Origin of the sequence: Butyricicoccus porcorum, assembly GCF_002157465.1 — a bacterium.
Taxonomy (GTDB): domain Bacteria; phylum Bacillota; class Clostridia; order Oscillospirales; family Butyricicoccaceae; genus Butyricicoccus_A; species Butyricicoccus_A porcorum.
The window spans coordinates 1-47,412 of the sequence record NZ_NHOC01000020.1 but is presented as its reverse complement, the minus strand read 5'-3'; the positions used below and the strand labels follow the sequence as shown (position 1 = coordinate 47,412).

The following is a 47,412-nucleotide window of genomic DNA, read 5'->3' as shown; positions in this document are numbered from 1 at the left end:
CTCCTGCGAGATGTGTATAAGAGACAGCGCTCAAGCTGCGCACACAGGGCAGGCAGTTCGTGACGCTGGATGTCAGCACCATCGATCTGTTCACCGGCGCAGCGGATTCGGTCAAGTGCGGCGCGGCACCGAGCTTTGTGCGCGCGGTGGATGCTGTCTCTTATACACATCBCCCGTRCGARAATCGAACTCGTGTTVCCGCCGTGAAAGGGCGGTGTCTTAACCGCTTGACCAACGGGCCAAAATGGTAGCGGAGATGTGTATAAGAGACAGATCTGGCGGCGCACGGTCTGCATGCGCTCTGCCAGCGGCGGCAGCGGCGGAATCTCGCACCCCTCATCCAGCGCCGCGCACTGGGCAAACAGCCACGGGTTGCCGAGTGCGCCGCGTCCGATCATAACTGCGTCCGCACCCGTCGCCTGTAAAATATCCTGTGCATCCTGCGCGCTGGCCACATCGCCATTTGCAATAACCGGGATAGACACCGCGCGTTTCACTGCCGCAATCGCCTCCCAGTCTGCCTAGATGTGTATAAGAGACAGCCCTGTCTTCATCCTTTTTCACCTTTCCCTTCTTTTGTCCTCACTGCATCTGGAACAGAGAGTGATAAAAATCCAGTGTTGTGCAGTGGACGTCCAGATGGTACAGCAGATACCTCTCACAGATCAGCCCGAGCTGCTCTGCCGTCTGTGCATTCACCAGATGTGTATAAGAGACAGATCTTGTACACCTCGCTGGTGACATAGACATAGCGGTCGCCATCCGGAACCAGATTGTCGTCCAGCGTCTGTGCACCGGTAGAAATCAGTTCGACAATCGTGTCCTTGGTCGGCGCCTCGCTGACGGTATCAATGGTGCCCGCCATCATGGCAAAGCGGCTCAACGCATATTTGTCTGCTGCCGGAGTCGACTGTTCATTGATCTGTAAACGCAGCATATCGGCGGCCTTCTTGGTCATGTTCTGGTCGAGGTTATTGCCCTTATCGATGGTCAGCGTGAATGCCTTGTCCTGCGTCATCTTGAGCTCCTGCACGATATCCTGCATTTCGGTCACAGTGCCGTAGCGGTTGAGGCCGTCGCGAGTATAATCCACCTCCGGCACGGTCACCGGGGTATAGACCTTGAGCGTCTTGACGCCGGTCAGGTCAAACGAGCTGGATGTCTTTCCCTTGATGAATGAGCCTGCGGTAAAAACCTCCGCAATCTGGCTGGAATATTTGGTCGCTAAATTTACTGCCATGGTGTTTCCTCCTTAGCCTTTTCCCATCAGCGCGAGGATGATGGGGTCTGTGATGGTAGCTTCGCCGTCCGAGCGCGCAGAACCGACGTCCATGCGGCGATTGTCCGCATTTTTCCGCAGGTCTTCCAGCTCCTCGCGCAGCTTCCGGATTTCATACACGCGGTACGCGCCCAGCAGGTCGCCGGACTGGTTTGCGCTGTCCCACACCTCCGGCGGAATTTCATTCGGGCGGATGTCGGGATATTCATCCAGAAATGCCTGATAGGCATTGCCGCCCGGCTGTTCCCCGGCGACCTGTTCGCGGCGCGCCGCACGGTTGGCTTTGGAAAGCCCCTGTTCGGCGGCGGCAATCAACTGTTCCAGCGTCAGCTCAACGGTCTGCCCGTCAACGGTCACCGTATACAGCTGCTCATCGCTGTCAGTCAGCGGCAGATCTGCGGCGGTCTGCTCCGGTGTGCCGGCCTGCTCTGGTACACCGGCCGGCACCATATTTTTTCTTTTGTTCTGCATACAATCAGCCTCCTTTTATTGCGGTGCGGTCTGCGCCGCACCTGACTGTGTAGTCTGGTTTGATACAGCCTGCATCTGTCCGTTTTCCCGCTGTTCGCGCAGAGCGCGAAGCAGGCGGGATTTGCCGCGGATCTGGCTGTCCGGGATATTCTCGACATACAGCACCGGGTCGGTGATAATGCCGCGCTCCAGCAGGTTGTCATTTGTCGTCGTCTGCATGGTTTCCGACCAGTAGGCACTCGAACCGACTTCCACGTTGAGCTCGAGCGCTGTCGTTTCGAGTGTGTCAAAATCAAAGCGCAGCGTTGTCTCCTCGCCTCCGTCATCGACAAGATATACATTCCGGCAGCCGTAATGCACACGCATCAGGTCGACAAAAATGCGCACGGTATCCTCGACAAAGCGATAAAACTCCATGCGCACCAGCTCCAACGGCGCAATGGTCGCCTGCTGCACGGTGACGATAGCGGAGGTGTTGTCCGGCTTGACATTGCCGAGGGTCGCATCTGACGCACCCATCAGCTCCATTGTGTCCTTCATCATCTGTGACAGCAGTGCCATGACCTGCGTGGAAATATCCGGCGCGCGGAAGGCACTGAGGATCGCTTCATTCGGGTTGCCCCGCATGCCGATTGCCCTGCCGACATCCGAGGAATACCCATTTGGAAAGCGCGTCATGTCGTAAATGATTTTCGGGAAGGCGACATGCTTGATACACTGGACATACATCGAATACAGCTTGTTGATGGCAATCTGGTTGGGGATGGCCTCAGTGACAGGGGACGCGCCGTGATAGCAATGCTTGACACGCTCCCAGCTCATATAGGCGACCGGATACCGGCGGTATGGTGTGATGATTTCCGGCATGATAACAGCATGCTGGGTGCATTTGAAAAAGGCAATGCCGTCCTCTGTGCGCTGCATGCGCAGCAGCACAGTCACCATATTGTCGGTGTCCTCGGTTTGTGGATCATACTGCGGTTCGAGCACGCTGTCCGGCTGGATGCCTTTCGCATCGCTGCGGCTCATGCCGCGCTGCATCGCCTCACGGCGCACATCTTCCACCGAACGCCGCATGGACAGGATGAGATAAGGCTGCCGCTGCACATCGTCCACAGCGGGATTGCCAAAGAAGACATCGGTATTTTCAATGACATCGACTTCAATATCGCCCTGAACGCCCTGTCCGCTGTCCTTATCCGGATCGAACCGGATGTAAAAGCAGCCGTCGCCGTCAACGCAGGCATTGCGCAGCATGTAGCGGTTTTTGCTCTTGACGCCTGCGCGTTCGATGACGGATGACACCGCGCGGTCGATGACCTTCTGCATCGTATCCGCATCCGGCGCGTTCTGGTACGGCTGTGCAGTCACCGCAATGTCGTCCGAAACCAGCATGGAAATGAACAGGTTGACGACACGGCGCAGCACGTTAAAAATCAGCGGGTCGAGCGTCGTGACGTTCAGCCCCTCCCACTGCCGTCCGACAAAAAAATTTTCATTGGTCTTGACGCGGTCATACAGGTCAATGCGGTTGTTGTAATCCACGCCGCGCTGATATTCCTGCCAGACCGACTCAGGTGTCCTCATCGGCATCCTCCTCCTTTTTCGGGCCGGTATAGGCGAGCAGCGCAGCGATATCGCGGCTCAGCGCATCGTCCGCCTCACTCCAGTCCTCCTGCGGCTGTTTGCGCCGCGGCAGCTGCGGCAGGCCGCGCGCCGCCCACACGCCGCAGGCAAAGCAAAGCAGGCTGCACAGGCAGCAAATGATATATTCCATAACTTCCTCCTTGCAGATTCACCCTTCGTAGGCGAGAAATGCGCCAACATCGCCGTCATAGCGGTCAGGCCGCCATGCATCCCCGTCCGGCTGCACGGTCGCGGCGAAATAGCGCAGCGCATCCGGCGCATGCGTGTATTCGTGCGGCGTATTCGCCGTGTCGTTCGGGTTGGCGGGATCGGTGGTCAGCAGCGGCAGCGTGCGGATGAGGTTTTTGCACACCGGGCTGATTTTCAGCTTTGCGGTGCAGATCCCCTGCTCATCGTCGAACGGGCGCAGGTATTCCTTGACGGCATACCAGCCCGCCACGCGTTCCCCCATTGCCCGGTCAAAATACAGCCCGGCATCTGCGAAAATATCGATGGCGGAGCGACCGGTTTCCTGCCTGCGGTTAAACAGATCGGGCGGTGCAAGCCGCTGGTCGATGTGTTCGCCCACCTCGGCAGTGCGGATGGCCTCCGCTGCCTCGGAGATAATCAACCCGGAGCGGTATACCTCCCGGTAGACCCATGCCGTGCCGTCCGGTGCGAGCGCAATCCAGAGCGCCGCCAGCATATCCAGTCCGTAGTCGATCGCAAGATACCGTTTCCACCAGCTGGGAAGCGGATCCGGCGGCACACAGACATGCAGTTCCGTGGAAAACTCGCCAAAATACTGCCCCTCGAACAAATCCCATCGCCCGTAGAGCAGTGCCTTGCGGCTGCGCTCGTCGAGCAGCTCCAGGCGGTGCACATAATCCGGGTCGTTTTTCATCAGGAAGGCATTGTCCTGCACGCGGGCAGGCAGGAACAGCCTGCCGTCCTTCTCCTCGCCCGGAACCAGGCAGTCGATATAGCGCGCCTTGACCCAGCCGTGTCCGACGCCGCCCGGATTGGTCGACGATTTGACCTGTTTGGGATACCCGTTGACGCCGCGCACGCGCGAGAGCAGATAAGTAAACTGGAATTTTGTGAAATGCGTCAGCTCGTCGAACCGGATGACGTCATATTCGGCGCTCTGGTACTTGGTGACGTCGTTTTCACTGTCGCACGAGCCAAACTCAATGACTGACCCGTTGACAAATTTCCACCTGTGACTGGTCTCGCCATACGTGGCAATGCTTGTCGGATACAGCGACAGCGAAACCTGAATGAGCGAACGCTTGAGCTCCGGGAATGTGCGCCGCAGCACCAGCTGTTTGGAGCCGGGATATTGGAGAGCAAAAATCAGCGCGTCAATCAGCTGCGCATAGCTCTTGCCGCCGCCCGCTGCGCCGCCGAACAGCGTTTCAAACGCAGTTGAGCGGATGAATTCCAGCTGACGCCGGGTGACGGAAAGCTCCATTATTCCACCACCTTGAGTACCAGCTCAAATTTCTCCTGTGTGTCCTGCCGGGAATCGGGCAGCTGGCCCTTGCCCACCGTGCGTTCCAGAATTTCCTTGGCAACGCCGACACGCGCCGTCCCGGTGAGTGAATCGTCCTCCAGCATGTCGCACAGGCACTGTGCCGCCTCCGGCGAATGATCGCACAGGATGTCGCGTACCTGATCCCCATGCGTTTTTTTCTTCCGGCTGCGGCTGCTTTTTGTTTGCGCCAACGGCATTCCTCCTCTCAAATGGATTATTTTAACAGCTCACGGTCTCCATAATACGTCGCTTTTTCCCATTGTCTACGGCAATTTGTTTCGTTTTTGTGCATAACCTGTGCGCACAGAAAAAAAATTCGGATTTTTTTCAAAAACCTCTTGCAATTTTTGTGCACCCGTTGTATGATTGTATCAATCAATTAGTACAATGACACTGAAAGGGAGGATGTACATGCAATGGAATCTTTCCGATGACCGCCCGATCTATTTGCAGCTGATGGAGACCATTACTCTGGCCATCGCATCCGGCGCGCTCCCCGCGGGCAGCCGCCTGCCGTCGGTGCGCGATCTCGCAGCGGAAGCGGGCGTCAATCCAAACACCATGCAGCGCGCGCTTGCCGAGCTGGAACACACCGGCCTGCTGTATTCGCAGCGCACCGCCGGACGGTTTGTCACCGACCACACGGAACAGATCACGAAAAAGAGAAAGGAACTGGCTATGGAACAGATACACATCTTTCTGTCTTCAATGAAAGACATGGGTTATACCGCGGAAGAGACCGTGGAACTGATTCGCCAGGCAATCAAGGAGGGGTAACAGATGGCAAACGAGCCTATTTTACAGTGCACCGGGCTGTGCAAACGCTACGGCAATAAAACAGCACTGGACAACGTCACACTCGCGCTGGAGCGCGGCCGCATCGTGGGCCTGCTGGGGCCGAATGGCAGCGGCAAATCCACACTCATCAAGCTGGCAAACGGCCTGCTGACACCGACTGCCGGAGAAATCCGCATCGCCGGAAACCTGCCGGGCGCGGAAACGCACGCAAAGGTATCGTATCTGCCGGAACGCACCTATCTGAGTGACTGGATGACGGCAGATGATCTGCTGAAATTTTTTGCGACGTTCTATGAGGACTTCAACCTCGACAAGGCAGCGCAGATGCTGACGCATCTCGGCATCCAGCCGAAGGATTCCCTCAAGACGATGTCCAAGGGTACCAAGGAAAAAATCCAGCTTGTCGTCGTCATGAGCCGCGAAGCCGACCTGTACCTGCTCGACGAGCCGATTGGCGGCGTCGACCCGGCTGCCCGCGACTATATCCTGAACACAATTCTCACCAATTACAATGAAAACAGCACGGTGGTCATTTCGACTCACCTGATTTCCGACATTGAGAAGGTGCTGGACGATGTGATTTTCCTCAATAGAGGTCAGATCACGCTGCACAAATCGGTCGATGACATCCGTTCGGAATACGGAAAATCCGTCGACGCACTGTTCCGGGAGGTGTTCGCATGCTGAGCAAGCTGATTGGCTATGAATTCAAATCCACCCGTCGGATTTTCCTTCCGGCATTCGGCGTCCTCCTGCTGCTCTCGCTGGCAAATTCGATTTTTATTGCCCTGCCGGTCTCCGCCCCGTTCGGCGTACTGATGACCGTCTATGTCCTTGCGATGTTCGCGGTCTGTGTGCTGGCATTCGCGTACATGATTAACCGATTTTACAAAAACCTGCTGGGCGACGAAGGCTATCTGATGTTCACACTGCCCGCGCGTCCGTCGCAGCTGATCTGGGCGAAATGCATCACCTCTACCATCTGGATGGTAGTCACGGTCATCCTGTGCTGCATCTCGCTGTTCCTCCTCGCCACACCTGCGCTCCTTTCTGCCAGCTTTGAGCCTGAGATCGCCTTTTCGGACTTCTGGCATCTGATACAGTACGGGTTCTCCGAGCTGCTGCACGAGTTCGGCGCAAATCTGTTCCTTGTCCCGATCGAATTTACTGTCATCAGCATCGCCGGCGTCATCAATTTCTGCATGCATATCTATGCCTGCCTGTCGCTCGGTTCTCTGGCCAACAAGCACCGCCTCGGCTTCGCGTTTCTCGCATATCTGGGCTTTGGCGTGGCAAAGGAAATCCTGCAGTTTATCTCCTCGTGGATTTTCGATCTGACCGGTCTGAATCTGGATTTCAACCTGACACTGAACACAGCGGCGCAGATGCACATTGTCCTGCTGGGCTGTCTGCTGTTCATCGCGGTATGCATCGCCGTCAACTTTGTCATCACAAACTACATTCTGAGCAAGCACCTGAACCTGCAATAAACCCGCAAACGCAGAGCGCACCGCTGGAAAGCGGTGCGCTTTTGTGTTGAACTTTGTCGGATTGCTGTACATCTCCCCGCCGCATATGGTAAGATAAAGACAGCAAAGCAACAAGGGAGGGAATGGATATGAAATGCCCGTACTGCGGCGTACACTATCTGGACAGCGAACACGAATGCCCGGTCTGCGGCAATCGTCCCGGCATCGGCGCGCCGAAAAAGAAATCCAAATTCACCGCACAGGACAGCTCCGACCAGCCGGCACGGGAGAAAAATTCCTCCGCGAAGAAAATACTCCATCAGCCGGCGTCATCGGATGCGGCCTGGCAGCGGGCTGCCGCGCAGAATAGCGGTGCTTCTCCAAAGCAGCCCGGCGAAGCCCGAACATCCGGCTGTGCGCCCGGCTGCCTGATTGTCGCAATCATTCTGATCCTGCTGACCATCGTTCCTGCGGTGATGTCGTATGTGACCTTCTCCGATTTCTCCGGCGCAGTCACCTTTGTGGACGACGATTCCGAGCTCTACGAACCGTGTGCGCTGGATGAGGTACTGTCCGCCGGCACCTGGACAAACGATGACGGCAGCCTGCGCATTACCGTCTATGATGATGGCTCGATTGCATGGACAGACGGCATCCGCACCGCGCAAGATCCAGCGCCGTCTTTCGAGCGGATGCTCCTCACAGAGGATACCGCATCGGAATCCTGTTCCCGCGAAGAACTGGAGCAATACCCGGTCGAAGATTACACGCACTACACACTCTATTTTTCCGATTCCTCCAGCAATCTGCCGGACTATGACCTGTACATCTATGTGCCAAACGACACCGCCCCGGAGGACGTCACCTCCTTCGGCTGCTTCGACTGGGAGAGCGATGAATTTTTCACGCTGACACGGATTGACCAGAGTGAAGCGCCCGCCATGCCGGTTTCCCAATCCACCTGAATGCACAAAAAAAGCGCCCGTACCACGCGGTTCGAGCGCTTTTGTCTGTCTTTCGTGTTATGCTTCCGGTGTATGTTCTTTTTCGATTCGTTCGACGCTCCGGCACCGTCCGGTGTTCTCGTCAATGTCGAACAGCACGCCCTGCATGACGCAGACGCCTTCCGCCGGCTCGAACCGGCTGGTCAGATCGCCGCGGAACATCGCAATCGACTGCTCCGCGCGGACGCCGAGCACCGACCACTTCGGTCCGGTCATGCCGATGTCCGTGATATAGCCTGTTCCTTTGGGATTGACGCGCGCATCTGCTGTCGGCACATGAGTATGCGTACCATAGACTGCGGACACCCGTCCGTCGAGGTAATAGCCCATCGCGAGCTTTTCCGACGTTGCCGACGCGTGCATTTCGCACAGCGCGACGTCATACCGTCCCTCCTGCTCACGCAGGATGCGGTCAGCGCGCAGAAACGGATTGTCCGGGCCGTACTGCATGTCACACCGGCCGATCAGCTCGAACACCAGTACGCGCCAGCCTGCACTGGTCTCGTAGATGCCGAAGCCTTCGCCGGGCGACTGCGGCGCGAGGTTTGCCGGACGGATGATATAGCGGTTGTCCTCGAGATACGGGACAATGTTCTGTTTGCGGTAAGAATGGTTGCCGAGCGTGATGAGGTCTGCCCCGGCGGCAAAAATGCTGTCCGCCTGTTTGGGCGTGATGCCGACGCCGCTGGCGTTTTCGCCGTTGACGATGGTAAACGCCGCGCCGGTTTCCTTTTTCACGCAGCGCAGCAGATGGGACACGGTTTTCAACCCCGGATTGGACACAACGTCACCGATTGCCAGTATTTTCATACAGACCCCTCCTCAAAAAAGTACAAAAAGCGGCACAGCTGACCGTGCCGCTTATGTATCCTGTCAAACTCAGTCAAACAGCGGGGAAACCGAAGATTCCTCGTAGATGCGTGCAATTGCCTCGGTAAAGACCGGAGCGACCTGCAACAGCTCAATCTTGTCGCTTTGCTTGCTGGTCGGCAGCGGGATGGTGTCGAGCAGCGCAAGGTTCTTGATCGGGCTGTTTTCGAGACGCTCAATCGCCGGGCCGGACAGTACGCCATGTGTTGCGCAGGCATACACTTCCTTTGCGCCGCCGACCTCGATGAGCGCTTCCGCCGCATGGCACAGCGTACCGGCGGTGTCAATCAGGTCGTCGCACAGGATGCAGGTCTTGCCCTTTACGTCGCCGATGATGTTCATGACTTCGGAGACATTGGCGCGTGGGCGGCGCTTGTCAATGATCGCCAGACGGTAATCCAGCTTCTCACAGAACTTTCTTGCACGGGTAACCGAGCCAAGATCCGGAGAAACGATCATCATGTCGTCGCGGCTGCGGCCAAACTTGCCTGCAATGTGCGGGATGAGTACAGACGCACCCATCAGGTTGTCCACCGGGATGTTGAAGAAGCCCTGCAACTGATGTGCATGCAGATCCATGGTGAGCACGCGGTTTGCGCCTGCGGTCGTGAGGATATCCGCAACCAGCTTGGCGGAAATCGGATCGCGCGCCTTGGACTTTCTGTCCTGGCGGGCATAGCCAAAGTACGGGATAACGGCAGTGATGCGGCCTGCGGACGCGCGCTTGCATGCGTCGATCATAATGAGCAGTTCCATCACGTTGTCGTTGACCGGCTCACAGGTAGACTGTACGAGAAATACATCCGAGCCGCGGACAGTCTCGCCGATGGAAACCGAAACTTCGCCGTCAGAAAAGTGGCCGACGGTACATTTGCCGAGCGACAGGCCAAGAGCGGATGCAATCTGCATCGCCAGCGCGGGATGCGAATTGCCCGCGAGGATTTTAATATTCTTGCCGTGAGATATCATAATTTTTAGGTCCTCCTGCATCTTTTTCAGTCCGTGAAACGCCAGGCGTTTCCCTAATCATGTTCCGAAACGATATATTCTATTCAAATTTCGCGGATTATTTATCCTGTCCGTGCATGCGGCGGCGGCGATCATTCCAGCCTTCCTTGTTCTCCTGCCGTGCGCGGGCAACTGCCAGCGCGCCTTCCGGCACGTTTTTCGTGACGGTGGTACCGGCCGCTGTGAGGACACGATCCCCCAGCTCAACCGGCGCGACGAGGTTGGTATTGCAGCCGATAAAGCAGTCGTCGCCGATCACGGTCTGGCTCTTGACATAGCCGTCATAATTGACGACAACCGTGCCGCAGCCGAAGTTGACGCGCTCGCCGACCGTGGCATCGCCGATGTAGGTCAGATGGGAAACCTTCGTGCCGTTGCCGATGGATGCCTTTTTCAGCTCGACGAAGTCGCCGATTCTGGTCTCATCACCGACCCGGCAGCCCGGACGGATGTACGCAAACGGGCCGACGGTCGCGTCGGCTCCCACACAGCTCTCATAAACCTGCGAGGAATTGACGCTTGTCCGGTCTCCGATTTCCGCGCGGTCAAGGATCGTGTTCGGGCCGATGGTGCAGCCGCAGCCGATCTTGCTGCCCGGGCGGATCATCGTGCCCGGCAGGATGGTAGTACCACTTCCGATTTCACAGTACGGGGAAATATACGTGTATTCGGGGTCGAGGATGCTGACGCCGCGCTCCATCAGTGCGCTGTTGACGCGGTGCTGGAGCGTCTTCTGTGCGTGGTAGGCATCGCAGGCGGAGCGCACATCGATGTGCGAATGCGTGCGGCAGGCACCGGTCTTTGCGCTGATTTCGCCCGCAATCTGAATGGAATGCGTCAGCGACAGCGGGTGGCAGGTCAGAATGTCGCGCAGCACATCGACGTTGTACACGGCAATGTGCCAGGTATCATCCAGCGCGCCGCAGGTCAGCGTTGTGACAGCGGTCTGCGCCTCGACATGCTGATCCATTACCATCTGGTATTCCTCTGAAACAACCTCCGGCATCGGAGTGGAGAGCAGCATAACATCGCCCTCCATGCCTTCGATTGCTGTCGATACCATTTCCGTGAAATCCGCGTCATCCGGACAGACAATGGATTCAATCCCTTCCAGCTCCGGCTCGCTCTGCTGGCGCGCATAGAACAGCCGGCACTGTTCCGGCAGTGCATCCGCAACCAGACGTCCGGTCGGGGTGAACAGAATCTCGCGCTGTACCGGATATTTTCCGTCCGCGCCCTTCTTACCGCCGAGCAAAATCGTATTCAACTTATTATAAGACATTTAAGATATCCTTTCCGCCACTGGAGCAGCTGCAAAAGGCGCAAACTGCCCTCAGGAAAAATACGTAAATTTATTATACTATTTTTTTCGCAAAAAAACATCAGTAAATATATAAAATTTTACGCGCTCCTTTTCGCTTGCACTATTACTTTTGTCACGATATAATAAAATAACCGTCATCTGGCACAAAGTACCGGATGACTTCCCGTAATTTTGCACAAATGTAACCGATATTTTCCGTTTTGCGACGGAAAACCCGTTTTCCCGGAGGCATATTCATGTCACTCACATCACTCATTCCGACCGGCGGGGAGTTCTGCGTGCTGCGCGCACAGGTTGTGGACAGCCTGCTCGCCTGCTGTGACGGCGACAGTGCACTGCTGTACCTGTATCTTGTGCGGAAGGGCTCGTCGTTCGACGAGCGCGAAGCGCTGCGCGCGCTCGGCATGACGCGCGACCGGTATGACCGCGCCGTGCACACGCTGACCAGCCTGCACCTGGTCTCCACGCCGACCGAAACGCAGCAGAAGCATCCAGACCGGTCTGCACACCCGCCGCGCTACACGGCGGCGGAAATGCGCGCGCGCCGCGAAGGCGATCATCGCTTTGCATCGGTCTGCCAGACGGCAGAGATGGTGCTCGGCCGCACGCTGACCGAAGCCCAGCTGCGCACGCTGATGAACGCCTATGAGCATCTCGGCCTGCCCGCCGATGTGCTCATCGACCTGCTGACCTGGCTGCACCGGGAAAAAGGCGTCGTCAGCCGCCGCGATATCGAGGAACAGGCGTACCTCTGGGCAGATATGGGCATTTTTACCGCAGAAGCCGCATCGGAATTTCTCGCGCGGCGCGAGGCGGAAAAGCCGCTGATGGACAGCATGCTGCGCGCGCTGGACATGGCGGGACGCGACCCTGCACCGGAGGAATACCGTTACCTGTCCGGCTTTATCCGACAGGGCTTCGATGCGGAGGCAGTCGAGCTGGCGAAGGAGCGCATGTACGCCCGTCTGGGCAAATTCAGCTGGAAATATCTCAAGGGGATTCTGGACAGCTGGCATCAGAAGGGTGTCCACACGGCAGCGGAAATCACCGCGGTGGAGCCGGGTCTGCACCAGCCGCAGCCCGCACCGCAGGCCAAACTCACACCGCCGTCCGATGGTGCCAATCTCTCCGACTGGGAGCGCGACTGGCTGGAGGAATTCAACGCAATGAACCGAAAGGAGGGCAACAGCCATGGCGTATGACAGGGCACTGATCTCCCGGATTCTCCGGCAGATGGAACAGCAGCGACAGCAGCATGAAGCCGAAGCAGAGGAACGCCGTTACCGCCTGACGCATACCATCCCGCGTCTGGGTGAAATTGACCGCGAGCTGCGCGCGACATCGGCGAAAGCCATGCGGATTGCGTTTGAATCAAACAATACCGACAGCGCCATTGCTGCGCTGCGCGACCGAAATCTGGCTTTACAGGACGAAAAACGCCACATCCTGCTGGAAAACGGCTATCCGGCGGATTATCTCGCCGTCGCCTGCGACTGTCCCGCCTGCCGGGACACCGGCTATGTCGAGAGCGGGCTGTGCGACTGTGTGCGCCGCCGCGCCGCAGCCGAGCAGAAAAAGGACCTGTCCTCCCTGCTCCCGGTCGACCGGGAGACCTTTGACACATTCCGGTTGGACTACTACAGCACCCAGCCCGACAGCCGTTCCGGTATTTCCCCGCGCGAAATGGCGAAATTCAACTACCAGAAGTGCAGCAGCTTTGCCGAAACCTTCGGTGCATCCTATGAAAACCTGCTGCTGTACGGCGCAGCAGGCCTCGGCAAAACCTTCCTGTCGTCGTGCATCGCGCGGCGCGTCACCGAGCGGGGCTTTTCCGTGACATATGATACTGCCATTTCTATTTTTGACCAGTACAACAACGCAAAATTCAAAAGCGGCGATTTTTCTGCCGCCTCGCAGGCACTTGCGCGTTTTCGCAATGCCGATTTGCTGATTGTCGACGATCTCGGCACGGAACTGCCCGGCGCCTTCCACACCTCCTGCCTGTATGACCTGCTCAGTCGCCGCCTGATGGCACGGCTGCCGACCATCCTCAGCACCAATCTGCTGCCGGGTGAGCTGGAGGGTCGGTACTCCGCGGCGATTGCCTCGCGCATCCTCGGCGAGTTTACCCAGCTGCGTTTTATCGGCGATGACATTCGCAAAATCCGGAAAAAACAGCGTTTTTGACCTGATAATCGGGTACTTTTTCCGCCGTTTTCGCAAATATCTGCGTCTTTACTGTCTATCTTCAAAAACAACATAGAATTGTAACAGTCGTTTTACGATTTGTTCACAACTTCCTCGGATAAATGCGTTATACTATGAGCATGGAACGAGGGAACGACGAAACCTCTTCCTAAAAGATATGCCGGTATCTTTGAATTTCTCTTACCCCCCTTTTTATTTTGTGAAACGTATGCGAACGAAGCGGCCGCCCGTCAGGGCGGCCGCTTTGTCGTGTTTTTTCTCTTTTTCTGCACCGAACGGCGCGCGCGGCGCTTTGCAAGCCGCGTCAAAACTGCTATAATAGAAAGCATCAGAATATATCCCGCCCGATGTTTCGGAGGAGGTTTTTCTTTATGCCAAATATTATCCATGCCGCCGATTTCCACATCGGTGCAAAATTTGATTTTCTTCCGCCCGACCGCGCCGCAGAAGCCGTCAGCCTACAGCTGTCCGCACTTCAGTCGTTTGTGACATATGCCGGCGCATCCGCGGCGGATGCCGTGCTCATCGCGGGAGACCTGTTCGATACACCGGATGTGCGCCCGCAGATTTCCTCTGCCGTGTTCGCGCTGCTCGCCAAGTGCCCGTGTCCCGTGTTCCTTTCGCCCGGCAACCACGATTATTATCATGCGGGCAGCCCATATGCCACACAGCCGCTGCCGCAGAACCTGCATGTTTTCACCGGGCGCACACTGGAGCCGGTCGCATTGAACGACGGAAAAACCGTCATCTGGGGCGCCGCCTTTCAGGACAACAAGGCGGTCATCTCGCTGGAAGCACCGCTCGACCCGTCCAAATGCAATATCTGCCTGATGCACGGCGAGCTGGGCGGCACAGGCGGCTACAACTCGATTTCTGAGAGCGCCGTCATCGGCAGCCGCTTCGACTATATCGCGCTCGGCCACAACCACCGGTTCAGCGGTGTATTCCGCATCGGCCAGACCGCACTCAGCTGCCCGGGCTGCTTCTCCGCCACAGCATCGGATGAAACCGGTGTCAAGGGCTATCTCACCGGACGCATTGAAAAAGGGGATGTCTCCCTGACTCTGCGCCCGTCCGGTGCGTTGGAATTTGCGACAGTCTCCCTGCCCATGACCGGTCTGCAAAGCGACGCCATGCTCGCGGAAGCACTGCTGCCGCTGCTGCCGCAGCCGCCCGCACGCATCTGCTGCATCGTCCATCTGACCGGCACGCGCATGTATGAGCCGAATCTCACTGCCCTGTCACGATCGCTGCGCCATTCGTTTTTCCATGCACAGGTCATCGACGAATCCTCCGCCATGCAGGATCTGTACCGCTACCAGAAGGACGACGGCCTGCGCGGGACGGTGACGCGTGATTTCCTGTCCCGCATGGAAAAATGCAGTCAAGATGAAAAATCCTGCGCCAAGCTGACGCTTGCACTGGAATATGCCCTTGCCGCGCTTGACGGGCGCGAGCTGGACTGAGGAAAGGATTGCTGCATGCAAAAGGAAAAACCAAAAACCAGCAATGAACTCCGCGTACGCACCATTTTGACGATTCTCATCGTCATCTGTGCGGTGCGCCAGTTCATCAACGACGATTATCAAAATGTATTCATCTGTTTTCTGTCACTGTTTCTGCTCGGTCTGCCCCGCTTTATTGAAAAGAAGCTCGATCTGGATCTCCCGCCGTTTCTGGAGGTCATCATCATGCTGTTCATCTTTTCAGCGGAAATCATGGGCGAAATCAACGCATATTACGAGAAAATCCCGATGTGGGACACGATGCTGCATACCATCAACGGTTTTCTGATGGCTGCCATCGGTTTTTCGCTCGTCGATATTTTCAACCGCAGCGAACGCTTTCTGGTCAAGCTGTCGCCTGTATTTGTCGCCATTGTCGCATTCTGCTTTTCCATGACCATCGGTGTTCTGTGGGAATTTTTTGAATTTTTCATGGACAGAACATTCGCCATGGACATGCAGAAGGACTTTTTTGTGACCAGCATCAACTCTGTGGCACTCAATCCCACCGGTGCAAATGTGCCAATCCATCTCCAGGTGGATTCTCTGCTGGTCAACGGCGAGGACTGGATCGCTAAATATGGCGGTTATCTCGACATCGGCCTGATTGACACGATGAAAGATTTATTTGTCAACTTCATCGGTGCGGTGGTCTTTTCGGTCATCGGCTATTTCTACGTCAAGCACCGCGGGCGCGGGCGCTTTGCCCCCAAATTCATCCCGATCATCAACCACGGTGACGGCTATGGCGTCGATAACTTCGGCAATCCGATTCCGGAAAAGCCGCAGAAAAAGGACCAAAAATCCGGTTCAGAAAAGCGCCGCGAATAGCGCAAAATACAGCAAACCCGGCACGCGCAGGCGTGCCGGGTTTTGTTTACCCATATACAATATTGTATCGGAACTTCATCATAATCTGTGCGAGCTGCGCGCGTGTTGCGTTGCCGCGCGGCTGTAGCAGGTTGCCGTCCGTGCCCGAAATCAGACCGTTGCCGACTGCCCACTGCATCGCATGAATCGCCCAGTTGGATACATCCTGATCGTCGTCATAGCTGCTGATGCTGACATACGATGTCGTTGAATGGCCGTTGAGATCGGCGTATTTGTACAGAATCGTGGCTGTCTGTTCGCGGGTAACATGCTTATTGGGGGAAAATGTCCCATTTCCCGTACCTGCGGCAACACCGTTTTCCGCTGCCCAGATAACCGCACTGGTATACCATTTCCCCTCCTCAACATCGCTGAACGGGGATTTCCCAGTCACTGTGGGTAAGCCGGACATGCTGTACAGTACCTGTACCAGCATAGCACGTGTCATGGTTTTGTTGGGTCCGAATGTTGTCGGCGTAATGCCGGCAAACAGACCGTTGCCGCGGGCATACGACACGGCATTGTAATACCATGCCTTCTGCGCCACATCCGTGAACGGCAGGGTTTCCACTGTCACAGTGCACTGCGCATACTCGCCGTTGACACTGTGGACAGAAATAACCGCCGTGCCCTCGGCGTTCGCCGTTACAATGCCCTCGCTGGAAACCGACGCCACCTCCGGGGTATCGCTGTTCCAGAACAGGATATCCTCCGGGGCATTGTTCGGAATCGCAGACGGGATCAGGCGCAGCTCTGCGCCCACATGGGTTGTCGCAGCCGTACTGCTCAGCCCGATGGTATCGTGCACGGAAACCGTTACCGGAATATCGGTCACAGCCGTATAATTCTGCGTATCAATCGGTGTATAGGTCAGATAGAAGGTTTTTTCGCCCTTCTCCATGCCGACCGACTGCTCTGGCTCCTGCCATGCAAAGCAGCTGCTGTGCAGCACATCGCGCAGGGACTGTCCGCAGAGCGCCGACAGTCCCTGTGGCACTTCGACCTGGGGCACAGCTTTTTCAATGGTAAACTGCACCTCGGTCTTTCCGCCGTATGTGTCCGTACCGGATACCATCACCTGTGCTGTTCCTGCGCCAATGTTGTTACTATAGACCACCGTGCACGGCACCTCAGCTCCGTCTGCCGTTGTCGCCGTCACCGTCGGCGTACAGGCTTCCCCGGTAAATGAATACACCGTCTGGGACAGCTGAATTTCCGCATCCGCAATGCTCTGGATGGTCTCAAAGGTAAGCCCCAGCAGGGACGCGACCGTTTCCGCTGTACTTCCTGTACAGCCGCGGATCACAGTGCCCGACGGAATGCTATTCGTCTGGATGTCTGCCACCGACGGAAGAATATCGATGGACAGCAGCGCTGTACAGCCCGAAAACGCACCGCTTCCAATGCGTTTGATGCCGTCCGGCAGCACAACCGCCGTGTTCAGGGCGGTACAACCGCTGAACGCATAGCTACCCACCGAGGTGATGCCGCAGCCGATATCCAGCGCCGTAATCCGCTCAGCCAGCTCCGCCCACGGCGCCTTGCCTTCCTCATAATCGTTCATCCTGCCGCTGCCGCGCAGCGTCAGCACGCCGTCCTCTGCCAGACTCCACGTGATATCATTTCCACAGGTACCCTGTCCGAGCAAACTGCTCTGCGGATCGTCCGCGGGACCCGGCTCATAGCTGGTCTCGGCAATCGGATACGCGGCAATAAATTCATCGCTTGTATAATCCGACCACGCCTCATGTCCGAGGAAGCTGTCCTTGCCGCGCAAAAAATAGTCGCGCCAGGACGCCCCTGCATCCCACGTACTGTCCAGATAATAATACTGCTCTCCGAGCTTTACGATGTTCCAGGCATGGTTTTCACCGCTCGCGGTTGCAGTTCCGGCAATGATGCGTGTGGAAAAGCCCGCTTCGCGCAGCATGCGGTACAGCAGCAGCGCATAGCCCTGACAGACAGCGGTGCCGCGCGTCAGCGCACTGTAGGCGGTATATTTCTGCGTGGTGGTGTCGTCGCTGTCATAGCTCACATGGTCACAGATATACGAATAAATCCGTTCGATCTTCTGGTAATCGGTCGCCTGCTCAAGATGTAATGACCGCAGTACTTCCGTCAGTTTGTCATTCAGCTCGCGTTCCTGTTCCGCCGTTGTGTAATAGACAACTGAATAAATAAATTTATACGAATAGGTGCTCGTGCCGTCGCCGTTTACGACCGACTCACCCTGAATGTTGCAGACATAGCGTCCATACTGCCAGCGCAGGTAATCGCCTTCATTTTCGTTCCCGGTTTCCCCCAGCGCATTTGCGACAATGCTCTTGACAATGCTGACCTTGGGGTCTTCACTGTTCGAGCGCACCGTTGTGCGGTAGGCAAGCGTAATCACATGCTGACGGTTTGCCATCTGGCTGCGCACGAACCCCGCTGCATCGGCAATGTCTGTATAATACGCCGTCGCAGACGCGCCGTGTTCGCCCCGCTCCGCCTGTTTTTTGCGAAAGTTCGGCGGGTTTTCTATGATGAAATCTGTCGAATCCGACGGTGATTCCTCGTCCGCTGTCCCGCCGTACAGGGGATTGACAACAGTCACAGATCCGGTGAGCGGTATGGTCTTATCCGACCCGGTATATGTAGCAGCCGCCGGAAGCTGTCCTGCCAGAAGTGCCAGCAGAAGCAGCAGCGACACAAGTTTTTGTTTCATCCCATTACCTCCAAAGTTCTATCATCCCCAATGGTTCCCCTTATTTTTATTATACCCTGCTTTGCTCTGCTCGGCAACCAAAACCATCATTATGTCACATATCTCTGACAAAAAAGACCTGCCGGGTCGGGCAGGTCTTTACAGTATGTGATTATTCCGCGTAAGTCAGCAGGTCGGCGACACCCTTGCGTCTCGGCGCATTCGGGGTTTCGTCCGGATAGCCGACTGCAATCAGTGCGACCAACTCCTGATCCTCCGGCACGTTTAAGTGCTTTTCCAGCGCCGGGCGGTCGAAGATGCCCATAATGACGGTGCCGAGACCGTGCTCATGTGCGGACAGACAGAATGTCTGCGCTGCGATGCCGCAGTCATACATCTGCCAGCCATCGCCGCGGTCGGTTGTGAACGAACCGTCGCGTTCATAGCCGCTGCGCTTTTTGACACAGCACTGTGCGATGAGCATCGGCGCAGTGGACAGCGTGTGCCTGTTGAACGCCGCATAGTTGTCTGCAATCTCCGCAATGGCTTCGCGGCCCTCAATGGCAATATAGCGGGAAATCTGCGTGTTTTTCCACGACGGAGCATAGGCAGCCGCCGCAATGATATCCTCCAGAACCCCGTGCGGCACCGGCTGTTCGGTGAACTTGCGGACGCTGCGACGGGTCATGATACATTCTGTTGTATTCATTTTGGTTCCTCCCTGATGAATTTTTGATCTTTTCCCAGTGTACTCCATCATTTGGGAAAATGCAACAGAAAACAGATTTATTTTCCACCCTTGGATGATCGAAATTTTTTGCGGTATTTTCCGGGTGACATGCCGATATATTTGGTAAACATCGCATTAAAATGGCTGGAATTGTCGTAGCCGACCATTCCGGCAATCTGGGTAATGGGATAATCGGTATACATGAGCAGCCCCTGCGCCTTGCCGATGCGCAGCCGAATGACATACTGCATCGGGGAATACCCGGTATGCTCCTTAAAGATATGCGCGAGATAATAGGGATTGATGTGCAGGGCGCGGCTGACGGACGGAAGTGAGATAGTTTCGCTGTAATGCGCCTCGATATACTGACGGATCCGCCCGACAAACTGCTCGCCTTTGCCGGACGGCGCATCACTCTCCGCATTGTGCTGATACAGGCGGACAAACAGCGAGACCAACCCGGCCATCAGGAACTGGCAGGTTTCGGCATACTGCTCCCCGTTGTCATTCAACAGACTGTGGATTGTATCCAGCACGCTGCGGAACACAGGGAAGGAATCCCCCAGCGACAGCACCGGACAGGTAGCCGCATCGACGAGCGCGCCATCCGGCAGCCCAATCAGCCGCACCTGCCGGAGCCCGACGGCGACCATGGTCGTATCTGCGGTGAGCCGTGCATCCTCATCATGCAGAACGCCCGCGCCAATTGCGACGATATCGCCTTCCTGAATGATATACTGCGACTCGCCGACGGTATAATTGGCAGAGCCCTCGATGACGAGCAGCAGCTCAGAGATCTCATCATGACTGTGCATGATGCGCGGCGGGGAAAAGGATTCCCCAACTCTCTTTTTCCAGATATAGGAAAGCACGGGTGGATCGCCGCGAAAGCAGCTGGGATACTGCCCGGGGATAAAATTCTGATACATCCAATCAACTCCTGCGCAAAGCAAACATGTTTTCTGACAGCAGTATATCATAGCTGCACGCAAAAAAGCAAACAATGCCGCCGAACTGCACGTCCCGCGGCATTTTGCATGTATCTGTTCCGGTCAGTCCAACCCCCACGCAGTGGAAAGCGCGGAAGAATTCAAGACGACAAACAGAGCGGAAATGATGTGGACAATGGAACCCTCTGCGGCGCTGAGCAGTCCGAACGCCGCCAGCAGAATAAACCAGAAATTGATGGACATGGTGATAAAGACATTGGATTTTATCTTTTTCATGACCTTCTGGGACAGCTGGAACAGATAGGACACCTTGCGCACCTCGTCGTCGACCAGAACGATATCGGCGGAATTGGTTGCGATATCGCTGCCGATGCCGCCCATCGCCATGCTGACATAGGCGGATTTCAGCGCGAGTGAATCGTTCACGCCGTCGCCGACCATGCAGACATGGTCTTTTCCGGTTTCCAGCTGTGCCAGACGGTTCATTTTGTCCTCCGGCAGCAGGTCGGCATAGACCTCCGGGATCGTCAGCTGTCCGGCAATGGTGTTAGCTGTAGATGCACGGTCACCGGTCAGCAGGACAGAATGCACGTGCAGCTCCTTCAGGCGGATAATCATCTGGCGTGCATGCACGCGCAGTGTATCTGCAAACACGAGGAAGCCCGCATAAGTGCCGTCAACCAGCACAAAGATACAGCTGGCACCCTTTTCTGTGCCAAAGGCATCGCTCTCCCGGCGCGCGGCGTCGGGAATGTCCACGCCCTCCATCAGTTCCGGCTTACCGAGGCGAACGGCATGCCCGTCCACCGTCGCAGAAACACCCAAACCCGCAGAAACGACAAAATCGGTACAATCGGACAACGGAATATTTTTCTCCTGCGCGTGGCGCAGCAGCGCTTTCCCGAGTGGATGCTCCGAGCTCTGCTCGGCAGACGCCGCGAGTGCGATCAGCTGCTCACGGGAATATGCCCCTTCACAGCGTACATCAATCAGCTCCGGCTTGCCATAGGTCAGCGTGCCGGTTTTGTCGAACGCGGCTTTTGTGACATGCGACAGGCGCTCCAGTGCGTCCCCGGAGCGGATGATAATGCCATATTTCGACGCATTTGCCATGCCCGCAAGAATCGCGGTCGGCGTCGCCATCGTAAATGCACATGGGCAGAATACAACGAGTACCGTTACGGCGCGTGACGGGTCACCGGTGATCGCATACACAGCCACTGCAACCACAAGCGCTGCAATCGAAAGCCAGGTCGCCCAGCGGTCTGCCTGTCCAATGATCGGCGCCTTTTCCGCGTCGATCTGTTCGGCGAGCTGCACCATGCGCTGCATGGCGCTGTCCTGTCCGACATGCTCGGCGCGCATGGTAAACACAGCGAACTGGTTGAGCGTGCCGCTGATGACCGCATCGCCCTCCTTTTTGTCCACCGGCATGGATTCACCGGTCATAACCGACTGGTCGACCGAAGTCTGACCCTCCAGAATCACGCCGTCCACCGGAATGGTCTCTCCCGCAAGAACAGAAAGCGTATCGCCGACTGTAATCTCCTCAATCGGGATATCGACGGTTTTTCCGCCGCGTAGGACATGCGCGGTCTGCGGTGTCAGCGAAGTCAGGCGCGCAACGCCCTCATGCGCATGGCGTTCTGTCATCAGCTCGACGCGGTGTGCCACCAGCATGATAAATGCAACCATGCCTGCGGCAAAATATTCGCCGAGCACAATCGCCAGCACCATCGTCACCGGGACGAGGAAGCCGGAGCGCAGCCGTTTCTGCTCCGCCATACTGCGGATTGTTTCCACTGTAAACGGCACACCGGACAGCAGGATGGCAATCCAGGCCGCATCGATGCCCACCACGGAAATCCCCATGAGAGAGAGCAGCAGACCTGCGGCAGACAGCACGCAGAGTGCGGTCAGCTCCGCACTGCTGTTGCGTTTGCTTTTCATTTGTTTCACTTCTCCTTCAATTTGATACTCCAACAACTCCAAATACCCGCAAAACCGTACAGTTTTGCGGAAACATGTTCTATTATAGCTCAACCGGACAGAAAGGTCTATACTTCACCCGTGAACATTTGGTGAAAATTGGCGCATTCTGGTGATATGATGGCATTTGTCACGCCGTGCAAAATGTGGTATCCTATTATGCGAGAAAAAACGTCTGTGGAGGAACACTATGATTGCACTGATCGCCGCGTATGCGGAAAACCGGGTCATCGGAAAAGATGGCCGCATTCCGTGGGATATCCCGGCGGAAAAGCACCGGTTCCGCGACCTGACCATGGGGCATGTCATGGTGATGGGACGGAAAACCTATGAGGAAATCGGCCGGCCGCTGCCCGGACGGGAGACCATCGTCGTTTCCCGCACCAAAAAGTTCAATGAGCCGCACTGTACCACCGTGTCCAATCTGCCGCAGGCGTTGGCGCTGGCGGGCGCACAGGATGTCTTTATCTGCGGCGGCGCACAGCTGTACCGCGAGGCACTGCCGCTGGCGGATATCCTGTATCTGACTGAAATCCACGCGCACTTCGACGGGGATACCCAGTTCCCACCGTTCGACCGCGCCGCGTTTGTGGAGACCGAACGCACGGATGTGGCTGGAGACATCCCTTATACCTTCGTGACCTGTCGGCGCCGCGCGATGAATTACGCACAGGCGCGGGATTCTATCGCCCGGCTGACCGCGCAGAAGGGCATTGTCCCCGGTCTCGGGCCGATGCGCACCCTGCTGGCGCGGCTGGGCAATCCACAGGACAGACTTCCATTTGTCCACATTGCGGGCACCAACGGCAAGGGATCGACGCTCGCCATGACTGCCGCCATGCTGCGCGCAGCGGGCTATCGCGTTGGAACCTATGCCTCCCCAGCCGTGTTCCATGAACGCGAATGCTGGCAGGTAAACGGTGAAATGATCTCCGAAGCGGACTATGCCGCGTGGATGACGCGCCTGTGCGCGCTGTGTGACGCGATGCAGGCGGACGGACAGGCAACGCCGACCGCCTTTGAACTGGAAACCGTGCTTGCCTTCTGCTGGCTGGCACAGCAGGGCTGTGACATCGCTGTCATCGAGTGCGGCATGGGTGGGCGCGACGACGCGACCAACGTCATACGAACGACCGCCGTCAGCGTGCTGACCTCCATCGGCATGGATCACATGAAATTCCTCGGCACAACCATCGAAGAAATCGCGCGCGCCAAAGGCGGCATCTGCAAGCCTGGCATCCCCGTCGTCCTCCAGGGACAGGATGCGCAGGTTATGCATGAAATCGAAGTGCTCTGCCGGGAAACCGACTGCCCGTTGACCGTCGTGCACCCGGAGGACTGTATTGTCACACACACAGACGCGCACGGCATTGTGTTCGACTATCTGGCTGACAAACGCATTGCGCTTTCCCTGCCCGGACTGGTTCAGGCGCGCAACGCGGCGACTGCCATCACCGCCGTGCGGCAGCTGGAGCAATTCCCCGTTTCGGAGGACGCCATCCGGCGCGGCCTGCGGGCCGTACAGTGGAACGGGCGCATGCAGCAGCTGTGTGACCACCCGGTGCTCCTGATCGACGGCGCACACAACCCGAACGCAGCGGCGCGCCTGCGCGAAGAGGTGCTGCATCGCTGGCCGGAGGGCAACGTGGTGGAAATCGTTGGTGTGCTCGCCGACAAGGATTTTTCCGAAGTCGGACGGCTGATGGCGCCGCTCGCGCGGCATATCATCACAGTGACGCCGGATAACCCGCGCGCACTCGCGGCGGATGCACTCGCGGACTGCCTGCGTCAGTTCTGTGACAGTGTGACGCCCGCGGACAGCGTGCCGCAGGCACTGAAGGCCGCATTCGATGCGGCGGGGAACGACGGCGCCATTGTCGCATTCGGCTCACTCTCGTGGCTGCATGCGCTGCGGCAGGCGGTGGAGGACTTGACATGATACAGGCAATGGAACGCATCCAGCCGATTTTACACAGCCCGCGCTATCAAGACTGGCTGCGGCAGATGGATGAGCTGGAAGCCGGACGCATTTACTGCCGGCACGGGCTGCCGCACCTGCTGGATGTGGCACGCATCGCCGCACTGCTGGCAGCGGAACGGCATGCGCCCTACCCACGCGATATGATCTATGCGGCAGCACTGCTGCATGATCTGGGTCGACTGGCACAGTATACAACCGGCGCGCCGCACGCACAGGCAGGTGTGCCGATGGCACAGGAGCTGCTGCACGAGACGGCATTTACCGCACAGGAACAGGAGGAAATCTTGCGGGCTGTCAGCCGCCACCGCACAGGTGATGCACCGGACAGCCTGGCACAGATCATTTTTGAGGCAGATCACGCCAGCCGCATGTGCTTTGCATGCAAGGCGGCGGATACCTGCTACTGGCCGGAGGAACGGCGCAACACAACCGTTCTGTTTTGAAAGAAGGTATTTTTATGATTATTGGCGAAAAAAATTTTGATACTGCACATCACACCTATGTGATGGGTATTTTGAACGTGACGCCGGACTCGTTTTCCGACGGCGGAAAATGGAACAGTATGGACGCAGCCCTGCGCCATGCGGAGGAAATGATTGCGGACGGTGCAGATCTTCTGGATATCGGCGGCGAATCCACCCGCCCGGGCTATACGCTGCTGCCGGACGAGGAGGAAATTTCCCGTGTCGTACCGGTTATCGAGGCAGTCAAGCGCGAATTTGACATTCCGGTATCGGTCGATACGTATAAAAGTGCGGTCGCGCGCGCGGCATTGGACGCAGGTGCCGATCTCATCAACGACATCTGGGGTCTGAAATATGACCCGGAGATGGCGGGTGTCATTGCACAGGCCGGTGTGCCGTGCTGCCTGATGCACAACCGCAAGGAAGCCATTTATACGAATTATCTGCCGAACGTGCTGGACGACCTGCGCGGCTGTGTCCAGCTCGCAAAGGACGCAGGCATTGCCGACGATGCCATCATCCTGGATCCGGGCATCGGCTTTGGCAAGACGCTCGAACACAACCTGATTCTGATGAACCATCTGGAGCTTCTGAATGAGCTGGGTTATCCGGTTCTGCTGGGCACTTCGCGCAAGTCGATGATCGGCAAAACGCTCGACCTGCCCGCCGACCAGCGCGAAGAGGGTACACTTGCCACAACCGTCATCGGCATGATGAAGGGCTGTTCGTTTGTGCGCGTACACAACGTAAAGGCGAACCGCCGCGCAGTCGATATGACGGAGGCGATTCTGCGCGCCGGAAAGGAAGCATAAATGGACGAAATCCGCATCAAGCAGCTGGAGGTATTCGCACACCACGGCGTATTTCCGGAGGAAAATCGGCTGGGACAGAAATTTGTTGTCAGTGCCGTGCTGTATACCGACCTGCGCCGCGCCGGGCTGACCGATGATTTGAATCACTCGATGGACTACGGTGCGGTATGCGCGGAAATCCAGCACTATTTGACTGCCCACACCTTCCAGCTGCTGGAAACGGCAGCGGAACGGTTGTGCATGCATCTGCTGCGCACATTGCCGCTGCTGCGGCGCATCCGGCTGGAAATTGAAAAGCCATGGGCACCCATCGGCCTGCCGCTGAACACCGCATCGGTGTGCATCACGCGCGGCTGGCACACAGCATATCTCGCGCTCGGTTCCAATCTGGGCGACAAAAAAGCGTATCTCGACGGCGCTGTGCAGGCGTTGCGTGAAGATGAAGACATGCGCATGGGCGCGGTATCGGATTATCTCGTGACCGCACCGTATGGCGGCGTGGAGCAGGATGATTTTCTGAACGCAGTGCTGCGTGTTGATACACTGCTGCCGCCGCATGAGCTGCTCGATCGGCTGCATGAAATCGAACAGGCAGCAGGACGCGAACGCCTTGTGCACTGGGGTCCGCGCACCCTCGATCTGGACATCCTGTTTTATGATGACGAAATTATCGCGGATGAAACACTTCACGTGCCGCACCCGGAAATCCCAAAACGCGATTTTGTGCTGAAACCACTCGCGCAGATTGCGCCATACCTCGTGCATCCGGTATATCACCGCACAATATCGGAACTTCTGGACGCACTGCACGCCTGATCTCTCCAAACCTTTTTGAAGCATGCAAAAGCCAGGACTGGAATCACCAGCCCTGGCTTATTTTTATTCACCTGTTTGCGCGTGCCAAAGCCACGCGAACTGTCCAAAATATCCTTTCCCCCCGTTGGGGGCGAACTGGCGGACCGTCCGTCCGACAGATTCGCGCTCGCGGGAGCGAGCCAGACATCTTTCTTTTGCCTACTTTTCTTTCTATGCAGAAAGAAAAGTACGGTCAGGAGGCGAACTGGCTGTTGTACAGTTCGGCGTAGAAGCCGCCGCGGTCAAGCAGCTCGTGATGCGTGCCCTGCTCGACGATGTCGCCGTCGCGCATGACAAGAATCATGTCTGCTTCGCGGATGGTGGACAGGCGGTGCGCGATGACAAAGCTCGTGCGTCCTTCCATCAGGCGGTTCATCGCGGACTGAATCAACGCCTCGGTTCGGGTATCGACAGAAGATGTCGCTTCGTCCAGAATCAACACCGGATTGTCTGCGAGAATGGCGCGTGCAATTGTCAGCAGCTGCTTCTGTCCCTGTGAAACATTGCTGATTTCCTCATTCAGCTCCATCTGATATCCACCCGGCAGCGTCTGAATAAAGTGATCGGCATGTGCCGCCTTTGCCGCTGCAATAACTTCTTCATCCGTCGCGTCCAGACGTCCATAGCGAATATTTTCCATAATGGTGCCCTTAAACAGCCATGTATCCTGTAAGACCATGCCGAAGCCTTCGCGCAGATTGGAGCGATTGAATTCGCGCACATCGTGCCCATCCAGCCGGATCGCGCCGCTGTCCACATCATAAAACCGCATCAGCAGCTTAACCATCGTGGTTTTGCCCGCACCGGTCGGACCGACAATCGCAACCATCTGCCCCGGCTTGACATCACACGTAAAGTCATGAATAACCGGCTTGCGCGGATCATAACCGAATTTAACATGATCGAACTGTACCGCGCCCTGAATGTCTGTAATCGATGCCGGATGTTCGACAGTCTGATCCTCTTCCTTCTCGTCCAGGAATTCAAACACGCGCTCCGCTGCCGCCGCCATCGACTGGAGCATATTGGAAACCTGTGCCAGCTGGGTAATTGGCTGCGTGAAGTTGCGGACATACTGGATAAATGCCTGAATGTCACCGACTGTAATCGCACCGGTTACTGCCAGCATTGAACCTGCAACGGCGACACCGACATAGCCCAGATTGCCGACAAACTGCATCAGCGGATGCATCAGGCCGGACAGGAACTGCGATTTCCATGCGGATTCATACAGCTTATCATTTGTCTTGTTGAAGCTGTTCTCCGTGCGTTCCTCCTGATTGAACACACGCACGACATTGTGACCGGAAAAGGTCTCCTCAATCTGACCATTGATATCGCCCAGATATTTCTGCTGTGCGCGGAAATATTTCTGGCTGATGCGCACGACCAGCATGACAAACAGCAGCGAAACAGGCAGGATGACAAGCGCAATCAGTGTCATCAGCGGGCTGATGGTCAGCATCATAATCAGAACACCGACAATTGTTGTCACCGATGTAATCAACTGCGTCACGCTCTGGTTCAGGCTCTGTCCGAGCGTATCGACATCGTTTGTAATACGGGAGAGTACTTCACCGACCGTGCGGCTCTCAAAATAGCCCAGCGGCAGGCGATTGATTTTCTCACTGATTTCCCGGCGCATCCGGAAGCAGACCTTCTGCGTGATGCCGGTCATAATCCAGCCCTGAATAAAGGCAAAACCTGCGCTCAGCAGATAGATGCCAAGCAACAACAGCAGGATTTTGCCAATCCGCGCAAAGTCAATCGCGCCGGTGCCGGACAGCTTTGCCACCAATCCTTCATACAGGATGGTAATGGATTTACTCAAAATTTTCGGGCCAGAAATGTTGAAAATCGTGCTGCCAACGGCAAAAATCAGAACGGCAAGTACGCCAAAGCGGTAGCTGCCGATATAGGACAGCAGCTTGCGCAGGGTACCCCGGAAATTCTTTGCCTTTTCTACGGCTGCTCCCGGAGGGCCGCCCGGTCCCCGGTGCATCGGTCTTCTCGGTTCACTCACTTGGTAGCGCCTCCTTCCAGTTCCTTTGCACTCAGCTGGCTTTCCGCAATCTCCCGGTAGGTCTGGCACGAGCGCAGCAGCTCTGCATGTGTGCCGATGCCGTCAATTCTACCCTCATTGAGTACAATGATCTGATCGGCATGCAGAATGGTAGAAATTCTCTGTGCAACGATAATGACCGTTGCATCGCCGACATTTTCGCTGAGCGCATGGCGCAGCGCGGCGTCAGTCTTATAGTCCAATGCGGAGAACGAATCATCGAACAGGAACACCTTCGGATGTCTGGCGACGGCACGCGCAATTGACAGACGCTGCTTCTGTCCGCCGGATACGTTGCTGCCGCCCTGTGCAATGGGGCTGTGATAGCGGTCGAGCTTGCCTTCGATAAACTCGGTCGCCTGCGCAATCTCCGCAGCCTGTTTCATGTCGTCATCCGTGACGCCTTCGGCAAATTTCAGGTTGGACGCAATGTCGCCGGAAAACAGAATGCCCTTCTGCGGCACATAGCCCAGCTGGTCGCGCAGCGTCTTCTGCGTAATATCGCGCACATCCACGCCGTCCAGCGTGACCCGACCTTCTGTGACATCGTACAGACGTGGAATCAGATTGAGCAATGTCGTCTTGCCACAGCCGGTCGAGCCGATGATCGCAGTTGTTTTGCCCGGCTCTGCGGTAAAGCTGATGTGCTCCAATGCATCGTTATCTGCACCCGGATACCGGAACGAAACGTCATCAAAGCAAATGCGTCCCTGCCAATCGCGCTGTTCTTCTTCTCCGGTGAGCTTCGGCTGGTCGATAATAGTCGGCTCGGTGTGCAGTACCTCATTGATGCGCTCCGCTGCAACGCCGGCGCGCGGAAGCATAATAGAAATCATGGTCAGCATCATAAACGACATGACAATCATCATCGTATAATTGATAAATGCCATCATATCGCCGACCTGCAAATTGCCCAGATCGACGCCCTTGCTGCCGAACCAGACAATCATGACAGTAATGCCGTTCATAACCAGCATCATCGCCGGCATCATAAAGGTCATAACACGGTTGGTAAACAGCTGTGTGCGCATCAGATCGGTATTCGCGCCCGCAAAGCGCTCCTCCTCATGCTTTTCCCGGCTGAATGCACGGATCGGCATAACGCCGGTCAGAATCTCACGGCTAATCAGGTTCAGCCGGTCAACCAGTGACTGCATTTTCTTAAACTTCGGCAGAGAAAGTGACATCAGTGTGCCAATCACTGCAAATACTGCGGCCACAGCGACGACAATAATCCATCCCATACCGGTTTTGGTGTGTGCGACCTTGAGAACGCCGCCAACCGCACAGATCGGTGCATACAGCACCATGCGCAGCAGCATAACACAGACCATCTGTACCTGTTGAATATCATTGGTACAGCGCGTGATGAGCGATGCCGTAGAGAACTGATTCATCTCGGCATTGGAAAATTTCAGCACCCTGCCGAACACGTTGTTTCGCAGGTCGCGTCCGATGCCTGCACCGGTGCGGCTGGCAAGCAGTCCGACAATCATTGCCGCACAGACACTGAGTGCGGCGAGGCCGAGCATTTTTCCGCCTATGCTCCACAGATAGTGGTTGCGGTACTCGCCCATGTCAATGCCCATCGCTTCATATTCCTGCTGAATGTACATGACGGCGATCTGCTGTATCGTGCTGTCTGATATTCCGTCCATCTGGTCCAGTGCCTGCTCACGCATTTGCAGCAGCTGGTCTTTGGTCACCAGGCCCATATCCAGCGCTTGCCGCAGTTCGTCCATGCTGTGTACCGCCTGTGTGCTGTCCGCCTGCGTATCACTGTTTTCCATCTGATAAAGCATCGCCATCGGAACGGAAAACGCATCTGCCAGCGCATCCATCTGTTCGTCATCCAGATAGGTCTTGCGCGTCCAGATTCCGTCTTCGCCTTCCCAATAGCCGGTTTTGATCCGTTCAATCTCATCGTCGGTCATAAATAGCTCGAGATCGGACAGCGTCTGTGCCCGGATCTGTTCCGGCACGGCGCTTTCAATGCCGTTCTGCTGGATACCGACGTCGACAATATTGCTCATGTAGGTCGGCAGCGTCAGATCACAATATGCCTGCACGATCAGCAGCGCAAAAGCCACGCAGACGGTCCGCCATGATCCCTTTAAATAGCCAAATATTGCTCGCATCAGGTTTCCTCCTCTGTTTTTTTATTTTCGTTTGCCCATTCAAGCTCACGTGCCATGCACTGTGCCATTTCGCGCATTCCGGCGACAATGTCCAGATACCGTGTTTCCCCGAGCGAGTCCACAACGCGCATCAGAAATGCATCATAGTTTTCCCGCTGGCGCTCACCCATGGCAAAGCCCTCTTCTGTCAGACAGACAAACGTATTGCGGCGGTTATCCGGATCAACGCGCCGCTCAATCAGCCCGCGCTCCTCCAAATGCCGCAGCATTTTGGAAACTGCGGATTTGGTAACCCCCAGCTTCTCTGCAAGATCGTTGACATACACCCCCGGGACCTCCGGATGTGTCCAGTGAAACCGCTCGATTGTCTTGAGAAACTGGACTTCCCTTCCGGAAACACCTTTCAGCAAGCTGTCCCAGTTCAGACGCCGGTAGGTATCCATTGTCTGGAAATATTCCACAATCAGCTGGTTTTCCCGTTCTTTATCCCGTTGGTTCATGTGTAACCTCCTTTCGCCCATATTGATGAACAGACATAAGTCTAACACAAATGGTTGACCAAATCAACAGTTGAATATGTGAACTTTTGTGTTCTTGATCCATCGATAAAAAAACAGGAATCCCGTTTCCCTCAGGGGGATGAGATTCCTGTTCTGCAAAACAATGAAATTATATGAATCAATAGCCGATCTGGCCGTCAAGCAGCTCGTCATGATCGACCCATTCCTGCACGTCCACGACGTCATAATGGTCGTGGTCGCGGCGGATGACAACGCGGCTGATACCGGCATTGATGATCTGCCGCTTGCACATAGGGCAGGAATTGGCATCCGGCATGATTTCTCCGGTCTGTGCATCGCGTCCGACGAGATACAGCGTCGAGCCGAGCATTTCCTCGCGCGAGGCGGCAATGATGGCATTGGCCTCCGCGTGTACCGAACGACAGAACTCATAATGCGTGCCGCGCGGGATGTTGCGCTGTTCACGGATGCAGACATTCAGGTCGATACAGTTGGCGCGCCCGCGGGGTGCACCGTTGTAGCCGGTAGAAATAATGACGTCATTTTTGACAATGACCGCGCCGAAATTGCGGCGCAGGCAGGTGCCGCGCTCCAGCGCGACCTCCGCCATATCCAGATAATAGTTGTCTTTATCGCGCCGAACCATGTTGAGTTCTCCTCTCTGGGAATAAATTACTGTGCCTCAGTTCAAAAAGTCCTTCAGCTTTTTGGAGCGGCTCGGATGGCGCAGCTTGCGCAGTGCCTTTGCCTCGATCTGGCGGATGCGCTCACGGGTTACGTTGAACTCCTTGCCGACCTCTTCGAGGGTGCGGGTGCGGCCGTCCTCAATGCCGAAGCGCAGGCGCAGAACCTTTTCTTCACGCGGCGTCAGCGTCTTGAGCACCTCAACCAGCTGCTCCTTGAGCAGGGTAAACGAAGCGGCCTCTGCCGGCTCCAGTGCGTCATCATCCGGGATGAAATCGCCCAGATGGCTGTCTTCCTCCTCGCCGATCGGGGTTTCGAGTGAAACCGGCTCCTGTGCAATCTTGAGGATCTCACGCACGCGCTCGACCGGCATATTCATTTCCTCTGCGATTTCCTCCGGCTGCGGGTCATGACCCAGCTCCTGCAACAGCTGGCGGGAAACGCGGATGACCTTGTTGATGGTCTCGACCATATGCACCGGGATACGGATGGTGCGTGCCTGGTCGGCAATCGCACGTGTAATCGCCTGGCGAATCCACCAGGTCGCATAGGTGGAGAACTTGAAGCCCTTGGTGCAGTCGAACTTTTCAACCGCCTTGAGCAGGCCGAGATTGCCCTCCTGAATCAGGTCGAGGAACAGCATGCCGCGGCCGACATATCGCTTTGCAATGGAGACAACCAGTCGCAGGTTGGCTTCCGACAGGCGTTTCTTGGCGTTTTCACCGCCGCGGATCGCCTTGCGGATGGCCTGCATCTCGGTCTCATCCACCTTTTCATGATTTTTCTCGATTTCTTCCAGACGGGCCTTTGCCTCATTGCCCGCCTGCATCTTTTCCGCCAGCTGAACCTCTTCCTCCGGCGTCAACAGGTCAACCTTACCGATCTCCTTGAGGTACATGCGCACCGGGTCATCAATCGCAAAGCCCTCTGCGAGCGACTCGGTGTCCTCGAGCTCCTCCTTCGGAACCTCTTCAACTGCGTCTTCGGAGAATTCCTCTTCATTATCCAACGGAACGACCAGCGCCTCGGCGCCCTTGATTTCTACGCCGGCCTTATCCAAATCCTCATACAGCTTATCCAGCTCATCCGACTCCATGCTGATCGAGTCCAGCGCATCGGACATTTCCTTCAGCGTGAGCTTGCCCTTTTTCTTACCCAGCGCCAACAGATCCTTAATAACGGCCTGCTTCTTTACATCCATGTCCATGTCCTGTGTCATTCTTTAAGCCTCCAAAAATGTAACTGAAAATGCAATACCAGCAATATGTTATGCCGATACGCCTTACCCCTCTGTCCCGTCGAACCGCTTGGTTTTCCGCTGGAGCTGTGCCTTGCGCAGCAGCGGATCCTCGCCATCCTGTCCGGGTATATCACGCGCAGCTTTCTGCTCCGCGATAATATCAATATAATCCTCCATTGCTTTCTGCCGCCGATCCGCAGAAATTTCCGTGCCCAATGCGGCGACCAGCAGTTCGGTTTCCTCCGGCTGGAGCACAGGCTCCAGCGCCGAAACGGTAATACCGCGCCCGCTGTCGAACAGCGCAATGGCGTGTCCATAAATTTTGCCCAGCACAGGAGAAGAAAAATCCTCCGGGCGAACTTTTTCCCGCATATCCGGCAAAAGAGATGCGTCGGAGAACAGCAGTGCGAGCAGCCCTTCTTCCGCGCGCGCAGAACGCATGTTGTCGTAATGAATGGTGCGCTCCTTTGGCTGTGCTGCCTGTGCGGGTGCGCGCACCTGCCGATGATACTGCTGCTTCTGTTGATATTGAAGCCGTGTCTGCGCGTTTTTGACCTCCTGCTGGAACGCAGCCTGCGTCACACCCGCGAGCTTCGCGGTCGAAGCGGTATAGACATCGCGTTCGACCGGGTTTTCCAGTGCCGCGATGATCCCCGCCGCCTCGCGCAGGAACAAAATGCGCTGGTCATCCTCCGTGAAGTCATATTTGTCGCGTGCGGACTCAATGCGGTAGCGGATGTCGTTGTCCGAGCGCTCAATGAGCTTGCGGAACGCCTCCGCCCCCTTTGCCTTGATGAACTCATCCGGATCTTTGGCGCCCGGGATGCGCAGGATTTTCACACGCAGCCCGGCTTTTTTCAAAATATCAATCGCGCGCTGAGAAGCGGTCTGTCCCGCCGTGTCTGCGTCATAGCAGACAATGACGGTCTTGGTATACCGTGTGAGCAGGCGCGCCTGCTCGTCGGTCAGTGCCGTGCCGAGCGAGGCAACCGCACTGTCAAAGCCCGCCTGATGCAGTGCAATGACATCCATGTAGCCCTCGGCGAGCAGGAAATACTCGCTCCTGGTCTTTTTGGCAAGGTTCATTGCAAACAGGTTGCGCCGCTTGTTAAAGACCATAGTCTCGGGCGAATTGAGGTATTTCGGTTTGCTGTCATCCATGACGCGCCCGCCGAAGCCGATGACATCGCCGCGCACATCGATGATCGGGAACATGACACGGTTGCGGAACTTGTCGTAATATGTACCGTTCTGACTGCGCGCAATCAGACCGGCCGCCGCCAGTTCTTCCTTTGTATAGCCCTGTGCGGTCATCGCGTCGAGCAGCGCGTGGAACGAATCGGGCGCATAGCCCAGCCCGAAATTGCCCATCGTGCGTCGGCTCAGTCTGCGCTGCTGGAAATACCGCAGTGCCTGCGTGCCCGCCGGACCGTGCAGCTGTGCATAGAAAAACCGCGCCGCATCTTTGAGCGCCGCGAGCACACGCTTGCGCTCCTGCCGGTGCCGGGGATTTTCCCCGGTTTCGGGCACCTCCATATTGTACTGTCTGGCCAGAAACCGGACAGCATCCGGAAAATCCAGCCCTTCGATGTTCATGATAAACCGGATCGGCCCGCCGCCCGCGCCGCAGCCAAAGCAATGAAAAATCTGCTTGTCAGGCGCAACGGAAAACGATGCGGTTTTTTCGTTGTGGAACGGACACAGCCCAAAATAGTTGTTACCGCTCTTTTTGAGCGCCACATAGCGGGAAACAATGTCGACAATGTCGCACCGTGCGGACAGCTCGTCGATAAAACGATCATCAATTGCCATGTGCGTTTCCCTTCTCCCGTGCGGGAATCACTTGATGTTCCAGCTCCTTGGAATAAATAATTCGGTGTATTTTGCAACGGCAAAGCGGTCGGTCATGCCCGCGATATAGTCGCAGGCAACGCGCTCTGCGCCGTCACGTTCGATGTGTTTTTTATAAAATTCGGGCAGCTCATCGGTGTGCCGCGTAAAATACGCATGCATCGTGCGCAGCAATCCGTCGACCTTGTGTGCTTCTTCCTGTGCCTGCCCGGCATAAACCTCGCGGAACAGGTAAGCGCGCAGCTCCATCATGGCGTCGTGCACCTCGGCAGACATGCCGATGTCATGCTCAGTCTCGCCATAGCGCACCATATCTGCCACCATCGTGTCAATGCGGTCGCCGTGCGTCGCGCCGAGCACGCGCACCGCCTCCCGCGGCAAGTCTGCCGGGACAATCAGTCCGGCGCGCACGGCGTCATCGATGTCGTGGTTGACATAGGCAATGCGGTCGGCGAAGTGGACAATGCGCCCCTCCGGTGTCTCCGCATGCGCCGTGCCGGTGTGACAGACGATGCCATTGCGCACTTCATATGTCAGATTCAGCCCATCGCCGTCGCGCTCCAGACAGTCCACCACGCGCAGACTCTGCCTGTTGTGGTGAAAGCCGCCGATTTCGCTGCACAGGCTGTCCAGCGTGCGCTCGCCGACATGTCCAAACGGCGTGTGCCCCAGGTCATGCCCCAGCGCCACTGCCTCGGTCAGATCCTCATTGAGCCGCAGGCTGCGCGCAATCGTCCGCGCAATCTGCGCGACCTCCAGCGTATGCGTCAGCCGATCGCGGTAATGGTCTCCTTCGGGGGAAATAAAGACCTGGGTTTTGTGTCCCAGCCGCCGAAACGCCTTGCAGTGCACAATGCGGTCGCGGTCGCGCTGAAAGCAGGTGCGGCGCGGGCACGGCGGGGTATCGCTTTCCCGTCCGCGGCTTTCGTCCGCAAACGTCGCCCAATCTGCCAGCGTCAGCCGTTCCAGCCGTTCCTGATCCTCGCGCATCGGCGTGCCCCCCTTTCGCTGCTTCGTCTGCGAAAAATCCCGTACATAAATAAATACCGTACTGCTCCCGCAAACTCCTCTTTTTTTCGCAAATTTTTCTGAAAAATTTTTATGTAGACAGTTGGATCAGCGCAGACGCCGCCCCATGAAGCGGCTTTCCATCACTTCGACATCGACCGCAGCGCTGGTCGCGTCGCGCAGCGCCGCCGCGAGTGCTTCTTCCCCGCCCTCCGGCAGCGTGACGGTCAACGTGACATCGGCGGCATATTCGATGTCATCTGTCATGCAATCGTGCTCTGGCAGGATGTTCTGCACCACGCCGAGCAGTGAATACGGGCAGGTGATGAGCAGGACGGAATAGCTGCTCATTTGATTGATGCCTGCCGCCTCCAGCCCGAGCTGTGCGCTTTTGGTATACGCGCGGACCAACCCGCCTGTGCCGAGCAGCACGCCGCCGAAATAGCGCGTGACCACACAGCAGACGTTGGTGATGTTCTCGCGCCGCAGCACATCGAGCATCGGCATGCCCGCCGTGCCCTGCGGCTCGCCATCGTCCGAATAGCGCATGTAATTGCCCTCGCGGATGATATAGGCATAGCAGTGATGGCGTGCGTCGCGGTATTTTGCCTTCACTTCCGCGATTCTGGCAATGGCCTCCTCCGGCGTTTCCACCGGAAAAATCTCGCCGATGAATTTGGAACGCCGGTCTTCATACAGCCCCTCGCCGTACCCTGCGGGAACCAGATAGCTGTCATTCATCCGCCGCAACCTCATATCCGCGCAGCTGACCATACAGCTTGTCATCGCATTCGATCTCCAGCTTTGTGCCCTCGCCGGTATACTCGGTGGCAAACACCGCTGCTTCCTTATGGATGACGTCGAGCAGATAGCCGTCCGCATACGGGATACAGACGGTAATGCGGTGCTTGCCGCGTCCGAGCGCCTTTTCAATCGCCGCCAGCAGCTGTTCCATGCCGCGCCCCTGCCTGGCGGAAATCGCCACAATGTCCTCGCCGGACGGGATCAGGTCGGGATTTTCACACAGATCCGCCTTGTTGCACACGAGAATCTGCGGAATCTGCTGTGCACCGAGCTGTGTAATGACCTTGTCGACTGTTTCCGCCTGCTCGCGCCAGTCCTCGCGCGAAATGTCTACGACATGCAGCAGCAGGTCGGCATATGCGACCTCCTCCAGCGTCGCCTTGAAAGCGGACACCAGATGATGCGGCAGCTTGCGGATAAATCCAACGGTATCGGACAGCAGGATCTCCTGTGTGTCGGAAATGCGCAGCTTGCGCGTTGTGGGGTCGAGCGTGTCAAACAGGCGGTCATTCGCCTCAATGCCCGCATCGGTCAGCGTGTTGAGCAGCGTCGATTTGCCCGCATTGGTGTAGCCGACAATGGCAACCAACGGCAGCTCCGCCTTTTTTCGCTGGCGGCGCTGGACAGCGCGCACGCGGCGCACATCCTCCAGATCGCGGCGCAGGCGGTCGATGCGGCGGCGAATATGGCGCCGGTCGCTTTCGAGCTTGCTCTCGCCCGGGCCGCGCGTGCCAATGCCGCCGCCCAGACGGGACATGGTCTTGCCCAAACCGGACAGACGCGGCAGAATGTACTGATACTGTGCCAGTTCGACCTGTAGCTTGCCCTCGCCTGTGCGGGCGCGCTGGGCAAAAATATCCAGAATCAACGCACTGCGGTCGAGCACCGGCCGCCCGGTTGCTTCCTCCAGCACACGCATCTGCGACGGCGACAGCTCATTGTCGAATACAATCAGCGTCGCATCGTTGTCGCGCGCCAGTTCAGTCAACTCCTGCAACTTACCTTCGCCGATAAAAGTCCGTGCTTCCGGTGCATTCCTGCTCTGGAGCATCTTTGCGACGCATTCGCCGCCCGCGGTCTCCAGCAGCGCCTCCAGCTCGTCCAGAGTCTCCCAGGTCGCGTCCTCCTCTGCGGTAAACACCGACGCATGCAGGCCGACGAGCACCGCCCGGTCCGGCTCCATTTCTTCCATCCATTCTTCCACAGCCTGTCCCTCCTTCCGGTCAGGTAAAGATATCTTCCTCCAAAAACATGGCGATAAACGCCGCGCCCAGCAGCACACATGCCGTCAGAATGGCCTTTTCCGCTGTAAACCGCGTGACCAGTGCGCCGAGCATTGCCCCGGCGACAAACACGAGGTCTACAATAATATAATGCATTCCGCGCCGCTTCTGGTCGGGATCGCCCGACCTGCGGTAATTCCACAGCAGCTCGGTGCCGGAGCGCAGATTGCCCGTACACATCGTCGTGGCGCAGGTCACGCCGCGAATCTTGCGAAAGCACTCGACCTGCATCGCACAGGTAAACGACACCAGCACATTTGCCAGCATATTCATCTGCTGCGGCAAAAATGCCACTACAAACAGCAGGACAATTTCCAGCACAAGCACCAGCTGCCGCCAGTGCAGCGTGCGGTTTTCCTGCATACGTGCCCGAATCGCCAGCACGAGCAGCACGCCCACGGAAAAGGACACAATCGGGATAAAATAATGCAGAGCCTGCCGCCATTCCCCGTTCATCAGGTGAACACCGAACAGGACAATGTTGCCGGTCTGTGCGTTGGCAAATACCTGGTCGCGGATCAGATAGGTATAGGCATCCATGAATCCGCCGGCGAGCGCCAGCAGCGTTCCGACCAGCAGCGATTCGGACATCTGCCCGTGTTTCCCGGCCACAGGACACACCCTCTTTCGTCAAAAAATAGTATATCAGATCAATTTTATATCATACTATGATTTTCCCGCTTTTTCAATCAAAATGGGCAAAAAAAGAAGCCGCTGACAAAAAGCGACTCCTTTCCGTGCGAATTTCAGACTGTTCTCACTCCATGACGCTCTCAAGCGCCTCGCAGCCGAGCAGGACGGTCTCCAGGCAGCCGGAGCCTGAATAATATTTCGCCTTCAGATTCTTACATTCGGTGTCGCCGAGAATGCGGTTGAATGCCGCGACCAGCCTGGTGCAGTCCGCACGCAGCTCCGGTGTTTCATGCGCCTTGGTATCGATCAGCTTTGCGCTGATGGCGCTGATGCCGCCGCACAGCGCACCGCATGCCTTGCCGCAGCCCATGCCGCCGCCAAAGCCGCCGCACAGCTTCATGGCCTCCTCAGTCAGGCCGAGCCGGTATTCGTCATTTGCCGCACGGATGATGGTCTCCGCACAGTTGTAGCCGTTGTTGTAATATTCCGTTGCGCGTTCCTTTAACATCTGTCATTCCTCCATAATCCTCGTATTTTGTAACAAATCCGGCAAGCAAAAACCCGCCCCAGAGAGGGACGGGTTCATAAAATCACTTGTCAAGATTGAATCTTCTCTTGAAGCGGTCAACACGTCCGCCGGTATCAACGAGCTTCTGCTTACCGGTAAAGAACGGGTGGCACTTGGAGCAGATTTCTACCGAGATATTCTCCTTGGTGGAAGCGGTCTCATATACAGCGCCACAAGCACAACGAATGGTAGTCGGCTTGTAGTCCGGATGGATTCCTTCCTTCATTTTCGATTCACCTCTTTCCGCATAAGCCTTACAGTCGTAAAATTATGATATCACAACGGCCTTTGAAATGCAAGAACTTTTTTTGTTTCGAGCATATTTTGTTGAACGGAGGCGGTTTTCCTCGGAAATCGGCGGGCTATACCGAAAACCCGGTCTTTTTCGCGGTCTTTTTCGCGGTTTTTTTCTGATTTTCCGCCGTATGGCTTATTCCGTCCCGCGCAGCCAGACCGTCTGCCCACTGTGCAGGAAAAACAGCGCACACGCCTGCACCGGCCTGCCGAACACCTCCTCCGCCGCGCGTCGGTAGGCGGACAGCTGGGCACGGTATTGCTCCGCACGTTCACGCACCCGGCTCTTCGGCACGCGGTCGGTCTTGAAATCGAGCACCAGAAGACCGTCTTTGGTTTCAATCAGGCAGTCGATAACGCCCTGCATGAGCACGCGCTCCTCCGGGAAATCCACAGCCTGTGGATAGTAGTCTCCCGCCGGGACGAGCACGGAAAATTTAAACTCGCGGTGCACCGCCTGCGCGCCCTTCAGCTCCCGGTAGAGGTCAGATTCAAAAAAAGCGGCGATGTTGTCCATCCGAATGGCATCTGCCTGCGCGTCGCTCAGAATATGCCGTTCCCGCAGGCGTTCGCGCTCGGCGGCACGCCCTTCCGCACTCTCGCAGCGGGCAAAATCACAGAACTGCAAAAACAGATGGTGCGCCGTCCCGATTTCCGACGGCGTCAACCCGCGCGCGTCGCGGTCAAAGAACGGACGCCGCAATTCGGTACTGTACTTTGGCGGCTGGGTATCCTCCTGCGCCTCCTGCGCGCGAAAGGAGTCGGTGATGGCGGTCGCCGTCAGCTTGGACGGCAGATCGCTGAGTACATCGGCGGCATATGGGCGCAGCACAGGCGCCTCCAACCGTTCGCTCTCCGCAAATGTCCCGTGTACCTCTGCCAGCTCGACGCCTTCCTGCCGTCGATACGGCACCAGGCGCACGGCAAAGCAGTCAGGTGCGTACACATCCAGCTCCGGCGGCTGGGAACACAGTGCGCGCAGCTGCGTGGCATTTGGATGGCGCATCAGCGGCACGCACAGCCACAGCGCATACTGATTTGCGCCCGCCAGCGCATACGGCGGAATCGGGTCGAGCGACGCAATCGCCGCCCATTTTTCCGCCTGCTTCGCCGTATCACGCACTGCGCACGTACAGATGAGCTTTTCCTTTGCGCGCGTCAGTGCGACATACAGCACGCGCAGCTCCTCGCTCACCATTTCGCGGCGCAGCGCACACGCCATCGCCCGCCGGTCGAGCCCGTCGTACTGGATGCCGCGCGCCATGTCGCGGCAGCGCATGCTGATCCCCATGCGCTCGTGCAGCAGCACAGGCTTGTGCAGGTCGAGCTCGTTGAACTGCTTCGCGCAGTTCGCCAGAATGACAATCGGGAATTCCAATCCCTTGGATTTGTGAATCGTCATGATGCGCACCATGCCTGCGGCTTCCTCGCTGTCCGGCACAGTCAGCGTGCCGCCGGTCTCGCGCAGCTCCCGCAAAAAACGCACAAAGGCAAACAGGCCGCGGCTGCCGCCGCGCTCAAACGAGCCCGCCAGCTCAGTCAGCGCCGTGATGTGGTGCTGTCGTGCGCGTCCGCCCGGCATCGCGCCAAAAATACCCATTGCACCTGTGCTGTCCACAATATGCCACAGCAGCTGGCGCACCGGCACATCCGCCGCAAACAGGCGCAGCTCTTCCAGCTGTTCCAGAAACGCGCGCGCCTTTTCGTTTGTCTCCGCCGACGCGCGCATCGCAGTATAAAAATCACTGTCGCGGTCAGCCAGCCGAATCTCTGCCAGTTCCTGCTCGGTAAAGCCCGCCAGCGGCGAAGTCAGCGCCGCCAGCAGCGGCACATCCTGCCGCGGGTTGTCCACAATTTCCAACCACGACACCAGCGTATGCACCTCCGGTGTGTCCAGCATGTCGTCCGGCGCATCCGCGCCCGCCGGAATGCCGCATTCACTCAGCGCCTTCTGGAAAACAGGCGCCTTGTTTTTTGCAGAGCGCAGCAGGATGACAAAGTCCTCCGGGCGGCAGGGGCGCAGTTCTCCCGTCTGTTTGTCGGTCACGCGGAAGCCGCCCTCCAGCATCTCCCGGATGCGCCCGGCACAGTAGTCCGCCTCCTGTCGGATGGCCTCCGGCGCGTCCTCATCGTCCGTCTGTGTCTCGAGCAGGCAGACCTCCGTGCGGTAATCATCCGTGCCTTCCGGGAACGACGCGCCGACATGCAGCGCTTCGCGGTCAGTGTAATCCAGATCGCCCAGCTGTTCGCTCATCAGGGCAGAAAACAGGAAATTGACGCTGTCAAGCACCTGTGGGCGCGAACGGAAGTTTTTGGAGAGCACGACACGGCGCGGCGCGGCATCGGTGACGTCCTCCGCATCGCGGTACGCCAGATATTTTTGCAGAAAAATCGCTGGATTGGCGAGACGGAAGCGGTAAATGCTCTGTTTGACATCGCCGACCATAAAGATGTTTTTTTCCTCATCGCTGACTGCGCGAAAAATCGCGTCCTGCACCGCATTGGTATCCTGGTATTCGTCGACCATGATTTCGGAAAAATGCATGTCGTTGGCCAGTTGGGTCGGCGCACCGTCCGCATCGGTCAGCAGTTCGACCGCGAAGTGCTCGAGGTCGTTGAAATCCACGACACCGCGCCGCAGCTTCTCCTGCTGGTAGGCATCCATGAACGCCTGTACCGTATCGCACAGCGCGCACACGGCGGGTGCCATCATGTCCATATCCAGCCGGACTTCTTCCTCCGTCATGCACAGCACACTGTCCATCAGCTCAAATGAAATTTCCTTCCAGGTTTCGCGTGCCTGCTTGAGCCGATCGAGAAATGCCTTGTCCTCATAGCCGCGCACGGCGCCCAGCCGGGCACGGCTGCGCCGCACCTCACGGCACTGCTGCACCGCTGCATTCCATGCACCGTCCTCAACCAGCGTGAGCAGCGTGCGCGCGGCGTTTACATCGTCCTGAAAGGCCGGTTCATATTTGACACGCACATCTTCCGCACCCTGCATTTCATCCAGCGCATTTTCCAACGCGGCAATCGCATATTGAATGCGCCCTTTTGCGGTATCCAGCAGCTCGCGTCCCCAGTCGGTATCTGCCAACCGGTCAAACGGGCGCACAAACTGTTCCCGATAGCCCGCCAGTACGCGCGCCGGATGCGGCGATGCCTGCAAATTGCGGAAGGTTTCCAGCACAATATCTTGCAGGCGCTTGTCATCGCGCCCCGCGCTGAGAATGTCGACCAGTGCGGCAAAGCCGTCCTCTTCGCGCGCATACTGCGCTTCGAGTACATCCTCCAGCACATCTGCCTGCATCGCCGCCTGTTCACTCTCATCCGCCGTGCGGAAATCCGGCGGCAGGCCCAGTTCGTGGAAATGCTCGCGCAGCAGGCTCATGCAGAACGCATGCACTGTCGTGATTTTCGCGCGGTGTACCAGCATCAACTGGCGCCGCAGGCGGATGTCGCGCGGATGCTGTGCGGCAAGTGCAGTCAGTGCGTCGGCAATTTTGCCGCGCATCTCGCTCGCCGCGGCTTTGGTAAATGTGACAATGAGAAATGAATCGATGTCACACGGGTTGTCCGGGTCGGTCACACGCTGCAAAACGCGTTCAACCAGCACGGCGGTCTTGCCCGAACCGGCTGCCGCCGAAACCAGCAGTGTACCGCCGCGGTTGGAAATCGCCGCCTGCTGTTCCGCTGTCCAGTTAACGCCCATGTCCATCCTCTCCTTCCAATTCGCGGTCAATCTCCTGCCAGAAGTCCTCCGGCTTGATCTTGGCGATGTTGTGTGGCTTATCGCCCAGCTTTGCGTCAAAGCGGCACACAGCGCGGTACGGACACCAGGTACAGGCGTCCTCCGTCGGGCCGCGCCGCACCGGGCGTGCATCCATTTTGCCTTCCATCAGCTCATGCCCCATGCTGCGCAGGATGTGCCGAATATGCTTGCTCAGCTTGCCCAGCTGCTCCATGCTCGCAAGACTGTTCTGGCTCGCCGCCGACATGCTTCCCTTTTTCAGGTAGCCAATCGGCAGAAATTCGCCGTCCTTTGTGATGCCGTGTTCCATCGCCTCGATCACTTCGGGGTCATCCAACAACAGGCCGGAACGCCGCAGCTGTTTGCGCCGCAGCTGCTCGATGGTTTCCTCATCCGTGCCGCGCGGTGCATTGACCAGTGCACTGCGCGTCGGGATATACAATGCGCCCGCCGGAACGATTTCATCGATTTGCTGTGCCAGCTTTGCGCGGTAGCGCTCCGTCCCATGCTTCTGGATGGCAAACAGATACAGCAGCAGCTGAACATTCAGCCCATACCACAGATCGGACAGCTCAAATTTTTTCTGTCCGCTCTTATAGTCCATGACGCGCACATACAGCGTGCCGTCCTTGATATAGCCGTCAACGCGGTCAACCTTGCCGTTCAGCTCCAGCCTGCCATCCGGGCTGTCAATGGCAATCGGCGGCAGATCTCCGCCGCGTGAAAAGTCCAGCTCGAAGTCAATCGGCTCGAAATCCGAACGCTCCATTTCATACAGCAGATTGTCGAGAATTTCATCCAGCATGCGCACCAACCGCCGGAACAGGTGGCGGAACCGTGCGGAATGCTGTTCCAGACCACCCAGCGCGGTCTCGACATATACCTGTGTCCATTTCTTTGCCATGGCATGCACATCATCACGCGCAGGCGCACCTGTGCCGCCCTGCTCATGCAGGTCATGCAGTGTATGCTCCAGAACATAGTGCAAGAAGGTACCGGTTTCCGGCGCGTCGAATGCCGCGCGGCGGCGCTCCTTCGCCCGCAGACCATACCGCAGGAAATAGGCGTATTCACAGCGATAAAACGCATCGACACGCGATGCGGTAACGCGCAGCCGGTTTCCATACAGCGCATGGATGGTATCGGATTGTGTCAGCGGGCCGCGCACGGATTTTTCCTGTGGGATAATCGGAACCGGAGAGGCCGCAAGCGCAGCCTGTGCCGCCGGGGAGACATCGCGCGCCGCACCGCGGCACGCCAGATCAAAGCGCGGGCGCTCCGCTTCCAGCCGGTAACGCTGTTCCAGCCCGCTCTCATTGGTCTCCGGCACGCCGTGCAGCAAATGCCGCACGGTGCCGATCAGATACGACGGGCGCATATCGCCATCCCCGCCGACCGTACACCACGACAGCAGCAGCGTCCTGGATGCCGATGCAAACACACGGTAAACTGCCGCCTGTTCGCGCACCATGCGATCCTCTCCGGTTTCCAGCTCGACTGACAGGCCGAGCAGCGTTTCACGGTCACTGTCGGACAGAATGCCGCCGCTTTCGCCTGCATCCGGCAGCACACCGTCATTCACGCCGAGTACGATCAGATGCGGTATGCCGGTATGGCACACGCGGTCAATCGAGCCACAGGTCACACGGTCGAGTGCGACCGGAATTGTCCCGACGTCATACTCTGCGAGCACTAATGTGAACAGCGAAACAAACGTATCGGTTTCCATCTGTCCCTCTCCCTGCACCCAGGCAAACTGCTCCATTGCCTGGATCAGAATTTCCCACAGCTGGCGATATTCCTCAGCCGTCTGCAAGCGTCCGGCATCCTCATGCAGTTGTGCGCGCGCCGCAATGCTGTCCGCCGCGCCCAGCTGTTCCAGAAACGTATACAGTGCCTGTACATACTGCGTCGCAGTCTCCGCCTGATTCAGTCCATCTTTTAATGTGATTAACGGCTGAACTGCGCGTTCGCGCAGCTCATTGAGATGCACAAGCACCTGCTGTGCTTTGTCATCCATCACGCCGCCAAAGCCGTCCGGATTACCGGTAAACGGCTGCTGCCATGCCGTGCCGCGAATGCGCCAGAACAGCACATAATTTTCCAGCTCATCGCATTCATCTGCTGTCAGCCCGGCAAAACCGGTCTTCAAATAGGCAAACATATCCTCATATCGCCAGCCGCCTGTAACGGTACGCAGTGCCGCGCCGACCAGCGCGAGCACCGGTTTTTGCAAAATATCATGCTTTTCGCTCAAAAACACCGGAATATCATAGCGGTCAAATACCAGCTCCAGAATGGGCGCATATTGCTCAAAATTGCGCGCCGTCACAACAATATCACGCCGTCTGGCGTCTGTTTCGCGCAGCAGCTGCCGGATATACGCCGCGGCAAATTCACACTCGGAAAATAAATCTCCCGCTGCATGCAGTTGTACGCTTTCACCATCACTCTCAAACTGTCGGGCAGGCGCTTCCAACGCATACCGCTCCAGTACCGCCAGATCAGACGGGCGCGGCATGCCGCTGTCCTCCTGTATGGTCAGCTCAAATGAATCGCCACATCGTCCGGCAAATGCGCGCAGCCGTGCCATCGCTGCATGTGCCTCCGGAAACAGCTCCGGCTGCTTTGGATCACCGGTCAGCGCAACCGTCACAGGTATCTTTTGACGGAGCAAATACGCCAGAATTTCCAGCTCCTGCTTGTTAAAGCTGTCAAAGCGGTCGAGGTAGACCTCTGTATGTTCAAACAGCGTGCTGTCCGGCAGGCGTTCCGCCACACGCGTCAACTGATCGCGCGGATCAGGCAACTGCTCTTCTGTCATTGTATCATATACCATGGCAATCTCGCCCAGATCACGCAGCTTGTCGGACAAATGTCCCTCCGCTTCCTCTGCTGCCCGCAGCATATCCTCTGCTGAAACACAGCTGCATTTCATCTCATCCAGCACGCGCAGCAGATCGCGCAGAATATCTGGCTTGCGCGTGGCCCCGCCATACACTGTCAGTGCGTCAGAAGCGCGCCGTGCCGCTTCATATAGCACCAGCAGCCGACCCGCCGGTGTGAGTACCGTATCCGCCAGTCCGCCCGCTTCAGAAAACACGCGGTTGGCAATGCGCCGAAAGGTCAGCACCTCAGCAAACCGTGAACCGGTATTTCCCGTACTCTGCGCCAGCATGCGCTCATATTCATGTGATGCCAGTTCCGGCACAATCAAAATCTGCCGTTTTCCGCTGGATTCCCTCGACGCAATGCGCCGCAGGATTGCAGTCGTTTTTCCGCTTCCCGCGCGTCCCATCAACAGTTCCATCATCAATTCACCGCCATTTCTTTGCTGTACACAGTATACCAGAACCACACACAAAAAAGAAGGTGAAGAAAATTCCCAAACTATGCAAACACAAAAAAAGCAACCGAATCTCTCGGTTGCCAGCACCAAGTCACAACCCAGCAACGGCGGTTGGGATTTGGAAAGGAGCTGTGGCGGAAGGAATGAGGGAGAATTTTGCTCGCAAAATTCTTCCGAATGATATGCAGCCCGCAGCGACGCGACGAGGCTCGAACTCGCTATCACACCCTAAAAAAACTTCGTTTTTTCAGGGAACCCGTACCTCAATTCAAAGTCCGCCTTTGGCGGACGGGTGGAGGCAGCGTGTTCGTTTCACACCGTTGTTCCTGCATACGAAAAAAGCAACCGAATCTCTCGGTTGCTTTGCTGGAGCGGATGACGAGGCTCGAACTCGCTATCACACCCTAAAAAAACTTCGTTTTTTCAGGGAACCCGTACCTCAATTCAAAGTCCGCCTTTGGCGGACGGGTGGAGGCAGCGTGTTCGTTTCACACCGTTGTTCCTGCATACGAAAAAAGCAACCGAATCTCTCGATTGCTTTGCTGGAGCGGATGACGAGGCTCGAACTCGCTACCTCCACCTTGGCAAGGTGGCGCTCTACCAGATGCTGTCTCTTATACACATCTGTTCGGCATCCCGGATCACAAGGATGAAGTCGGCAGCCAGGCCTATGCCGAGGATGGCATTGTGCAGAAGGCATTCCGCAAGGCAAAGGAAGCCTGCCCGGAGCTGTACATGATCGGCGACGTCTGCATGTGTGAATACCTGTCTCTTATACACATCTCCGACT

General features: G+C 57.0%; 39 protein-coding genes, 1 tRNA gene and 2 pseudogenes. 13 read left to right on the top strand and 29 right to left on the bottom strand.

Going from position 1 to position 47,412, the window contains the following annotated elements; all coding sequences use genetic code 11:
* Positions 1–169 precede the first annotated feature (169 nt).
* The 8 genes and pseudogenes from CBW42_RS13690 to CBW42_RS13655 form a co-directional block, all read right to left on the bottom strand.
* Positions 170–241, bottom strand: a tRNA-Glu gene (locus tag CBW42_RS13690).
* A gap of 43 nt (positions 242–284) precedes the next feature.
* Positions 285–509: pseudogene (locus tag CBW42_RS13685) on the bottom strand (tRNA-dihydrouridine synthase); the annotation flags it as partial.
* 149 nt (positions 510–658) lie between these two features.
* Complete coding sequence (locus tag CBW42_RS13680) at positions 659–1,240, bottom strand: hypothetical protein (RefSeq protein ID WP_087022677.1); 582 nt, start codon at positions 1,238–1,240, stop codon at positions 659–661.
* A gap of 12 nt (positions 1,241–1,252) precedes the next feature.
* Positions 1,253–1,750, bottom strand: a complete 498-nt coding sequence (locus tag CBW42_RS13675) for a hypothetical protein (protein WP_087022342.1) — start codon at positions 1,748–1,750, stop codon at positions 1,253–1,255.
* A gap of 15 nt (positions 1,751–1,765) precedes the next feature.
* Positions 1,766–3,337: a portal protein gene (locus CBW42_RS13670; protein WP_087022339.1), complete on the bottom strand. Its 1,572-nt coding sequence runs from the start codon at positions 3,335–3,337 to the stop codon at positions 1,766–1,768.
* Positions 3,324–3,527: a hypothetical protein gene (locus CBW42_RS13665; protein WP_087022336.1), complete on the bottom strand. Its 204-nt coding sequence runs from the start codon at positions 3,525–3,527 to the stop codon at positions 3,324–3,326. The genes CBW42_RS13670 and CBW42_RS13665 overlap by 14 nt, the downstream gene beginning before the upstream one ends.
* An 18-nt stretch (positions 3,528–3,545) precedes the next feature.
* Entirely contained in the window at positions 3,546–4,850 is a 1,305-nt protein-coding gene (locus tag CBW42_RS13660) for a terminase large subunit domain-containing protein (protein ID WP_087022674.1), read from the bottom strand.
* Entirely contained in the window at positions 4,850–5,104 is a 255-nt protein-coding gene (locus tag CBW42_RS13655; protein ID WP_087022326.1) for a hypothetical protein, read from the bottom strand. Before CBW42_RS13655 ends, CBW42_RS13660 begins: the two co-directional genes overlap by 1 nt.
* A gap of 220 nt (positions 5,105–5,324) precedes the next feature.
* Between CBW42_RS13655 and CBW42_RS13650 the strand changes: the two genes are divergently transcribed.
* From CBW42_RS13650 to CBW42_RS13635, 4 genes are all read left to right on the top strand, one after another.
* Positions 5,325–5,690 carry a GntR family transcriptional regulator gene (locus CBW42_RS13650; RefSeq protein ID WP_087022671.1) on the top strand — a complete coding sequence of 122 codons (366 nt, stop codon included), beginning with the start codon at positions 5,325–5,327 and terminating at the stop codon, positions 5,688–5,690.
* A 3-nt stretch (positions 5,691–5,693) separates the two neighbouring features.
* Positions 5,694–6,398 carry an ABC transporter ATP-binding protein gene (locus tag CBW42_RS13645; RefSeq protein WP_087022669.1) on the top strand — a complete coding sequence of 235 codons (705 nt, stop codon included), beginning with the start codon at positions 5,694–5,696 and terminating at the stop codon, positions 6,396–6,398.
* On the top strand, positions 6,392–7,201 hold the full coding sequence (locus tag CBW42_RS13640; protein WP_087022323.1) for a hypothetical protein: 810 nt from the start codon (positions 6,392–6,394) through the stop codon (positions 7,199–7,201). The genes CBW42_RS13645 and CBW42_RS13640 overlap by 7 nt, the downstream gene beginning before the upstream one ends.
* Before the next feature lie 128 nt (positions 7,202–7,329).
* The gene (locus CBW42_RS13635; RefSeq protein WP_087022666.1) at positions 7,330–8,145 is read left to right on the top strand and encodes a hypothetical protein; all 816 of its coding nucleotides are present in this window, start codon (positions 7,330–7,332) and stop codon (positions 8,143–8,145) included.
* A 57-nt stretch (positions 8,146–8,202) separates the two neighbouring features.
* On the opposite strand, the gene CBW42_RS13630 is transcribed toward CBW42_RS13635, so the two are convergent.
* From CBW42_RS13630 to CBW42_RS13620, 3 genes are all read right to left on the bottom strand, one after another.
* Positions 8,203–8,994, bottom strand: a complete 792-nt coding sequence (locus tag CBW42_RS13630) for a TIGR00282 family metallophosphoesterase (RefSeq protein WP_087022317.1) — start codon at positions 8,992–8,994, stop codon at positions 8,203–8,205.
* A gap of 69 nt (positions 8,995–9,063) precedes the next feature.
* Positions 9,064–10,023 (bottom strand): ribose-phosphate pyrophosphokinase, encoded by a 960-nt coding sequence (locus CBW42_RS13625; RefSeq protein ID WP_087022315.1) that lies wholly within the window; start codon positions 10,021–10,023, stop codon positions 9,064–9,066.
* Between the two features lie 97 nt (positions 10,024–10,120).
* A complete protein-coding gene (locus CBW42_RS13620; RefSeq protein ID WP_087022664.1) occupies positions 10,121–11,344 on the bottom strand; it encodes a DapH/DapD/GlmU-related protein in 1,224 nt (407 codons plus the stop codon).
* Between the two features lie 278 nt (positions 11,345–11,622).
* On the opposite strand from CBW42_RS13620, the gene CBW42_RS13615 reads away from it, so the two are divergent.
* From CBW42_RS13615 to CBW42_RS13600, 4 genes are all read left to right on the top strand, one after another.
* Positions 11,623–12,588 (top strand): DnaD domain-containing protein, encoded by a 966-nt coding sequence (locus CBW42_RS13615; protein ID WP_087022661.1) that lies wholly within the window; start codon positions 11,623–11,625, stop codon positions 12,586–12,588.
* The gene (locus CBW42_RS13610) at positions 12,578–13,573 is read left to right on the top strand and encodes an ATP-binding protein (RefSeq protein ID WP_087022658.1); all 996 of its coding nucleotides are present in this window, start codon (positions 12,578–12,580) and stop codon (positions 13,571–13,573) included. Before CBW42_RS13615 ends, CBW42_RS13610 begins: the two co-directional genes overlap by 11 nt.
* A gap of 392 nt (positions 13,574–13,965) precedes the next feature.
* Positions 13,966–15,060, top strand: coding sequence for a metallophosphoesterase family protein (locus tag CBW42_RS13605; RefSeq protein WP_165761199.1), 1,095 nt, complete (start codon positions 13,966–13,968; stop codon positions 15,058–15,060).
* A 15-nt stretch (positions 15,061–15,075) separates the two neighbouring features.
* Complete coding sequence (locus tag CBW42_RS13600; protein WP_242969892.1) at positions 15,076–15,930, top strand: hypothetical protein; 855 nt, start codon at positions 15,076–15,078, stop codon at positions 15,928–15,930.
* Between the two features lie 46 nt (positions 15,931–15,976).
* On the opposite strand, the gene CBW42_RS13595 is transcribed toward CBW42_RS13600, so the two are convergent.
* The 4 genes from CBW42_RS13595 to CBW42_RS13580 all read right to left on the bottom strand — a co-directional run bounded on the left by CBW42_RS13595 (position 15,977) and on the right by CBW42_RS13580 (position 22,285).
* Complete coding sequence (locus CBW42_RS13595) at positions 15,977–18,676, bottom strand: S-layer homology domain-containing protein (protein WP_087022653.1); 2,700 nt, start codon at positions 18,674–18,676, stop codon at positions 15,977–15,979.
* Between the two features lie 151 nt (positions 18,677–18,827).
* Positions 18,828–19,364, bottom strand: a complete 537-nt coding sequence (locus CBW42_RS13590; protein WP_087022650.1) for a nitroreductase family protein — start codon at positions 19,362–19,364, stop codon at positions 18,828–18,830.
* Between the two features lie 77 nt (positions 19,365–19,441).
* Positions 19,442–20,314, bottom strand: coding sequence for a helix-turn-helix domain-containing protein (locus tag CBW42_RS13585; protein ID WP_165761198.1), 873 nt, complete (start codon positions 20,312–20,314; stop codon positions 19,442–19,444).
* Between the two features lie 123 nt (positions 20,315–20,437).
* Positions 20,438–22,285: a heavy metal translocating P-type ATPase gene (locus CBW42_RS13580; protein ID WP_087022644.1), complete on the bottom strand. Its 1,848-nt coding sequence runs from the start codon at positions 22,283–22,285 to the stop codon at positions 20,438–20,440.
* 229 nt (positions 22,286–22,514) lie between these two features.
* Here CBW42_RS13580 and CBW42_RS13575 point away from each other — a divergent pair, with 229 nt between their 5' ends.
* Genes CBW42_RS13575 through folK form a run of 4 tightly spaced genes read left to right on the top strand, consistent with a single transcriptional unit; the run spans position 22,515 to position 26,397 of the window.
* The gene (locus tag CBW42_RS13575) at positions 22,515–24,263 is read left to right on the top strand and encodes a dihydrofolate reductase (protein ID WP_087022642.1); all 1,749 of its coding nucleotides are present in this window, start codon (positions 22,515–22,517) and stop codon (positions 24,261–24,263) included.
* Positions 24,260–24,748 (top strand): HD domain-containing protein, encoded by a 489-nt coding sequence (locus CBW42_RS13570; protein ID WP_205703645.1) that lies wholly within the window; start codon positions 24,260–24,262, stop codon positions 24,746–24,748. Before CBW42_RS13575 ends, CBW42_RS13570 begins: the two co-directional genes overlap by 4 nt.
* A 14-nt stretch (positions 24,749–24,762) precedes the next feature.
* Positions 24,763–25,581, top strand: coding sequence for a dihydropteroate synthase (gene folP / locus CBW42_RS13565; RefSeq protein ID WP_087022639.1), 819 nt, complete (start codon positions 24,763–24,765; stop codon positions 25,579–25,581).
* Positions 25,582–26,397 (top strand): 2-amino-4-hydroxy-6-hydroxymethyldihydropteridine diphosphokinase, encoded by an 816-nt coding sequence (folK, locus tag CBW42_RS13560; protein ID WP_087022635.1) that lies wholly within the window; start codon positions 25,582–25,584, stop codon positions 26,395–26,397.
* A gap of 232 nt (positions 26,398–26,629) precedes the next feature.
* Here the strand turns inward: folK and CBW42_RS13555 are convergent, their stop codons facing one another.
* The 14 genes from CBW42_RS13555 to CBW42_RS13490 form a co-directional block, all read right to left on the bottom strand.
* Positions 26,630–28,438 carry an ABC transporter ATP-binding protein gene (locus CBW42_RS13555; protein ID WP_087022632.1) on the bottom strand — a complete coding sequence of 603 codons (1,809 nt, stop codon included), beginning with the start codon at positions 28,436–28,438 and terminating at the stop codon, positions 26,630–26,632.
* 17 nt (positions 28,439–28,455) lie between these two features.
* Complete coding sequence (locus CBW42_RS13550) at positions 28,456–30,636, bottom strand: ABC transporter ATP-binding protein (protein ID WP_087022259.1); 2,181 nt, start codon at positions 30,634–30,636, stop codon at positions 28,456–28,458.
* The gene (locus CBW42_RS13545; RefSeq protein WP_165761197.1) at positions 30,636–31,136 is read right to left on the bottom strand and encodes a MarR family winged helix-turn-helix transcriptional regulator; all 501 of its coding nucleotides are present in this window, start codon (positions 31,134–31,136) and stop codon (positions 30,636–30,638) included. Before CBW42_RS13545 ends, CBW42_RS13550 begins: the two co-directional genes overlap by 1 nt.
* Before the next feature lie 178 nt (positions 31,137–31,314).
* The gene (locus tag CBW42_RS13540) at positions 31,315–31,803 is read right to left on the bottom strand and encodes a deoxycytidylate deaminase (protein WP_087022626.1); all 489 of its coding nucleotides are present in this window, start codon (positions 31,801–31,803) and stop codon (positions 31,315–31,317) included.
* Between the two features lie 36 nt (positions 31,804–31,839).
* Entirely contained in the window at positions 31,840–33,060 is a 1,221-nt protein-coding gene (gene rpoD / locus CBW42_RS13535; RefSeq protein ID WP_242969885.1) for an RNA polymerase sigma factor RpoD, read from the bottom strand.
* Between the two features lie 63 nt (positions 33,061–33,123).
* The gene (gene dnaG / locus CBW42_RS13530) at positions 33,124–34,893 is read right to left on the bottom strand and encodes a DNA primase (protein WP_087022624.1); all 1,770 of its coding nucleotides are present in this window, start codon (positions 34,891–34,893) and stop codon (positions 33,124–33,126) included.
* 27 nt (positions 34,894–34,920) lie between these two features.
* Entirely contained in the window at positions 34,921–35,922 is a 1,002-nt protein-coding gene (locus CBW42_RS13525) for a deoxyguanosinetriphosphate triphosphohydrolase (RefSeq protein WP_087022277.1), read from the bottom strand.
* Between the two features lie 126 nt (positions 35,923–36,048).
* Positions 36,049–36,681, bottom strand: coding sequence for a YigZ family protein (locus CBW42_RS13520; protein ID WP_087022280.1), 633 nt, complete (start codon positions 36,679–36,681; stop codon positions 36,049–36,051).
* On the bottom strand, positions 36,674–37,948 hold the full coding sequence (gene hflX, locus CBW42_RS13515; RefSeq protein WP_242969886.1) for a GTPase HflX: 1,275 nt from the start codon (positions 37,946–37,948) through the stop codon (positions 36,674–36,676). The genes CBW42_RS13520 and hflX overlap by 8 nt, the downstream gene beginning before the upstream one ends.
* A 19-nt stretch (positions 37,949–37,967) precedes the next feature.
* The gene (locus tag CBW42_RS13510; protein ID WP_087022283.1) at positions 37,968–38,618 is read right to left on the bottom strand and encodes a YoaK family protein; all 651 of its coding nucleotides are present in this window, start codon (positions 38,616–38,618) and stop codon (positions 37,968–37,970) included.
* A 166-nt stretch (positions 38,619–38,784) separates the two neighbouring features.
* Positions 38,785–39,168, bottom strand: a complete 384-nt coding sequence (locus tag CBW42_RS13505; RefSeq protein ID WP_087022286.1) for a C-GCAxxG-C-C family (seleno)protein — start codon at positions 39,166–39,168, stop codon at positions 38,785–38,787.
* A gap of 82 nt (positions 39,169–39,250) precedes the next feature.
* Positions 39,251–39,454, bottom strand: coding sequence for a 50S ribosomal protein L31 (gene rpmE, locus CBW42_RS13500; RefSeq protein WP_087022289.1), 204 nt, complete (start codon positions 39,452–39,454; stop codon positions 39,251–39,253).
* 204 nt (positions 39,455–39,658) lie between these two features.
* Positions 39,659–43,234, bottom strand: coding sequence for a helicase-exonuclease AddAB subunit AddA (gene addA / locus CBW42_RS13495; RefSeq protein WP_165761196.1), 3,576 nt, complete (start codon positions 43,232–43,234; stop codon positions 39,659–39,661).
* The gene (locus tag CBW42_RS13490; RefSeq protein ID WP_087022298.1) at positions 43,224–46,586 is read right to left on the bottom strand and encodes a PD-(D/E)XK nuclease family protein; all 3,363 of its coding nucleotides are present in this window, start codon (positions 46,584–46,586) and stop codon (positions 43,224–43,226) included. The genes addA and CBW42_RS13490 overlap by 11 nt, the downstream gene beginning before the upstream one ends.
* 645 nt (positions 46,587–47,231) lie before the next feature.
* Here CBW42_RS13490 and CBW42_RS13485 point away from each other — a divergent pair.
* Positions 47,232–47,412, top strand: a pseudogene (locus CBW42_RS13485) (porphobilinogen synthase); the annotation flags it as partial.

Bases quoted from the DNA above. Each gene is read 5' to 3' on its own strand.
- CBW42_RS13650 (WP_087022671.1), top strand. From the start codon at position 5,325: ATGCAATGGAATCTTTCCGATGACCGCCCGATCTATTTGCAGCTGATG.
- CBW42_RS13555 (WP_087022632.1), bottom strand. From the start codon at position 28,438: ATGCACCGGGGACCGGGCGGCCCTCCGGGAGCAGCCGTAGAAAAGGCA.
- CBW42_RS13670 (WP_087022339.1), bottom strand. From the start codon at position 3,337: ATGAGGACACCTGAGTCGGTCTGGCAGGAATATCAGCGCGGCGTGGAT.
- rpoD (WP_242969885.1), bottom strand. From the start codon at position 33,060: ATGACACAGGACATGGACATGGATGTAAAGAAGCAGGCCGTTATTAAG.
- CBW42_RS13620 (WP_087022664.1), bottom strand. From the start codon at position 11,344: ATGTCTTATAATAAGTTGAATACGATTTTGCTCGGCGGTAAGAAGGGC.
- CBW42_RS13505 (WP_087022286.1), bottom strand. From the start codon at position 39,168: ATGTTAAAGGAACGCGCAACGGAATATTACAACAACGGCTACAACTGT.
- CBW42_RS13615 (WP_087022661.1), top strand. From the start codon at position 11,623: ATGTCACTCACATCACTCATTCCGACCGGCGGGGAGTTCTGCGTGCTG.
- CBW42_RS13585 (WP_165761198.1), bottom strand. From the start codon at position 20,314: ATGTATCAGAATTTTATCCCCGGGCAGTATCCCAGCTGCTTTCGCGGC.
- CBW42_RS13600 (WP_242969892.1), top strand. From the start codon at position 15,076: ATGCAAAAGGAAAAACCAAAAACCAGCAATGAACTCCGCGTACGCACC.
- CBW42_RS13610 (WP_087022658.1), top strand. From the start codon at position 12,578: ATGGCGTATGACAGGGCACTGATCTCCCGGATTCTCCGGCAGATGGAA.
- CBW42_RS13575 (WP_087022642.1), top strand. From the start codon at position 22,515: ATGATTGCACTGATCGCCGCGTATGCGGAAAACCGGGTCATCGGAAAA.
- addA (WP_165761196.1), bottom strand. From the start codon at position 43,234: ATGGGCGTTAACTGGACAGCGGAACAGCAGGCGGCGATTTCCAACCGC.
- CBW42_RS13550 (WP_087022259.1), bottom strand. From the start codon at position 30,636: ATGCGAGCAATATTTGGCTATTTAAAGGGATCATGGCGGACCGTCTGC.
- folK (WP_087022635.1), top strand. From the start codon at position 25,582: ATGGACGAAATCCGCATCAAGCAGCTGGAGGTATTCGCACACCACGGC.
- CBW42_RS13605 (WP_165761199.1), top strand. From the start codon at position 13,966: ATGCCAAATATTATCCATGCCGCCGATTTCCACATCGGTGCAAAATTT.
- CBW42_RS13660 (WP_087022674.1), bottom strand. From the start codon at position 4,850: ATGGAGCTTTCCGTCACCCGGCGTCAGCTGGAATTCATCCGCTCAACT.
- CBW42_RS13540 (WP_087022626.1), bottom strand. From the start codon at position 31,803: ATGGTTCGGCGCGATAAAGACAACTATTATCTGGATATGGCGGAGGTC.
- CBW42_RS13630 (WP_087022317.1), bottom strand. From the start codon at position 8,994: ATGAAAATACTGGCAATCGGTGACGTTGTGTCCAATCCGGGGTTGAAA.
- CBW42_RS13645 (WP_087022669.1), top strand. From the start codon at position 5,694: ATGGCAAACGAGCCTATTTTACAGTGCACCGGGCTGTGCAAACGCTAC.
- CBW42_RS13570 (WP_205703645.1), top strand. From the start codon at position 24,260: ATGATACAGGCAATGGAACGCATCCAGCCGATTTTACACAGCCCGCGC.
- CBW42_RS13680 (WP_087022677.1), bottom strand. From the start codon at position 1,240: ATGGCAGTAAATTTAGCGACCAAATATTCCAGCCAGATTGCGGAGGTT.
- CBW42_RS13625 (WP_087022315.1), bottom strand. From the start codon at position 10,023: ATGATATCTCACGGCAAGAATATTAAAATCCTCGCGGGCAATTCGCAT.
- dnaG (WP_087022624.1), bottom strand. From the start codon at position 34,893: ATGGCAATTGATGATCGTTTTATCGACGAGCTGTCCGCACGGTGCGAC.
- CBW42_RS13525 (WP_087022277.1), bottom strand. From the start codon at position 35,922: ATGCGCGAGGATCAGGAACGGCTGGAACGGCTGACGCTGGCAGATTGG.
- CBW42_RS13635 (WP_087022666.1), top strand. From the start codon at position 7,330: ATGAAATGCCCGTACTGCGGCGTACACTATCTGGACAGCGAACACGAA.
- CBW42_RS13545 (WP_165761197.1), bottom strand. From the start codon at position 31,136: ATGAACCAACGGGATAAAGAACGGGAAAACCAGCTGATTGTGGAATAT.
- CBW42_RS13595 (WP_087022653.1), bottom strand. From the start codon at position 18,676: ATGAAACAAAAACTTGTGTCGCTGCTGCTTCTGCTGGCACTTCTGGCA.
- CBW42_RS13510 (WP_087022283.1), bottom strand. From the start codon at position 38,618: ATGTCCGAATCGCTGCTGGTCGGAACGCTGCTGGCGCTCGCCGGCGGA.
- CBW42_RS13490 (WP_087022298.1), bottom strand. From the start codon at position 46,586: ATGATGGAACTGTTGATGGGACGCGCGGGAAGCGGAAAAACGACTGCA.
- CBW42_RS13675 (WP_087022342.1), bottom strand. From the start codon at position 1,750: ATGCAGAACAAAAGAAAAAATATGGTGCCGGCCGGTGTACCAGAGCAG.
- CBW42_RS13665 (WP_087022336.1), bottom strand. From the start codon at position 3,527: ATGGAATATATCATTTGCTGCCTGTGCAGCCTGCTTTGCTTTGCCTGC.
- CBW42_RS13590 (WP_087022650.1), bottom strand. From the start codon at position 19,364: ATGAATACAACAGAATGTATCATGACCCGTCGCAGCGTCCGCAAGTTC.
- rpmE (WP_087022289.1), bottom strand. From the start codon at position 39,454: ATGAAGGAAGGAATCCATCCGGACTACAAGCCGACTACCATTCGTTGT.
- folP (WP_087022639.1), top strand. From the start codon at position 24,763: ATGATTATTGGCGAAAAAAATTTTGATACTGCACATCACACCTATGTG.
- CBW42_RS13640 (WP_087022323.1), top strand. From the start codon at position 6,392: ATGCTGAGCAAGCTGATTGGCTATGAATTCAAATCCACCCGTCGGATT.
- CBW42_RS13580 (WP_087022644.1), bottom strand. From the start codon at position 22,285: ATGAAAAGCAAACGCAACAGCAGTGCGGAGCTGACCGCACTCTGCGTG.
- CBW42_RS13520 (WP_087022280.1), bottom strand. From the start codon at position 36,681: ATGAATGACAGCTATCTGGTTCCCGCAGGGTACGGCGAGGGGCTGTAT.